General features: G+C 61.1%; 65 protein-coding genes (2 of these 65 cut by a window edge). 59 read left to right on the forward strand and 6 right to left on the reverse strand.

Translation table 11 applies throughout. The features are described 5' to 3' along the window. From nusG to G8E03_RS04865, 46 genes are all read left to right on the forward strand, one after another. Positions 1-316: the 3' portion of a transcription termination/antitermination protein NusG gene (gene nusG, locus G8E03_RS04640; RefSeq protein ID WP_166189181.1), read on the forward strand. 218 nt of this gene lie to the left of the window's left edge; the window shows 316 of its 534 coding nt (coding positions 219-534); its start codon lies off the left edge, out of view; the stop codon is at positions 314-316. Positions 317-436: 120 nt separating this feature from the next. Next, complete coding sequence (gene rplK, locus G8E03_RS04645) at positions 437-862, forward strand: 50S ribosomal protein L11 (RefSeq protein ID WP_166189184.1); 426 nt, start codon at positions 437-439, stop codon at positions 860-862. Then, entirely contained in the window at positions 862-1,560 is a 699-nt protein-coding gene (rplA, locus tag G8E03_RS04650) for a 50S ribosomal protein L1 (RefSeq protein ID WP_166189186.1), read from the forward strand. Before rplK ends, rplA begins: the two co-directional genes overlap by 1 nt. Positions 1,561-1,815: 255 nt before the next feature. After that, positions 1,816-2,331 (forward strand): 50S ribosomal protein L10, encoded by a 516-nt coding sequence (rplJ, locus tag G8E03_RS04655; protein ID WP_166189189.1) that lies wholly within the window; start codon positions 1,816-1,818, stop codon positions 2,329-2,331. 81 nt (positions 2,332-2,412) lie between these two features. After that, positions 2,413-2,787: a 50S ribosomal protein L7/L12 gene (gene rplL / locus G8E03_RS04660; RefSeq protein WP_166189191.1), complete on the forward strand. Its 375-nt coding sequence runs from the start codon at positions 2,413-2,415 to the stop codon at positions 2,785-2,787. A 255-nt stretch (positions 2,788-3,042) separates the two neighbouring features. After that, on the forward strand, positions 3,043-7,149 hold the full coding sequence (gene rpoB, locus G8E03_RS04665; protein WP_166189193.1) for a DNA-directed RNA polymerase subunit beta: 4,107 nt from the start codon (positions 3,043-3,045) through the stop codon (positions 7,147-7,149). A gap of 80 nt (positions 7,150-7,229) precedes the next feature. Next, a complete protein-coding gene (gene rpoC / locus G8E03_RS04670) occupies positions 7,230-11,438 on the forward strand; it encodes a DNA-directed RNA polymerase subunit beta' (protein ID WP_166189196.1) in 4,209 nt (1,402 codons plus the stop codon). A gap of 150 nt (positions 11,439-11,588) precedes the next feature. After that, positions 11,589-12,413, forward strand: a complete 825-nt coding sequence (locus tag G8E03_RS04675; RefSeq protein ID WP_166189198.1) for a hypothetical protein — start codon at positions 11,589-11,591, stop codon at positions 12,411-12,413. Positions 12,414-12,663: 250 nt separating this feature from the next. Beyond that, the gene (gene rpsL / locus G8E03_RS04680; protein ID WP_166189201.1) at positions 12,664-13,035 is read left to right on the forward strand and encodes a 30S ribosomal protein S12; all 372 of its coding nucleotides are present in this window, start codon (positions 12,664-12,666) and stop codon (positions 13,033-13,035) included. Between the two features lie 15 nt (positions 13,036-13,050). Beyond that, the gene (gene rpsG / locus G8E03_RS04685) at positions 13,051-13,521 is read left to right on the forward strand and encodes a 30S ribosomal protein S7 (RefSeq protein ID WP_166189203.1); all 471 of its coding nucleotides are present in this window, start codon (positions 13,051-13,053) and stop codon (positions 13,519-13,521) included. A gap of 23 nt (positions 13,522-13,544) precedes the next feature. Further along, the gene (gene fusA, locus G8E03_RS04690; RefSeq protein WP_166189205.1) at positions 13,545-15,662 is read left to right on the forward strand and encodes an elongation factor G; all 2,118 of its coding nucleotides are present in this window, start codon (positions 13,545-13,547) and stop codon (positions 15,660-15,662) included. A gap of 12 nt (positions 15,663-15,674) precedes the next feature. Continuing rightward, on the forward strand, positions 15,675-16,208 hold the full coding sequence (locus G8E03_RS04695; protein WP_166189207.1) for a hypothetical protein: 534 nt from the start codon (positions 15,675-15,677) through the stop codon (positions 16,206-16,208). Positions 16,209-16,244: 36 nt separating this feature from the next. Then, a complete protein-coding gene (gene tuf, locus G8E03_RS04700) occupies positions 16,245-17,420 on the forward strand; it encodes an elongation factor Tu (protein ID WP_166189173.1) in 1,176 nt (391 codons plus the stop codon). Positions 17,421-17,500: 80 nt separating this feature from the next. After that, a complete protein-coding gene (gene rpsJ / locus G8E03_RS04705) occupies positions 17,501-17,809 on the forward strand; it encodes a 30S ribosomal protein S10 (protein WP_097930436.1) in 309 nt (102 codons plus the stop codon). 10 nt (positions 17,810-17,819) lie between these two features. Further along, positions 17,820-18,665, forward strand: coding sequence for a 50S ribosomal protein L3 (gene rplC / locus G8E03_RS04710; RefSeq protein ID WP_166189209.1), 846 nt, complete (start codon positions 17,820-17,822; stop codon positions 18,663-18,665). Then, positions 18,662-19,282, forward strand: a complete 621-nt coding sequence (gene rplD, locus G8E03_RS04715; RefSeq protein WP_166189212.1) for a 50S ribosomal protein L4 — start codon at positions 18,662-18,664, stop codon at positions 19,280-19,282. The genes rplC and rplD overlap by 4 nt, the downstream gene beginning before the upstream one ends. After that, entirely contained in the window at positions 19,279-19,575 is a 297-nt protein-coding gene (locus G8E03_RS04720) for a 50S ribosomal protein L23 (RefSeq protein ID WP_166189214.1), read from the forward strand. The genes rplD and G8E03_RS04720 overlap by 4 nt, the downstream gene beginning before the upstream one ends. 94 nt (positions 19,576-19,669) lie before the next feature. Further along, positions 19,670-20,503, forward strand: a complete 834-nt coding sequence (gene rplB, locus G8E03_RS04725; protein WP_166189216.1) for a 50S ribosomal protein L2 — start codon at positions 19,670-19,672, stop codon at positions 20,501-20,503. A 13-nt stretch (positions 20,504-20,516) separates the two neighbouring features. After that, positions 20,517-20,795, forward strand: coding sequence for a 30S ribosomal protein S19 (gene rpsS / locus G8E03_RS04730; protein ID WP_097930426.1), 279 nt, complete (start codon positions 20,517-20,519; stop codon positions 20,793-20,795). Positions 20,796-20,797: 2 nt separating this feature from the next. Next, positions 20,798-21,187: a 50S ribosomal protein L22 gene (gene rplV, locus G8E03_RS04735; RefSeq protein ID WP_166189218.1), complete on the forward strand. Its 390-nt coding sequence runs from the start codon at positions 20,798-20,800 to the stop codon at positions 21,185-21,187. After that, positions 21,187-21,900, forward strand: coding sequence for a 30S ribosomal protein S3 (gene rpsC, locus G8E03_RS04740; RefSeq protein WP_166189221.1), 714 nt, complete (start codon positions 21,187-21,189; stop codon positions 21,898-21,900). Before rplV ends, rpsC begins: the two co-directional genes overlap by 1 nt. A 21-nt stretch (positions 21,901-21,921) precedes the next feature. After that, the gene (gene rplP, locus G8E03_RS04745) at positions 21,922-22,335 is read left to right on the forward strand and encodes a 50S ribosomal protein L16 (protein ID WP_166189223.1); all 414 of its coding nucleotides are present in this window, start codon (positions 21,922-21,924) and stop codon (positions 22,333-22,335) included. Positions 22,336-22,562: 227 nt separating this feature from the next. Next, positions 22,563-22,769, forward strand: coding sequence for a 50S ribosomal protein L29 (rpmC, locus tag G8E03_RS04750; protein WP_166189225.1), 207 nt, complete (start codon positions 22,563-22,565; stop codon positions 22,767-22,769). 3 nt (positions 22,770-22,772) lie between these two features. Next, a complete protein-coding gene (gene rpsQ / locus G8E03_RS04755) occupies positions 22,773-23,021 on the forward strand; it encodes a 30S ribosomal protein S17 (RefSeq protein ID WP_166189227.1) in 249 nt (82 codons plus the stop codon). 51 nt (positions 23,022-23,072) lie between these two features. Beyond that, positions 23,073-23,441 carry a 50S ribosomal protein L14 gene (gene rplN, locus G8E03_RS04760; RefSeq protein ID WP_166189230.1) on the forward strand — a complete coding sequence of 123 codons (369 nt, stop codon included), beginning with the start codon at positions 23,073-23,075 and terminating at the stop codon, positions 23,439-23,441. A 1-nt stretch (position 23,442) separates the two neighbouring features. Continuing rightward, positions 23,443-23,757 carry a 50S ribosomal protein L24 gene (gene rplX, locus G8E03_RS04765; protein ID WP_166189232.1) on the forward strand — a complete coding sequence of 105 codons (315 nt, stop codon included), beginning with the start codon at positions 23,443-23,445 and terminating at the stop codon, positions 23,755-23,757. After that, a complete protein-coding gene (gene rplE, locus G8E03_RS04770; RefSeq protein WP_166189234.1) occupies positions 23,750-24,310 on the forward strand; it encodes a 50S ribosomal protein L5 in 561 nt (186 codons plus the stop codon). The genes rplX and rplE overlap by 8 nt, the downstream gene beginning before the upstream one ends. A 16-nt stretch (positions 24,311-24,326) precedes the next feature. Next, positions 24,327-24,632, forward strand: a complete 306-nt coding sequence (gene rpsN, locus G8E03_RS04775; protein WP_166189237.1) for a 30S ribosomal protein S14 — start codon at positions 24,327-24,329, stop codon at positions 24,630-24,632. Positions 24,633-24,644: 12 nt separating this feature from the next. Beyond that, on the forward strand, positions 24,645-25,043 hold the full coding sequence (rpsH, locus tag G8E03_RS04780) for a 30S ribosomal protein S8 (protein WP_185805079.1): 399 nt from the start codon (positions 24,645-24,647) through the stop codon (positions 25,041-25,043). A 13-nt stretch (positions 25,044-25,056) separates the two neighbouring features. Beyond that, positions 25,057-25,590, forward strand: a complete 534-nt coding sequence (gene rplF, locus G8E03_RS04785) for a 50S ribosomal protein L6 (protein WP_166189239.1) — start codon at positions 25,057-25,059, stop codon at positions 25,588-25,590. A gap of 12 nt (positions 25,591-25,602) precedes the next feature. Continuing rightward, on the forward strand, positions 25,603-25,962 hold the full coding sequence (gene rplR / locus G8E03_RS04790) for a 50S ribosomal protein L18 (protein ID WP_166189242.1): 360 nt from the start codon (positions 25,603-25,605) through the stop codon (positions 25,960-25,962). Positions 25,963-25,972: 10 nt separating this feature from the next. After that, on the forward strand, positions 25,973-26,545 hold the full coding sequence (gene rpsE / locus G8E03_RS04795; RefSeq protein WP_166189244.1) for a 30S ribosomal protein S5: 573 nt from the start codon (positions 25,973-25,975) through the stop codon (positions 26,543-26,545). Positions 26,546-26,548: 3 nt separating this feature from the next. Further along, positions 26,549-26,734, forward strand: a complete 186-nt coding sequence (gene rpmD, locus G8E03_RS04800; protein WP_166189246.1) for a 50S ribosomal protein L30 — start codon at positions 26,549-26,551, stop codon at positions 26,732-26,734. 309 nt (positions 26,735-27,043) lie between these two features. After that, positions 27,044-27,529 carry a 50S ribosomal protein L15 gene (gene rplO, locus G8E03_RS04805; RefSeq protein ID WP_166189248.1) on the forward strand — a complete coding sequence of 162 codons (486 nt, stop codon included), beginning with the start codon at positions 27,044-27,046 and terminating at the stop codon, positions 27,527-27,529. Positions 27,530-27,627: 98 nt separating this feature from the next. Next, positions 27,628-28,986: a preprotein translocase subunit SecY gene (secY, locus tag G8E03_RS04810; RefSeq protein ID WP_166189251.1), complete on the forward strand. Its 1,359-nt coding sequence runs from the start codon at positions 27,628-27,630 to the stop codon at positions 28,984-28,986. Continuing rightward, a complete protein-coding gene (locus G8E03_RS04815; protein WP_166189253.1) occupies positions 28,986-29,633 on the forward strand; it encodes an adenylate kinase in 648 nt (215 codons plus the stop codon). Before secY ends, G8E03_RS04815 begins: the two co-directional genes overlap by 1 nt. A 187-nt stretch (positions 29,634-29,820) precedes the next feature. Next, positions 29,821-30,189 (forward strand): 30S ribosomal protein S13, encoded by a 369-nt coding sequence (rpsM, locus tag G8E03_RS04820; RefSeq protein ID WP_166189256.1) that lies wholly within the window; start codon positions 29,821-29,823, stop codon positions 30,187-30,189. A gap of 12 nt (positions 30,190-30,201) precedes the next feature. Next, positions 30,202-30,591, forward strand: coding sequence for a 30S ribosomal protein S11 (rpsK, locus tag G8E03_RS04825; protein WP_166189259.1), 390 nt, complete (start codon positions 30,202-30,204; stop codon positions 30,589-30,591). A 157-nt stretch (positions 30,592-30,748) separates the two neighbouring features. Continuing rightward, entirely contained in the window at positions 30,749-31,765 is a 1,017-nt protein-coding gene (locus G8E03_RS04830) for a DNA-directed RNA polymerase subunit alpha (protein ID WP_166189261.1), read from the forward strand. Positions 31,766-31,943: 178 nt separating this feature from the next. Further along, a complete protein-coding gene (rplQ, locus tag G8E03_RS04835) occupies positions 31,944-32,363 on the forward strand; it encodes a 50S ribosomal protein L17 (RefSeq protein WP_166189263.1) in 420 nt (139 codons plus the stop codon). Positions 32,364-32,508: 145 nt separating this feature from the next. Then, entirely contained in the window at positions 32,509-33,819 is a 1,311-nt protein-coding gene (locus tag G8E03_RS04840) for a replication-associated recombination protein A (RefSeq protein ID WP_166189266.1), read from the forward strand. A 70-nt stretch (positions 33,820-33,889) separates the two neighbouring features. Continuing rightward, a complete protein-coding gene (gene crcB / locus G8E03_RS04845) occupies positions 33,890-34,264 on the forward strand; it encodes a fluoride efflux transporter CrcB (protein ID WP_166189268.1) in 375 nt (124 codons plus the stop codon). Next, a complete protein-coding gene (locus G8E03_RS04850) occupies positions 34,261-35,304 on the forward strand; it encodes an RluA family pseudouridine synthase (RefSeq protein WP_166189270.1) in 1,044 nt (347 codons plus the stop codon). Before crcB ends, G8E03_RS04850 begins: the two co-directional genes overlap by 4 nt. Continuing rightward, positions 35,301-35,957: an HAD-IA family hydrolase gene (locus tag G8E03_RS04855; protein ID WP_166189272.1), complete on the forward strand. Its 657-nt coding sequence runs from the start codon at positions 35,301-35,303 to the stop codon at positions 35,955-35,957. The genes G8E03_RS04850 and G8E03_RS04855 overlap by 4 nt, the downstream gene beginning before the upstream one ends. After that, positions 35,954-36,673 carry an ATP12 family chaperone protein gene (locus G8E03_RS04860; RefSeq protein ID WP_166189274.1) on the forward strand — a complete coding sequence of 240 codons (720 nt, stop codon included), beginning with the start codon at positions 35,954-35,956 and terminating at the stop codon, positions 36,671-36,673. The genes G8E03_RS04855 and G8E03_RS04860 overlap by 4 nt, the downstream gene beginning before the upstream one ends. Continuing rightward, entirely contained in the window at positions 36,670-37,152 is a 483-nt protein-coding gene (locus tag G8E03_RS04865; RefSeq protein WP_166189277.1) for a PaaI family thioesterase, read from the forward strand. The genes G8E03_RS04860 and G8E03_RS04865 overlap by 4 nt, the downstream gene beginning before the upstream one ends. Here G8E03_RS04865 and modA read toward each other — a convergent pair. Further along, entirely contained in the window at positions 37,144-37,881 is a 738-nt protein-coding gene (gene modA, locus G8E03_RS04870) for a molybdate ABC transporter substrate-binding protein (protein ID WP_166189279.1), read from the reverse strand. The genes G8E03_RS04865 and modA overlap by 9 nt on opposite strands. Before the next feature lie 451 nt (positions 37,882-38,332). On the opposite strand from modA, the gene G8E03_RS04875 reads away from it, so the two are divergent. The 12 genes from G8E03_RS04875 to G8E03_RS04930 all read left to right on the forward strand — a co-directional run bounded on the left by G8E03_RS04875 (position 38,333) and on the right by G8E03_RS04930 (position 48,982). Then, positions 38,333-39,349, forward strand: a complete 1,017-nt coding sequence (locus G8E03_RS04875) for an amino acid ABC transporter substrate-binding protein (protein ID WP_166189282.1) — start codon at positions 38,333-38,335, stop codon at positions 39,347-39,349. A 141-nt stretch (positions 39,350-39,490) separates the two neighbouring features. Next, positions 39,491-40,705: an amino acid ABC transporter permease gene (locus G8E03_RS04880; RefSeq protein ID WP_166189284.1), complete on the forward strand. Its 1,215-nt coding sequence runs from the start codon at positions 39,491-39,493 to the stop codon at positions 40,703-40,705. Between the two features lies 1 nt (position 40,706). Further along, complete coding sequence (locus tag G8E03_RS04885; protein ID WP_166189287.1) at positions 40,707-41,996, forward strand: amino acid ABC transporter permease; 1,290 nt, start codon at positions 40,707-40,709, stop codon at positions 41,994-41,996. Positions 41,997-42,009: 13 nt separating this feature from the next. Then, positions 42,010-42,789 carry an amino acid ABC transporter ATP-binding protein gene (locus tag G8E03_RS04890; RefSeq protein WP_430693237.1) on the forward strand — a complete coding sequence of 260 codons (780 nt, stop codon included), beginning with the start codon at positions 42,010-42,012 and terminating at the stop codon, positions 42,787-42,789. Positions 42,790-43,027: 238 nt separating this feature from the next. Next, on the forward strand, positions 43,028-45,205 hold the full coding sequence (mbhE, locus tag G8E03_RS04895; protein WP_166193884.1) for a hydrogen gas-evolving membrane-bound hydrogenase subunit E: 2,178 nt from the start codon (positions 43,028-43,030) through the stop codon (positions 45,203-45,205). Further along, positions 45,202-45,651 carry an MnhB domain-containing protein gene (locus tag G8E03_RS04900; RefSeq protein ID WP_166189289.1) on the forward strand — a complete coding sequence of 150 codons (450 nt, stop codon included), beginning with the start codon at positions 45,202-45,204 and terminating at the stop codon, positions 45,649-45,651. Before mbhE ends, G8E03_RS04900 begins: the two co-directional genes overlap by 4 nt. After that, entirely contained in the window at positions 45,651-46,013 is a 363-nt protein-coding gene (locus G8E03_RS04905) for a Na+/H+ antiporter subunit C (protein ID WP_166189291.1), read from the forward strand. Before G8E03_RS04900 ends, G8E03_RS04905 begins: the two co-directional genes overlap by 1 nt. Further along, entirely contained in the window at positions 46,010-47,494 is a 1,485-nt protein-coding gene (locus G8E03_RS04910; RefSeq protein ID WP_166189294.1) for a Na+/H+ antiporter subunit D, read from the forward strand. Before G8E03_RS04905 ends, G8E03_RS04910 begins: the two co-directional genes overlap by 4 nt. Further along, the gene (locus G8E03_RS04915; protein ID WP_166189296.1) at positions 47,491-47,829 is read left to right on the forward strand and encodes a Na+/H+ antiporter subunit E; all 339 of its coding nucleotides are present in this window, start codon (positions 47,491-47,493) and stop codon (positions 47,827-47,829) included. Before G8E03_RS04910 ends, G8E03_RS04915 begins: the two co-directional genes overlap by 4 nt. Then, entirely contained in the window at positions 47,826-48,137 is a 312-nt protein-coding gene (locus G8E03_RS04920) for an MrpF/PhaF family protein (RefSeq protein ID WP_166189298.1), read from the forward strand. The genes G8E03_RS04915 and G8E03_RS04920 overlap by 4 nt, the downstream gene beginning before the upstream one ends. Then, positions 48,130-48,492 (forward strand): monovalent cation/H(+) antiporter subunit G, encoded by a 363-nt coding sequence (gene mnhG, locus G8E03_RS04925; RefSeq protein ID WP_166189300.1) that lies wholly within the window; start codon positions 48,130-48,132, stop codon positions 48,490-48,492. Before G8E03_RS04920 ends, mnhG begins: the two co-directional genes overlap by 8 nt. A 187-nt stretch (positions 48,493-48,679) precedes the next feature. Beyond that, positions 48,680-48,982, forward strand: coding sequence for a DUF6280 family protein (locus tag G8E03_RS04930; RefSeq protein WP_166189302.1), 303 nt, complete (start codon positions 48,680-48,682; stop codon positions 48,980-48,982). Between the two features lie 75 nt (positions 48,983-49,057). Here G8E03_RS04930 and dctP read toward each other — a convergent pair whose 3' ends face one another. The 5 genes from dctP to meaB all read right to left on the reverse strand — a co-directional run bounded on the left by dctP (position 49,058) and on the right by meaB (position 54,324). After that, entirely contained in the window at positions 49,058-50,065 is a 1,008-nt protein-coding gene (gene dctP, locus G8E03_RS04935) for a TRAP transporter substrate-binding protein DctP (protein ID WP_166189305.1), read from the reverse strand. A gap of 295 nt (positions 50,066-50,360) precedes the next feature. After that, complete coding sequence (gene lepA, locus G8E03_RS04940; protein ID WP_166189307.1) at positions 50,361-52,160, reverse strand: translation elongation factor 4; 1,800 nt, start codon at positions 52,158-52,160, stop codon at positions 50,361-50,363. 88 nt (positions 52,161-52,248) lie between these two features. Beyond that, positions 52,249-52,668, reverse strand: coding sequence for a low molecular weight protein-tyrosine-phosphatase (locus G8E03_RS04945; RefSeq protein WP_166189310.1), 420 nt, complete (start codon positions 52,666-52,668; stop codon positions 52,249-52,251). A 232-nt stretch (positions 52,669-52,900) separates the two neighbouring features. Then, positions 52,901-53,188 (reverse strand): 50S ribosomal protein L28, encoded by a 288-nt coding sequence (rpmB, locus tag G8E03_RS04950; RefSeq protein ID WP_166189313.1) that lies wholly within the window; start codon positions 53,186-53,188, stop codon positions 52,901-52,903. A gap of 128 nt (positions 53,189-53,316) precedes the next feature. Continuing rightward, positions 53,317-54,324 (reverse strand): methylmalonyl Co-A mutase-associated GTPase MeaB, encoded by a 1,008-nt coding sequence (meaB, locus tag G8E03_RS04955; protein ID WP_166189316.1) that lies wholly within the window; start codon positions 54,322-54,324, stop codon positions 53,317-53,319. Positions 54,325-54,460: 136 nt separating this feature from the next. Here meaB and G8E03_RS04960 point away from each other — a divergent pair, with 136 nt between their 5' ends. Next, on the forward strand, positions 54,461-55,116 hold the 5' portion of the coding sequence (locus G8E03_RS04960) for a DUF3108 domain-containing protein (RefSeq protein WP_166189317.1). Its footprint extends 46 nt past the window's final position; 656 of the gene's 702 nt are visible here — the first part of the coding sequence; the start codon lies at positions 54,461-54,463; its stop codon lies off the right edge, out of view.

Consider the following 55,116-nt stretch of genomic DNA (forward strand, 5'->3'; position numbering starts at 1 on the left):
CCGCGCCTATCACCTGATCAACGATACGAACCGCGTCACCGGTTTCCTGGGCCCCATGGGCAAGCCTTCGCCGCTGCGGCAGGCTGAGGTGGACCGGATCACGCAGACGGTTCAGGAGGGGGTCGAGAAGCCTCGCACCCTCATCACCTTCGACGTGGGCGAGCAGGTCACGGTCACGGATGGACCGTTCGAGAGCTTCGCCGGCATGGTCGAGGAAGTCGACGACGAGAATCAGCGCCTGAAAGTGACGGTCTCGATCTTTGGCCGGGCCACCCCGGTCGAACTGGAATTCACGCAAGTCCGTAAGGGCGAGTGAACGGCCTCGCTGGGCGAGGCTTAACCCCGTGGGAGGCGAGGGGCGCGCGCGCACCGGACCAGACCACATCACGAACTGCCCGACGGTCGCGTCCCGAGGGTGTGAGTAGAGGAGGCCATCATGGCCAAGAAGGTAGCAGGGCAGCTGAAGCTTCAGGTGCCTGCCGGTAAGGCAAACCCGTCCCCGCCCGTCGGCCCGGCATTGGGTCAGCGCGGCATCAACATCATGGAATTCTGCAAGGCGTTCAACGCCAAGACGCAGGAAATGGAAGTCGGCGCCCCGTGCCCGACCGTGATCACCTACTACGTGGACAAATCGTTCACGATGGAGATCAAGACCCCGCCCGCGTCCTATTATCTCAAGAAGGCCGCCAAGCTGAAATCCGGCGCCAAGACCCCTTCGCGTGAAGTGGCCGGCACCGTGACCGCAAAGCAGGTCCGTGAGATCGCCGAAGCGAAGATGGCAGATCTGAACGCCACCGACATCGACGGCGCCATGAAAATCATCCTGGGCTCCGCCCGGTCGATGGGCATCGAGGTGAAGTGATGGCCAAACTCGGTAAGCGCATGACGGCTGCGAAAGCCGCATTCGAAGGCAAGCACGAGATCTCCATCGACGAGGCGATCAGCCTGGTCAAGGGGAACGCAAAGGCGAAGTTCGACGAGACCGTCGAAATCGCGATGACGCTGGGCGTCGATCCGCGCCACGCTGACCAGATGGTCCGCGGCGTCGTGACCCTGCCCAACGGCACCGGCAAGACGGTCCGCGTGGCTGTGTTCGCACGCGGTCCGAAGGCTGAGGAAGCGACCGAAGCGGGCGCGGACGTGGTCGGTGCCGAAGATTTGATGGAGCAGGTCCAGGCCGGCAACATCAACTTCGATCGCTGCATCGCGACCCCTGACATGATGCCGATCGTCGGCCGTCTGGGCAAGATTCTGGGCCCGCGCAACCTGATGCCGAACCCGCGTGTCGGCACGGTGACGATGGACGTGAAGGCTGCCGTCGAGGCAGCCAAGGGCGGCGAAGTGCAGTTCAAGGCCGAGAAGGCCGGTGTGGTGCACGCAGGCGTCGGCAAGGTCTCCTTCGACGAGGCAGCCCTGGTCGAGAACGTCAAGGCGTTCGTGAACGCCGTAAACAAGGCGAAGCCGTCGGGCGCGAAGGGAACTTACATCAAGTCCATCGCCCTGACCTCCACCATGGGCCCCGGCGTCAAGCTTGACGTTGCAGGCTCCGTCGCGGAATAAGCGGCGATACTGATTCCCCGCCGCGTGGCGGGGATGTTCCGGGGCAGGGTTTCCTGCCCCATCCGTCCGAGACGGTGGGTGATCCGGCCTGCAAGCCAGAATGGATCGTAATTCCTGCCATAGACGGGGGACATGTTGAGGTTCTGCCCTCGGGCGGATCTTGGCGGGACCCCGGACGGGAACCCAAGGGATGGGCGTTCGCGCCCATCAACATGAGCCGGCGGGGGATACCTCGCCTAATATTGGAGCAACACTGTGGATAGAGCCCAAAAAGAATCGGTTGTGGCAGAGCTCAACCAGATTTTCACGGACTCTGGCGTCGTTGTAGTCTCGCACTACGTCGGCCTCTCGGTTGCCGAAATGACTGCGTTCCGTACTTCCGTCCGTGAGGCCGGGGGTGCAGTGCGTGTCGCCAAGAACAGGCTCGCCAAGATCGCCCTAGAAGGGACCCCTGCCGCTGGCATGGGCGACCTTCTGTCCGGCATGACCGTTATCGCCTACTCCGAAGACCCCGTGGCAGCAGCCAAGGCCGTCAACGAGTTCGCAAAGTCGAATGACAAACTGCAAGTCATCGGCGGCGCAATGGGCGACAACGTGCTTGATCCGGCCGGTGTGAAAGCTGTTGCGGCCATGCCGTCGCGTGAGGAGCTTATCGCTTCCATCGCGGCGTGCCTGGGTGCACCCGGCTCGAACATCGCGGGCGCCATCGGCGCACCTGCTTCCAACATCGCGTCGATCCTGTCGACGCTGGAAGAACGCGAAGCGGCGTAAGTCAAAGGCATACGGGAGGACGGTTTGGAGCGATACGCACCGGCCCGGACTCAACAGAACTGAAAGCATAGGAACAGACAAATGGCTGACCTCAAGAAACTCGCAGAAGAGATCGTGGGCCTGACCCTCCTCGAAGCTGCTGAACTGAAGAACATCCTCAAGGACGAGTACGGCATCGAGCCGGCAGCCGGTGGCGCCGTCATGATGGCTGGCCCTGCCGACGCAGGTGCCGCTGCTGAAGAGCAGACCGAGTTCGACGTGATCCTCAAGTCCGCAGGCGACAAGAAGATCAACGTGATCAAGGAAGTCCGCGCGATCACCGGCCTCGGCCTCAAGGAAGCCAAGGATCTGGTCGAAGCTGGCGGCAAGGCCGTCAAGGAAGCCGTGTCCAAGGAAGAAGCAGAAGAGATCAAGGGCAAGCTGGAAGCAGCTGGCGCCGAAGTCGAGCTCAAGTAATCCTTTTGAGAAACCTTTGCATCGCAAGGGTTGTAAAACCGGGGCTGGACGCGCATATGTGCGTGTCCAGCCTCAGCCGCTTCTCCTCCTGTGTCCGCCGCCCTATATGGACGGACCCAGCAGAAGGTGCGTTACATCCGGGTGCAGTGCGTGTGGGAGCGCACTGACAGAATGGGATGAACCCCCGATACGGGCTTTCGCCGGTGCCGCTGCCCAACGGTCACTGCGCGAGAACAGCACGAGGATACCTCACGCATGGTACAGACGTTTTCCGGTCACAAGCGGATCCGCCGTTTCTATGGAAAAATTCGCGAAGTCGCGAAAATGCCGAATCTCATCGAAGTGCAGAAGTCGTCCTACGACCTGTTCCTCGATTCGGGTGACGGCCCCCAGCCGACCGATGGAGAGGGCCTCATGGGCGTTTTCCAGTCGGTCTTCCCGATCAAGGATTTCAATGAAACCTCGATTCTGGAATTCGTGAAATACGAGCTCGAAGCCCCCAAATACGACGTCGAGGAATGCCAGCAACGCGACATGACCTATGCCGCGCCGCTGAAGGTGACGCTGCGTCTGATCGTCTTCGAAGTCGATGAGGATACCGGCGCGCGATCCGTCAAGGACATCAAGGAGCAGGACGTCTATATGGGCGATCTGCCGTTGATGACCGAAAACGGCACCTTCGTCGTCAATGGCACCGAGCGGGTCATCGTCTCGCAGATGCACCGTTCCCCCGGTGTGTTCTTCGATCATGATCGGGGCAAGACGCATGCTTCCGGCAAGTTGCTGTTCGCCTCGCGGATCATTCCCTATCGCGGCTCGTGGCTGGATTTCGAGTTCGATGCAAAGGACATCGTCTTCGCGCGGATCGACCGTCGGCGCAAGCTGCCTGTCACCACGTTGCTCTATGCGCTCGGCCTGGATCAGGACGGCATCATGGAGGCGTATTACAACACCGTCACCTATCGCAATGTGAAGGACAAGGGTTGGGCGACCCCGTTCTTCCCGGACCGCATTCGCGGCACCAAGCCGACGCATGACATCGTCAACGCGGCCAATGGTGAAGTGATCGCGGAGGCGGGCAAGAAGGTCACGCCGCGTACCGTCAAGCAGTTGAAGGACAGCGGTGAGGTCGAGGAAATCCTCGTGCCTTACGACGCGATCTTCGGGCGGTCGATCGCGCGCGATATCGTGAACCCGAAAACCGGCTACATCTATGCCGAGGCCGGTGCGGAGATCACTGAGGAAATCCTGGCCGAGCTGGCCGAGGCCGGTCACGAGACCATTCCGACCCTCGACATCGATCACGTCAACGTGGGCCCCTATATCCGCAACACCATGGTGGCGGACAAGAACCTCAACCGCGATACCGCGCTGCTGGACATCTACCGCGTGATGCGTCCGGGTGAGCCGCCGACCGTCGAGGCTGCCTCGACGATGTTCGACGCGATGTTCTTCGATTCCGAACGCTACGACCTGTCCGCGGTTGGCCGGGTGAAGATGAACATGCGTCTCGATCTGGATGCGCCTGACACCATGCGCACCCTGCGGCGTGAGGATATCATCGCCGTCATCAAGGCGCTGGTCGAACTGCGCGACGGCAAGGGCGATATCGACGATATCGACCACCTTGGAAACCGTCGTGTACGCTCCGTCGGTGAGCTGATGGAAAACCAGTACCGCGTTGGATTGCTGCGGATGGAGCGCGCGATCAAGGAGCGGATGTCATCGGTCGAGATCGACACGGTGATGCCGCAGGACCTGATCAACGCGAAGCCTGCCGCCGCCGCCGTGCGCGAATTCTTCGGCTCCTCGCAGCTGTCGCAGTTCATGGACCAGACGAACCCGCTGTCCGAAGTCACGCACAAGCGTCGTCTTTCCGCACTGGGACCGGGCGGCCTGACGCGGGAGCGTGCCGGCTTCGAGGTGCGCGACGTTCACCCGACCCATTATGGCCGGATGTGCCCGATCGAAACACCCGAAGGCCCGAATATCGGTCTGATCAACTCGCTGGCATCCTATGCCCGCGTCAACAAGTACGGCTTCATCGAGACACCTTACCGCGTCGTTACGGACGGTAAGGTCACCGACGAAGTGCAGTACATGTCCGCGACCGAGGAAAGCCGCTACACCATTGCGCAGGCGAACGCGCGCATCGATGGCGGCAACATGCTGGCCGACGATCTGGTTTCGACCCGGAAGGCAGGCGAGTTCGAACTGAACCCGCCCGAGAACGTGACCCTGATCGACGTCAGCCCCAAACAGCTGGTCTCCGTCGCGGCGTCGCTGATCCCGTTCCTTGAGAACGATGACGCGAACCGCGCGCTGATGGGTTCGAACATGCAACGTCAGGCCGTTCCGCTGGTCAAGGCGGAGGCGCCTTTCGTCGGTACGGGTATCGAGGAAGTCGTGGCACGCGATTCCGGCGCTTCGATCACGGCGGCCCGCGAAGGCGTGGTCGATCAGGTCGATGCGATGCGGATCGTGGTCCGCGCCACCGGCGATCTGCACCCGGGCGATGCGGGCGTGGATATCTACCGCCTGCGCAAGTTCCAGCGATCCAACCAGAACACCTGTATCAACCAGCGTCCGCTGGTGAAGGTGGGTGACCGCGTTCGCCAGGGCGAGGTTGTGGCCGATGGCCCCTCCACCGATCTGGGCGAATTGGCCCTGGGCAAGAACGTGCTGGTCGCGTTCATGCCGTGGAATGGCTACAACTACGAGGATTCCATCCTGATCTCCGAGCGGATCGTGAAGGATGACGTGTTCACCTCCATCCACCTGGAGGAGTTCGAGGTCGCCGCGCGTGACACGAAACTCGGACCGGAGGAAGTGACCCGCGATATCCCCAATGTTGGTGAGGAAGCGCTGCGCAACCTCGACGAAGCCGGTATTGTCTATATCGGTGCCGAGGTCGGACCGGGCGATATTCTGGTCGGCAAGATCACGCCCAAGGGCGAGAGCCCGATGACGCCGGAGGAAAAACTCCTCCGCGCTATCTTCGGTGAGAAGGCATCCGACGTTCGCGACACCTCGCTGCGTCTGCCCCCGGGTGACTACGGTACGGTCGTCGAGGTTCGCGTGTTCAACCGCCACGGTGTGGACAAGGATGAGCGCGCCCTGCAGATCGAGCGTGAGGAAGTTGAACGCCTGCAGCGGGACAAGGACGATGAGCTCGCAATTCTGGAGCGCAACATCTACTCCCGTCTGCGTGAGATGCTCACGGGCAAGACTGCCGTGAAGGGTCCGAAGGGCATCAAGGCTGGCTCGGTCATCGACGATGACATGCTCGACAACACGTTGAGCAAGGGTCTGTGGTGGCAGCTCGCGCTGGAGGAAGAGGACGACGCGAAAGGTGTCGAGGCGCTGCAAGGCCAGTTCGACGCGCAAAAGCGTACGCTCGACCGCCGGTTCGAGGACAAGGTCGACAAGGTTCGCCGTGGCGACGACCTGCCGCCGGGCGTGATGAAGATGGTCAAGGTCTTCATCGCCGTGAAGCGCAAGCTTCAGCCGGGGGACAAGATGGCGGGCCGTCACGGCAACAAGGGTGTCATCTCCCGCGTTGTGCCTGAGGAGGATATGCCCTTCCTCGCCGATGGTACGCCGGTCGATTTCGTTCTGAACCCGCTGGGCGTTCCGTCGCGGATGAACGTTGGTCAGATCCTTGAGACGCATATGGGCTGGGCCGCGCGCGGTCTGGGTGAGAGCATCGCAAACTCGCTGGATGAATATCGCCGTTCCGGTGACATGACCCCGGTGAAGGACGCGATGAAGATCGCCTATGGTGAGGACGTGTACAACGAATCCACCGCCGACATGACCGATGAGGAGTTCCTGGAGGCCGCGGGCAACGTGACCCGTGGTGTTCCGATCGCGACGCCGGTCTTCGACGGCGCGAAGGAGCCTGACGTCAACGATGCGCTGCGGCGTGCCGGTCTGGACGAAAGCGGCCAGTCTGTCGTCTTTGACGGCCGGACAGGTGAGCAGTTCGCGCGCAAGGTGACGGTGGGGGTCAAGTACCTGCTGAAACTGCACCACCTGGTGGACGACAAGATCCACGCCCGTTCGACCGGGCCGTACTCCCTCGTCACGCAGCAGCCGCTGGGTGGTAAGGCACAGTTCGGTGGCCAGCGCTTCGGTGAGATGGAGGTCTGGGCGCTGGAAGCGTACGGCGCCGCCTACACCTTGCAGGAAATGCTGACGGTGAAGTCGGATGACGTCGCGGGCCGGACCAAGGTCTATGAGGCTATCGTGAAGGGCGAGAATGACTTCGAGGCCGGTGTGCCTGAATCGTTCAACGTTCTCGTCAAGGAAATCCGGTCGCTCGGTCTGAATATCGAGCTGCTGGATTCCGAAGCGGAGTGATCGCAAGGCCGGGGGCGGACCGCCGCCCCCGTCTAGCGGCCCGAGGGCCGCGTATTGCCAATGACAGTTAGGATCACAAGATGAACCAAGAGCTTATCAACAACCCGTTCAGCCCGGTTGCCCCGCTCAAGACTTTCGACGAGATCAAGATCTCTCTGGCCTCGCCGGAGCGGATCCTGAGCTGGTCCTTCGGTGAGATCAAGAAGCCGGAAACCATCAACTACCGGACCTTCAAGCCCGAGCGGGACGGCCTGTTCTGCGCCCGGATCTTTGGTCCGATCAAGGATTACGAGTGCCTGTGCGGCAAGTACAAGCGCATGAAGTATCGCGGTGTGACCTGCGAAAAATGCGGCGTCGAAGTGACGTTGCAAAAGGTCCGTCGTGAGCGGATGGGCCACATCGAACTGGCTGCACCCGTCGCGCATATCTGGTTCCTGAAATCGCTGCCCAGCCGCATCGGCCTGATGCTGGACATGACGCTGCGCGATCTGGAGCGGATCCTGTATTTCGAGCAGTACGTGGTGATCGAGCCCGGCCTGACCGAACTGACCAAGGGTCAGCTGCTGACCGAGGAAGAGTTCCTCGACGCCGAGGATCTGTACGGTGCCGACGCGTTCCGCTGCGGCATCGGCGCAGAGGCGATCCGCGAAATGCTGGCCGATATCGACCTGGATGCGGAGGCAGAGCAACTGCGCGCCGATCTGGCGGAGGCAACCGGCGAGCTGAAGCCCAAGAAGATCATCAAGCGTCTGAAACTGGTCGAGAACTTCCTCGATTCCGGTAACCGGCCCGAATGGATGATCCTGACCGTGATCCCCGTGATCCCGCCCGAGCTGCGCCCGCTGGTGCCGCTGGACGGTGGCCGTTTCGCGACCTCCGATCTTAACGATCTGTATCGTCGGGTCATCAACCGGAACAACCGCCTGAAGCGTCTGATCGAGTTGCGCGCGCCGGACATCATCATTCGTAACGAAAAGCGGATGTTGCAGGAATCCGTCGATGCGCTGTTCGACAATGGTCGTCGCGGCCGCGTTATCACGGGTGCGAACAAGCGTCCGCTGAAGTCGCTGTCCGATATGCTCAAGGGCAAGCAGGGCCGCTTCCGTCAGAACCTTCTGGGCAAGCGGGTCGATTTCTCAGGCCGTTCGGTCATCGTGACCGGCCCCGAACTGAAGCTGCACCAATGTGGCCTGCCCAAGAAGATGGCGCTGGAGCTGTTCAAGCCGTTCATTTACTCGCGACTCGACGCGAAGGGCCTCAGCTCGACCGTCAAACAGGCGAAAAAGCTGGTCGAAAAGGAGCGCCCCGAAGTTTGGGACATCCTCGACGAGGTGATCCGCGAGCATCCGGTCATGCTCAACCGTGCGCCGACATTGCACCGTCTGGGCATCCAGGCGTTCGAGCCGGTCCTGATTGAAGGCAAGGCGATCCAGCTGCACCCGCTGGTCTGCTCCGCGTTCAACGCTGATTTCGACGGCGACCAGATGGCGGTTCACGTGCCCCTCAGCATGGAGGCGCAGCTTGAGGCGCGCGTCCTGATGATGTCGACGAACAACGTCCTGTCGCCTGCGAACGGCAAGCCGATCATCGTGCCTTCGCAGGATATGATCCTCGGCCTGTACTACATCACGCTGGCGCGGGATGGGCAAAAGGGTGAGGGCATGATCTTCGGCTCGATCGAGGAGGTCGATCACGCCCTGAACGCCGGCACCGTGCACCTGCATTCCAAGATCACCGCGCGTATCCCGCAGGTGAACGAGGATGGTGAGACGGTGATGCAGCGGTTCGAGACCACGCCGGGCCGTCTGCGTCTGGGCGCGCTGTTGCCGCTGAACGCGAAGGCACCGTTCGACATCGTCAACCGCCTGCTGCGCAAGAAGGAGGTGGCCGAGGTCATCGACACCGTCTACCGCCATTGCGGTCAGAAGGAATCGGTTATCTTCTGCGATCAGATCATGACGCTCGGCTTTACCGAGGCGTTCAAGGCCGGCATCTCGTTCGGCAAGGACGACATGGTCATTCCCGACTCCAAGTGGACCATCGTCGAGGCGGTTCGCGATCAGGTGAAGGAATTCGAGCGCCAGTACATGGACGGCCTGATTACTCAGGGCGAAAAGTACAACAAGGTGGTCGATGCCTGGTCTCAGTGCTCCGACACCGTGGCCGACGCGATGATGGCGGAAATCTCCGCCATGCGGAAGGACGATGCCGGTGCCGAGATGGAACCGAACTCGGTCTACATGATGTCGCATTCCGGTGCGCGTGGCTCCCCTGCTCAGATGAAGCAGCTGGGCGGTATGCGCGGCCTGATGGCCAAGCCGTCGGGTGAGATCATCGAGACGCCGATCGTGTCGAACTTCAAGGAAGGTCTGACCGTGGCGGAGTACTTCAACTCCACCCACGGTGCCCGTAAGGGTCTGGCCGACACCGCGCTCAAGACCGCGAACTCCGGCTATCTGACCCGGCGTCTGGTGGACGTCGCGCAGGACTGCATCGTCAAGATCGACGATTGCGGAACCGACAAGTCGATCACTGCATCTGCCGTCATCACCGATGGCGATGTCGTGGCCAGCCTGTCCGAGCGTATTCTGGGCCGCGTCGCCGCAGAGGATGTGCTGGATCCTGCGGATGAGACACGTGTCATCTGCAAGGAAGGTGAGCTGATCGACGAGCGCATGGCCGATCTGATCGAAGGCGCTGCCGTGCAGTCGATGAAGATGCGTTCGCCGCTGACATGTGAAGCGGACGATGGCATCTGCGCACAGTGCTACGGTCGCGACCTCGCACGCGGGACCAAGGTGAATCCGGGTGAAGCTGTCGGCATCATCGCCGCGCAGTCCATCGGGGAACCCGGCACGCAGCTGACGATGCGGACATTCCACATCGGCGGCATCGCGCAGGGTGGTTCGCAATCCTATCTGGAGGCGACGCAGCCCGGTAAGGTCGAGCTTCGCAACAAGAACGTCATCACCAACTCCTCGGGTGAGGTGATCGTTCTGGGCCGCAACATGTCCATCGCTATCATGGATGAGCATGGCGTGGCGCGGGCCGAGTACAAGATGGCCTATGGTTCGACCCTGCTGATCGCGGAAGGTCAGGAAATCGCACGCGGTGACAAGCTCGCCGAGTGGGATCCCTACACCTTGCCGATCATCGCCGAGAAGGACGGAACCGCGAAGTTCGTGGACCTGACGCCCGGTATTTCCGTGCGTGAGGATACGGATGATGCGACCGGTATTTCCCAGCGGATCGTTTCGGATTGGCGCGCGGCCCCCAAGGGCAACGAGCTGAAGCCGGCGATCATCCTCGCGGATGCCGAAGGGGAGCCTGTGCGTCTGGACAACGACAACCCGGCTGCCTACGCGATGTCGGTGGACGCAATTCTGTCGGTCGAGGACGGGCAGGACATGAAGGCCGGCGACGTGCTGGCGCGTATCCCGCGTGAGGGCGCGAAGACGAAGGACATCACCGGTGGTCTGCCGCGTGTTGCCGAACTCTTCGAGGCACGCCGTCCCAAGGATCACGCGATCATCGCGGAGCAGGACGGCTATGTCCGGTTCGGCAAGGACTACAAGAACAAGCGTCGTATCACGCTCGAACCCGCCGACGACACGATGGAAGCGGTCGAGTACCTGGTTCCCAAGGGCAAGCACATCCCCGTGGCCGAAGGCGACTTCGTCCAGAAGGGTGAGTACATCATGGACGGCAACCCGGCCCCCCATGACATCCTCGCCATTCTGGGGATCGAGGCGCTGGCGGACTACCTCATCAACGAGGTTCAGGACGTCTATCGTTTGCAGGGTGTGAAGATCAACGACAAGCACATCGAGGTGATCGTTCGCCAGATGCTGCAAAAGTGGGAGATCTCCGAGTCCGGTGGAACCACGCTGTTGAAGGGTGAGCAGGTCGACAAGATCGAGTTCGACGAGGCGAACGAAAAGGCGATCTCCAAGGGTGGGGCCCCTGCGAAGGGTGCGCCGATCCTGCTGGGGATTACCAAAGCGTCGCTTCAGACACGCTCGTTCATTTCGGCGGCTTCGTTCCAGGAAACCACGCGGGTGCTGACGGAGGCATCCACGCAGGGCAAGCGGGACAAGCTGATCGGCCTGAAGGAAAACGTCATCGTCGGCCGGTTGATCCCGGCAGGCACCGGGGGCGCAACCCACGACATCAAGCGTGTGGCACAGGAGCGGGACAACAAGGTCATCGCCCAGCGTCAGAAGGAGGCGCAGGCCGCGCTGGCCAAGGCAGAGGCGGAAGCCGCAGCCGAGGAACCCGCTGACGAGTAATCCCTCGTCACATGAATTTGGAAAAGCCCCGGTCCACGCACCGGGGCTTTTTCGTTTCGAATGATGACTTCCCTGAGAGGCAGCTTCACCGGCTCTTTTCACGGGAGGTGGCGGAACCTACCTTGAAGCAAACAGGTTCAGGAGTACGCCATGCTACGCAATGCCCTATCTTCGATCGCGATATCGCTCATGCTCGTCGTGCCAGCGGTCGCGCAGGAGCAGCGACAGGAGGAGGCCCTGGCCGAGGAGGTCCTGCTGCTCAACGGCTTCGACACGCTGACGGAGGATCAGGCGCGCAATCTGGCCAAGGCACCCGAGGGCACCGCCGAGGCCGATCCGAATTTGGCGAATGCCTGGAGCCGGCTGGGTGTCAGATTCTTCGCGCCCGAGCCTGTGTTCGAGGCGGCGGCGGCAGAATTGGCGGACCTTGCCAGCGTCGAGGAGCTGGAGACCCTCCGCGATTTCTTCGCCTCGGGGCTGGGGCAGCGTGTGACCGCGCTGGAGGAGGCGAGCCAGACGCCCGACATGGACGACGTGAACCAGACTGAACTGGGCCATGCCATTCTGGCGAACGACACCGACGCGGACCGTCTGGAGGCATTGCAACGCCTGGCGCTGGCCTTCGGCACGCCAGAGGAAACGGCAGCGATGAGCCTGAATACCCAGTTTGTCTTTCAAAAGGCTCTGAACGAAAATCTTGGCCGCGCGATTCCCGAGGCCGACCTGCTGGCGATGATCATCACGCAGCAGGACGATATGATCGACAGATTGCGCACCGAGTCGGTGGCGGGGAAGGCATTCGTCTATCAGTCCCTGTCCGTGGACGAACTGAACGCCTATAGCGAACTGCTCGAAAGCGAAGCTGGCAAAAAGATGTACGATGCCGTAGAAGCGGGCATGGCGCAGGAATTGCACAGTCAAATGAGAGACTTCGCAGCCGCGTTGGGCGCCGCGATCGGGGCCGAGAATATTTGACGTGGCGCCATTTTTCCCGCATGGGAATGGCTGGTTGACACCATGAAGACTCGGGCGTAGTTTCCGCCCACTTTCATAGGGCCGATTGGTCCCTTGAATACGATATAGCCGAAACTGGCGATGCATGATCCGGGCAGATGCCCCGATCCTCTGAAATTCACGCCATTGCGATCCTCAAGGGGGTCGCGGTGGCTCGTGCGTGCCATGAGGCGCGCATCAGGGCGTTGAACGAACGATAGGGCGAGATAGAATGCCGACGATTCAACAGCTGATCCGCAAGCCGCGGCAGCCAAAGGTCAAGCGCTCGAAGTCGCAGCATCTGGAGGGTTGCCCCCAGAAGCGCGGCGTCTGTACGCGTGTTTACACTACGACTCCGAAGAAGCCGAACTCCGCTATGCGGAAAGTTGCGAAGGTTCGCCTGACCAACGGCTACGAGGTGATTTCCTACATCCCGGGTGAAAGCCACAACCTTCAGGAGCACTCCGTGGTTCTGATTCGTGGCGGCCGGGTGAAGGATCTTCCCGGCGTCCGCTACCACATCCTTCGCGGTGTGCTCGATACGCAAGGCGTCAAGGATCGTCGCCAGCGTCGTTCGAAGTACGGCGCGAAGCGTCCGAAATAAGAAGGAGTTCGCGAGATGTCACGTCGCCATCGCGCCGAGAAACGGGAAGTGCTGCCTGACGCCAAGTATGGCGACAAGGTGCTGACCAAATTCATGAATAACCTGATGTACGACGGCAAGAAATCTGCCGCCGAAAGCATCGTGTACGGCGCGATGACCCGTGTCGAGGAGCGCATCAAGCGTGAGCCGATCGAGGTCTTCCACGAGGCGCTGGACAACATCAAGCCGGCCCTGGAAGTTCGTTCCCGCCGGGTTGGTGGTGCGACCTATCAGGTCCCCGTCGAGGTCCGTCCCGAGCGGCGTGAGGCGCTGGCGATTCGCTGGCTCATCAACGCATCTCGCGCCCGCAACGAGAATACGATGGAAGAGCGCCTCGCAGGCGAGCTGCTCGACGCCGTGAACTCGCGCGGAACGGCCGTGAAGAAACGCGAAGACACGCACAAGATGGCAGAGGCGAACAAGGCCTTCTCCCATTACCGCTGGTAATTCGAGCCTAGAGGACCATCCACATGGCACGCGACTATCCCCTTGAGCGCTACCGGAACTTTGGAATCATGGCGCATATCGATGCAGGTAAGACCACCTGCACCGAGCGGATTCTGTTTTATACCGGCAAGTCTCACAAGATCGGCGAAGTCCACGACGGCGCCGCGACCATGGACTGGATGGAGCAGGAGCAGGAGCGTGGCATCACGATCACCTCTGCTGCGACGACCACGTTCTGGGAGCGTACGTCGACAGGTGACGAAGCCGAGACGCCGAAGCACCGCTTCAACATCATCGACACGCCCGGTCACGTGGACTTCACCATCGAGGTCGAGCGTTCGCTCGCCGTTCTCGACGGCGCTGTTTGCGTGCTCGACGCGAATGCCGGTGTGGAGCCGCAGACCGAAACCGTCTGGCGTCAGGCTGACCGGTACAAGGTTCCGCGGATCGTGTTCGTCAACAAGATGGACAAGATCGGCGCGGACTTCGACAACTGCGTCGACATGATCCGCAAGCGGACCGGCGCGCGTGCGATGCCGATCCAGATTCCGATCGGGGCCGAGACGGAGCTGGAAGGCATCGTCGATCTGGTCACCATGGAAGAGTGGACCTGGGTCGGTGAAGACCTGGGTGCGTCCTGGACCCGTCAGCCCATCCGCGATTCCCTCAAGGATCGCTGTGATGAGCTGCGTGCGGAAATGATCGAGCTCGCCGTCGAAATGGACGACGACATCATGGAAGCATATCTGGACGGCACTGAGCCGGATGTCGCGACCCTGCGCAAGCTGATCCGCAAGGGCACGCTGTCGATGTCCTTCGTTCCCGTGCTGGCCGGTTCGGCGTTCAAGAACAAGGGTGTTCAGCCCCTGTTGAACGCTGTGATCGACTATCTGCCCGGTCCTCTCGACGTTCCTGCCTATATGGGCTTCAAGCCGGGCGACGAGACGGAAACCCGCGATCAGGCACGTCACGCCGATGATAACGAGCCGTTCTCCGGTCTTGCATTCAAGATCATGAACGATCCGTTCATGGGCACGCTGACCTTCACCCGCGTCTACTCCGGCATGGTCAAGAAGGGCGACAGCTTCCTGAACTCGACCAAGGGCAAGAAAGAGCGCATCGGCCGTATGGTCATGATGCACTCCAACAACCAGGAAGAGATCCAGGAAGCGTTCGCAGGCGACATCATTGCGCTTGCAGGCCTGAAGGATACGACGACGGGCGATACGCTTTGCGCGATCAACGCTCCGGTCGTTCTGGAAACGATGACGTTCCCCGATCCCGTGATCGAGATCGCCGTCGAGCCCAAGACGAAGGCGGACCAAGAGAAGATGTCTCAGGGTCTGGCGCGTCTGGCTGCCGAGGATCCCTCCTTCCGTGTGGAAACTGATCTCGAATCCGGTCAGACCATCATGAAGGGCATGGGCGAACTTCACCTCGATATCCTGGTCGACCGCCTCAAGCGGGAATTCAAGGTCGAGGCGAACATCGGTGCGCCGCAGGTTGCCTATCGTGAGACAATCTCTCGCGAGGCCGAAATCGACTACACCCACAAGAAGCAATCTGGTGGTACGGGTCAGTTCGGTCGCGTCAAGATGATCATCACACCGACGGAGCCGGGCGAGGGCTACTCGTTCGAATCCAAGATCGTCGGCGGTGCCGTGCCCAAGGAGTATATCCCGGGCGTGGAAAAGGGCATCAAGTCCGTCATGGACAGCGGGCCCCTGGCCGGCTTCCCCGTGATCGACTTCAAGGTCGCCCTGATCGACGGCGCGTTCCACGATGTCGACTCCAGCGTGCTGGCGTTCGAGATCGCGGCGCGGATGGGTATGCGTGAAGGTCTGCGCAAGGCTGGCGCGAAGCTGCTCGAACCGATGATGAAAGTCGAAGTTCTGACACCGGAAGAATACACCGGTTCGATCATCGGCGATCTGACCTCGCGTCGGGGCATGGTGCAGGGGCAGGATACGCGCGGCAACGCGATCGTCATCGACGCCTTCGTACCGCTGGCCAACATGTTCGGCTACATCAACAACCTGCGTTCCATGTCTTCGGGCCGGGCACAGTTCTCGATGCAGTTCGATCACTACGATGCGGTCCCGTCCAATATCTCGGAAGAGATTCAAGCGAAGTTCGCGTAAGGAGAGGGCTCGATGTTGCGTAGCGCATTTATCGGTGGATTGGCGGCTTTGTCGCTTCTGGGGTGCTCGGAACCCGGTGTGACGGAATATGTCGCACCAACTCTGGACGCCTCGACGATCCGCGCCGTCACCTTCACAGGTGCTACGGTAGATGCGCGCACGCTGCGAGCCGATATCGAGACCCCCGATTTCGACTCGATCACCGTACGTACGGAGGTCGAGCGGGCCGCTCAAAATGAGTTGGTCTGGGATATCGGGGGAACGCGTCCGTCACGGGTCGAACTGGTTGTGACGGATCTGACCTTCGACGGTGGCGAAGCTGGCCTTTTCGGCCGGGGTGTCGCTGTGATGCGCGGAACAGTGTCCCTGGTGGACGCAGCTACGGGGGCGGAGATTGTCGCCCCCATCGAGATTTTCTCGACCGGTATCGGTTGGGTGGCGGATGGCACGCAGCCTGACATCACCCAGGCCGACAGCGGCACCGAGTTGACTGAATTGGCGGAGCAGTTCGTTGCTCGCGCCCGGCGGGTGCTTCTGGGCGCCTGAACGACGAAACACTTGCAATCCTGAAGGGGACTGAGCATGGCGAAGGCAAAGTTCGAGCGGACGAAACCGCACGTAAACATCGGAACGATTGGTCACGTTGATCACGGCAAGACGACGCTGACGGCGGCGATCACGAAGCAGTACGGCGACTTCAAGGCGTATGACGAGATCGACGGCGCACCTGAGGAGAAGGCGCGCGGGATCACCATCTCGACCGCGCACGTGGAGTACGAGACGGAAGCCCGTCACTACGCGCATGTCGATTGCCCGGGCCACGCGGACTACGTGAAGAACATGATCACGGGTGCGGCGCAGATGGACGGCGCGATCCTGGTGGTGAACGCGGCCGACGGCCCGATGCCCCAGACGCGTGAGCACATCCTGCTCGGCCGTCAGGTGGGCATCCCCTACATGGTCGTCTACATGAACAAGGTCGATCAGGTCGATGACGAGGAACTGCTCGAGCTGGTCGAGATGGAGATCCGCGAGCTGCTGTCCTCCTACGACTATCCTGGCGACGACATCCCCGTGATCCCCGGTTCGGCGCTGGCCGCCCTGGAAGGCCGCGACCCCGAGATCGGCGAGCAGTCGATCGCGAAGCTGATGGAAGCTGTCGACAGCTACATCCCGAACCCCGAGCGGGCCGTGGACCAGCCGTTCCTGATGCCGATCGAGGACGTGTTCTCGATCTCCGGTCGCGGTACGGTTGTGACCGGCCGTGTGGAGCGTGGCGTGATCAACGTCGGCGACAGCATCGAGATCGTGGGCATCCGCGACACCAAGACCACGACTTGCACGGGCGTCGAGATGTTCCGCAAGCTGCTGGATCGCGGTGAGGCCGGCGACAACATCGGCGCTCTGCTGCGCGGTATCGACCGTGAAGGCGTTGAGCGTGGTCAGGTTCTGTGCAAGCCGGGTTCGGTGAAGCCGCACACGAAGTTCGAGGCGGAAGCGTACATCCTGACGAAGGAAGAGGGTGGCCGTCACACGCCGTTCTTCGCGAACTATCGCCCGCAGTTCTACTTCCGCACGACGGACGTGACCGGCACGGTGATCCTTCCCGAGGGCACCGAGATGGTGATGCCCGGCGACAACCTGAAGTTCGACGTGGAGCTGATCCAGCCGATCGCGATGGAAGAGAAGCTGCGCTTCGCCATCCGCGAAGGCGGCCGCACCGTCGGCGCTGGCGTCGTCTCCAAAATCCACGAGTAAGCATACTCGTCGACCCGAATTGTGGCCGGGGATGACCCCGGCCACGCTCTTTGAACACGTTGATGAATGAGGCGACCCCAATGAACGGTCAGAACATTCGCATCCGGCTCAAGGCCTTCGATTACCGCGTTCTGGATGCCAGCACGCAGGAAATCGTCTCTACGGCCAAGCGCACAGGTGCAACGGTCCGCGGTCCTATCCCGCTGCCGAACAAGATTGAGAAGTTTACCGTTCTTCGCGGTCCCCACGTGGACAAGAAGAGCCGTGAACAGTTTGAGATCCGCACGCATAAGCGCCTGCTGGATATCGTCGATCCGACACCCCAGACGGTGGACGCGCTGATGAAGCTCGACCTCGCCGCTGGTGTGGACGTTGAAATCAAGCTCTGAGGGGGCGAAAATGTTGCGTTCCGGAGTAATCGCTAAGAAACTGGGCATGACCCGGTTGTTCATGGAAGACGGACGGCAGATCCCTGTCACCGTGCTTCAGATGGATGGATGTCAGGTCGTCGCACAGCGCACCGCAGATCGGGATGGCTACACTGCCGTTCAGCTCGGCGTTGGCAATGTGAAGGCGAAGAACGTCAGCCAGCCCATGCGGGGTCACTTCGCCGTCGCGAAGGTTGAGCCCAAGCGCAAGCTGGCCGAATTCCGCGTCAGCGAAGACAACATGATCGGTGTCGGTGAGGAAATCACCGCGGATCATTACTTCGCTGGTCAATATGTGGACGTTGCCGGCACCTCGATCGGTAAGGGTTTTGCAGGTGCGATGAAGCGCCATAACTTCGGCGGCCTGCGGGCGTCGCATGGTGTGTCCGTTTCCCACCGTTCGCACGGCTCCACCGGTCAGTGTCAGGATCCGGGCAAGGTCTTCAAGGGTAAGAAGATGGCTGGTCACATGGGCTCCGCCCGCGTGACGACCCAGAACCTGGAAGTCATCAAGACCGACAGCGACCGTGGCCTGATCATGGTCAAGGGCGCGGTTCCGGGCTCCAAGGGTGGCTGGGTGACGATCAAGGATGCGGTGAAAAAGCCGCTGCCCGAGAACGTGATCCTTCCCGCCGCGCTGAAGTCCGCCGCCGAGGAAGCCGCGAAAGCCGCAGCCGAGGCAGAAGCCGCAGCAGCAGCCGAGGCAGAAGCAGCCGCAGCGGCAGCCGCCGCTGAGGAGCAGGCCGCGATCGAAGCAGCCGAGGCGGAAGCCGCGACTGAGGACGCTGCACCTGAAGAAGGGGGTGAGGACAAATGAAACTCGACGTAATCAACCTCGATGCCGGTTCGGCAGGCTCGATCGAGCTGGACGATTCCGTCTTCGGGCTGGAGCCGCGCGCAGACATTCTGCACCGCATGGTTCGTTGGCAGCGTGCACGTGCCCAGCAGGGTACGCACTCGGTCAAGGGTCGTTCGGAGGTCAGCTACTCGACCAAGAAGATCTATCGTCAGAAGGGTACCGGCGGCGCACGTCACGGTTCCCGCAAGGCGCCGATCTTCCGCAAGGGTGGTGTCTACAAGGGCCCGACCCCGCGCAGCCACGGTCACGATCTGACCAAGAAGTTCCGCAAGCTGGGCCTGCGTCACGCGCTCAGCGCCAAGATGACTGCCGGTGAGCTGGTCGTGATCGAAAGCGCGGCAATGACAGAAGCGAAGACGGCCGAGCTGTCCAAGCGTCTGAACAAGCTGGGCTGGAAGCGCGCGCTGATCATCGACGGTGCGGACGTGGACGACAACTTCGCCCGCGCAGCGCGCAACATTGAAACCCTCGACGTTCTGCCGAGCATCGGTGCCAACGTGTACGATATCCTCAAGAAGGATACGCTGGTTCTGACCAAAGCGGGCGTCGAAGCACTGGAGGCTCGACTGAAATGAGCGCCAAGGCAGAACTCTACGACGTGATTCGTCGTCCGATCATCACGGAAAAAAGCTCGCTGGCCTCCGAGGCCAATGCGGTGGTTTTCGAAGTGGCGATCGACGCGAACAAGCCCCAGATCAAGGAAGCGGTCGAAGGTTTGTTCAACGTCAAGGTGAAGGCGGTCAACACCACCGTCACCAAAGGCAAGGTCAAGCGGTTCCGCGGTCGCCTCGGCACCCGCAAGGACGTGAAGAAGGCATATGTGACGTTGGAGGAAGGTAATTCCATCGACGTCAGCACTGGCCTCTGAGTTGGACCTCTGCTAGAGAGCAACGACTCACGGCCCTCGCCCACGCGGCGGGGGCCGTGCAATTTTCAAGACGAAGCAAACGGATGACAGCAAGATGGCATTGAAGTCGTATAAGCCGACAACGCCTGGCCAGCGCGGGCTGGTTCTGATCGACCGTTCGGAGCTTTGGAAAGGTCGCCCCGTCAAGTCCCTCACCGAGGGTCTGACGAAGAACGGCGGCCGGAACAATACCGGACGGATCACCATGCGCCGCAAAGGCGGCGGGGCGAAGCGTCTCTACCGGATCGTGGATTTCAAGCGTCGCAAGTTCGACGTGTCCGCGGCAGTGGAGCGGATCGAGTATGATCCCAACCGGACGGCGTTCATCGCCCTCCTGAAATACACCGATGGTGAGCAGGCCTACGTGCTGGCACCGCAGCGCCTCGCCGTTGGCGATATGGTCGTCGCGGGTGAGAAGGTCGACGTGAAGCCGGGCAATGCGATGCCATTCACCGGCATGCCCATCGGTACGATCGTTCACAACATCGAGTTGAAGCCGGGCAAGGGCGGTCAGATCGCACGTGCCGCTGGCTCCTATGCTCAGTTCGTCGGTCGTGACGGCGGCTACGCGCAGTTGCGCCTGTCCTCGGGCGAGCTTCGCCTGGTGCGTCAGGAATGCATGGCGACGGTGGGTGCGGTTTCCAACCCCGACCACTCGAACCAGAACTTGGGTAAAGCGGGCCGCAACCGACACAAGGGCATCCGTCCTTCTGTCCGTGGTGTCGTCATGAACCCGATCGATCACCCGCATGGTGGTGGTGAAGGCCGGACTTCGGGTGGTCGTCACCCGGTGACCCCGTGGGGCAAGCCGACCAAGGGTGCACGCACCCGCACCAACAAAACGACTGACAAGTATATCTTGCGGTCGCGCCACCAGCGTAAGAAATAAGGAGGCCTGACACATGGCACGTTCAGTCTGGAAAGGCCCGTTCGTCGATTCCTACGTTCTCAAGAAAGCTGAGAAGTCGCGGGAATCCGGTCGCAATGAGGTCATCAAGATCTGGTCCCGTCGTTCGACGATCCTGCCCCAATTCGTGGGTCTGACCTTCGGCGTCTACAATGGCAAGAAGCACATCCCTGTCAACGTGACCGAGGATATGATCGGCCAGAAATTCGGTGAGTATTCGCCCACGCGGACCTATTACGGTCACGCGGCGGACAAGAAAGCGAAGCGGAAGTAATCATGGGACAGACAAAGAACCCCCGCCGCGCCGCGGATAACGAGGCGATCGCGATCAGCTCGATGTTGCGCACCTCGCCGCAGAAACTCAACCTTGTGGCTCAGATGATCCGCAACAAGCCCGTCGACAAGGCGCTGGTCGATCTGACCTTCTCCAAGAAGCGGATCGCGGCAGATGTGAAGAAATGCCTTCAGTCCGCCATCGCCAACGCCGAGAACAACCATGGTCTCGACGTGGACGAACTGGTCGTTGCTGAAGCTTATGTCGGCAAGACGATGGTCATGAAGCGCGGACGTCCGCGGGCACGTGGCCGCTTCGGCAAGATCCTGAAGCCGTTCAGCCAGGTCACGATCAAGGTTCGCCAGGTCGGCGCAGTCGAGGAGCAAGCCTAATGGGAAATAAAATCAACCCAATCGGTCTGCGCCTGCAGATCAACCGTACTTGGGACAGCCGCTGGTATGCGGATACGAAGGATTACGGTGGGCTTCTTCACGAAGACATCAAGATCCGTGAGTATATCCACAAGAACCAGAATCAGGCTGGCATCAGCCGGATCATCATTGAGCGTCCGCACCGCAAGTGCCGCGTGACCATCCATGCCGCGCGGCCTGGTGTGATCATCGGTAAAAAAGGTGCTGACATCGAGACGCTGCGCAAGGAACTCGCGAAGCTGACCGACAGTGAACTGCACCTGAACATCGTCGAGGTCCGCAAGCCGGAGATCGACGCGCGTCTGGTCGCGGAGAACATCGCCCAGCAGCTTGAGCGTCGTGTTTCGTTCCGTCGTGCGCTGAAGCGTGCGGTCCAGAACGCCATGCGTATGGGTGCCCTGGGCATCCGGATCAACGCAGCCGGTCGTCTGGGCGGCGCGGAAATCGCACGGACCGAATGGTATCGTGAGGGCCGCGTGCCCCTGCATACCCTGCGGGCCGATATCGATTACGCACATGTCGAGGGCAAGACCGCCTACGGCATCATCGGCATCAAGGTCTGGATCTTCAAAGGTGAGATCATGGATCACGATCCGTCCGCGCGTGATCGTCGTCACGAAGAACTGCAATCCGGTGGCCGCCCTGGTGGTCGTCCCGGCGGTCGCGACCGCTGAGCCGCGTGAAGGAGAGAACACATGCTTTCGCCAAAGCGCACGAAATTTCGTAAGCAGTTCAAGGGCCGCATTCATGGCAATGCCAAGGGTGGCTCCGAACTGAACTTCGGCCAGTTCGGTCTGAAGGCAACGACGCCCGAGCGCGTCACCGCCCGTCAGATCGAGGCAGCCCGCCGTGCCATGACGCGCCACATGAAGCGTCAGGGCCGGGTCTGGATCCGCATCTTCCCCGACGTGCCCGTTACGTCGAAGCCCACCGAAGTCCGGATGGGTAAGGGTAAGGGTTCGGTCGATTACTGGGCAGCCAAGGTCAAGCCGGGCCGCGTCATGTTCGAGATCGACGGTGTTTCCGAGCCGATCGCTCGTGAGGCCCTGCGCCTCGCCGCGATGAAGCTGCCGGTCAAATGCCGCTTCATCGAGCGTGAAGACTGGTAAGTCGTCTCGACGATCTGATTTTTGGAAAGCCCCGGTACAAACCGGGGCTTTTCTGTTTCTACCCCCCCCCGCCACACCCTGCGGCCGCGTTGGACGCCCGGTCATTCGGGACTAAGGGCTTGCACTGAGGGGGGAAGGGGTCTATGCGGGCCGCTCAATCATTGAATCCACCGGAATCAGTGTCACCCGATTTTGGGCACTCCGGTGATGTTTGAAAGGAAGACGGCATGAACGCCGCTGAATTGCGAGACAAGACGCCTGACCAGCTGAAGGATCAGCTCGTCGCGCTGAAAAAGGAGGCCTTCAACCTCCGCTTCCAGGGGGCCACGGGCCAGTTGGAAAACACCGCACGTATCCGCACCGTCCGTCGTGACGTCGCGCGCGTCAAGACCGTATTGAATCAGAAAGCCGCTGCCGCGGCTGGCGAGGAGTGATCGATGCCTAAGCGTATTCTCTCTGGCGTCGTGACCAGCGACAAGAACGAGCAGACCATCACCGTACAGGTTGGCCGCTCGACCACGCACCCGCTGTTTCACAAGGTGATCCGTTCGTCCAAGAAGTATCGGGCGCACGACGAGAACAACACGTACAAGGTCGGGGATGCGGTTCGCATCATCGAATGTGCGCCGCGTTCGAAGACGAAACGTTGGGAAGTTCTGGAAGACGCAGCCGCGTCCGCCGAATAACCGACATCAACGAAACCGTGGGGATAATCCCCACAGGTCGGGAGACAACCTATGATTCAGGTAGAGACAAACCTGGATGTTGCTGACAACTCCGGCGCGCGCCGGGTTCAGTGCATCAAGGTTCTCGGCGGGTCCAAGCGTAAGTACGCTTCCGTCGGCGACATCATTGTCGTGTCCGTGAAAGAGGCGATTCCTCGGGGCCGTGTAAAGAAGGGTGACGTCCGCAAGGCCGTCGTCGTTCGCACAGCCAAGGAAGTTCGTCGCGAGGACGGTACGGCTATCCGTTTTGACCGCAACGCCGCGGTGATCTTGAACACGGCAGGCGAGCCCGTCGGCACCCGGATCTTCGGACCGGTTGTGCGTGAGCTGCGCGCCAAGAACTTCATGAAGATCATCTCGCTCGCACCGGAGGTGCTGTAAGATGGCTGCCAAACTCCGCAAAGGCGACAAGGTCGTCGTGCTTGCCGGCAAGGACAAGGGCCGCGAGGGTGAGATCACCCAAGTGATGCCGCAGGCCGGCAAGGCTGTCGTTTCCGGCATCAACGTCGCGATCCGCCACACCCGTCAAACGCAGGACACGCAGGGCGGCCGCATCTCGAAAGAGGCGCCGATCCAGCTGAGCAACCTCGCGCTCGTCGATCCCAAGGATGGTGGCGCAACCCGCGTCGGTTTCCGCATGGAAGACGGCAAGAAGGTGCGTTTCGCAAAGAAATCCGGGGAGACGATCAATGCTTGATGCAGCGACTTACACCCCGCGTCTCAAGACGCTGTACCGTGACACCATCCGTGCGGCCTTGAAGGAAGAGTTTTCCTACAAGAACGACATGATGATCCCGCGTCTGGACAAGATCGTCCTGAACATGGGTGTTGGTGAGGCGGTTGCCGACTCCAAGAAGATCAAGGCAGCGCATGACGATCTGATGAAGATCGCAGGTCAGAAGCCGGTCATCACCAAGGCCAAGAAATCCATCGCGGGTTTCAAGGTTCGTGAAGAGATGCCCCTGGGTGTCAAGGTCACGATCCGTGGCGACCGTATGTATGACTTCATGGATCGTCTCGTGAACGTGGCTCTGCCGCGTGTGCGCGATTTCCGTGGCGTTTCCGGCAAGAGCTTCGACGGTCGTGGCAACTATGCCATGGGTTTGAAAGAGCACATCGTGTTCCCCGAGATCAACTTCGACCAGGTCGATCAAATGTGGGGAATGGATATCGTGATTTGCACCAACGCAAAGACCGATGCCGAAGCCAGAGCGCTGTTGAAGCAATTCAACATGCCCTTCACCAGCTGAGCCGCGGAGACAAGATATGGCGAAGAAATCCATGATCGAGCGGCAAAAGAAGCGCGAGCGTCTCGTTGCCAAATATGCCGATAAGCGTGCGGAGCTGAAAGCCCGTGCAAATGATGAGTCCCTGGATCGCTCCGAGCGGTTCAAGGCGCGTATGGAGCTTGCAAAGCTGCCGCGCAACTCGTCGCCCACCCGTCTCAACAACCGCTGCGAAATTACCGGTCGCCCGCGCGCTTACTATCGTAAGCTGCGGATGAGCCGGATCGCGCTGCGGGATTATGCCTCGATCGGGCAGATCCCCGGCATGGTTAAGTCCAGCTGGTAAGGAGGATTTGATATGTCTATGAACGATCCTCTCGGCGATATGCTGACCCGCATTCGCAACGCGCAGATGCGTGGCAAGACCTCCGTGGTTTCGCCCGCGTCCAAGGTTCGCGCCTGGGTGCTCGACGTTCTGGTTGCCGAGGGCTATGTCCGCGGCTACGAGGCGATTACCGGTGCAGACGGCCACCCGGCCCTGCGCATCGAGCTGAAATATTTCGACGGCGCCCCGGTCATCCGGGAACTGAAGCGCGTTTCGACCCCCGGTCGTCGCGTGTATTCGGGCGTCAAGGAAATTCCGCAGGTCCGTCAGGGCCTCGGCGTGGCCATCGTTTCCACCCCGCGTGGCGTTATGTCCGACGCGCAGGCACGTTCCGCCAATGTTGGTGGCGAAGTGCTCTGCACCGTATTTTAAGGAAGGGTAGACAATGTCTCGTATCGGGAAAAAACCGATCGACCTTCCCGGTGGCGTCAGCGCTACCGTTTCGGGTCAGACGATCGAAGTAAAGGGGCCGAAAGGCGTCCGTTCCTTCACCGCAACCGACGATATCGATTTGCGGGTCGAGGAAAACGCCGTTTCTGTCATGCCGCGTGGCAAGTCCAAGCGCGCACGGCAGCAGTGGGGAATGTCCCGTACCCAGGTTGCGAACCTGGTGCAGGGTGTCACCACCGGCTTCAAGAAAGAACTCGAAATCAACGGTGTTGGTTATCGTGCCGCAGTTCAGGGCAAGGTCCTGAAACTGTCGCTCGGCTACAGCCACGACGTAGACTTCGAGATCCCCGAGGGTGTTACGGTTACGGCCTCCAAGCCGACCGAACTCACCGTCGAGGGGTCCGATCAGCAATTGGTCGGGCAGGTCGCGGCAAATATCCGCGAATGGCGCAAACCCGAACCTTACAAGGGTAAAGGCATCAAATACAAAGATGAATTTATCTTCCGTAAGGAAGGCAAGAAGAAGTAAGGAGCGTTTCACATGGCAAATTCCAAACGTGATCTGTTCCAGAAGCGCCGCCTGCGCGTCCGGAACAAACTGCGGAAGACGGCGAATGGCCGTCCCCGCCTGAGCGTCCACCGCTCGTCCAAGAACATCTCGGTGCAAATCATCGACGACGTTCAGGGCGTGACCCTCGCATCCGCCTCCACGTTGGAGCCGGGTCTGGGTGTCGTGGGCAAGAATAACGTCGAAGCGTCCGCGAAGGTCGGCGCCGCGATTGCCGAGCGGGCGAAGGAAAAGGGCGTCGAAACCGTCTATTTCGACCGTGGTGGCTTCCTGTTCCACGGGAAAGTCAAAGCACTCGCGGATGCTGCCCGCGAGGGCGGCCTGAAGTTCTGAGGAGGCGATAATGGCACGTGAAGACAATCGCCGGGGCGGTCGCGATCGCGACGAGAACCCGGAATTCGCCGATCGCCTCGTTGCGATCAATCGGGTTTCCAAGACGGTGAAGGGTGGTAAGCGCTTCGGCTTTGCAGCTCTCGTCGTTGTAGGGGACCAGAAGGGCCGCGTCGGCTTCGGCAAGGGCAAGGCACGGGAAGTTCCCGAGGCAATCCGCAAGGCCACCGAGAGCGCCAAGCGCTCGATGATCCGTGTGCCCCTGCGTGAGGGTCGGACGCTGCACCACGACATGCAGGGCCGTCATGGCGCTGGCAAGGTCGTGATGCGGACCGCTCCTCAGGGTACCGGCATCATCGCCGGCGGCCCGATGCGCGCCGTGTTCGAGATGTTGGGAATTCAGGACGTGGTGGCGAAATCCACCGGGTCGCAGAACCCCTACAACATGATCCGCGCCACACTGGACGGTCTGACCAAGGAGTCCTCTCCACGTCAGGTCGCGCAGCGTCGTGGCAAGAAGGTCGGCGATATCCTGGGCAATCCCGACGCAGCTCCGGCTGACGTCGAAGAGACGGTGGAGGCATAAGACATGGCTACCATCGTCATCAAGCAGATCGGCTCCCCGATCCGCCGCCCCAAGGATCAGCTCGCCACCCTCAAGGGTCTGGGCCTGAACAAGATGCACAAGACCCGCGAACTGGAGGATACTCCTTCGGTACGCGGCATGATCGCGAAACTCCCCCACATGGTGGAGATCGTCGAAGAGAAGGCGTGAGCTGCTTTTCGATATTCGGAATGTGCGGGGCGACACTGATGTGTCGCCCCGTTTCCGTTCAGGTGGCTGGACGCGGGGGCTGTTTGGGGAAACCCTGCCGGTCGCGATCCGATGGCCAGTGCAAGCAATCGACCTTCGGGTGGGGCGTCCGATCTGTTGCCATTGCTGGTCGAGAAGAACCCATCGCTTGCCCTTCCCCGACAGCTTCCGTATAGCCCTGCAATGACCTTTCGGGTCCGAATCGAATCTATCAACGCCGTGGTCCCCGTTTCTCGCTCGGTGGGCGTATCCGGCAATAGGAGAGCGAACATGAAACTCAATGAACTGCGCGACAATCCCGGCGCAACAAAAGACAAGAAGCGCATCGGTCGCGGCCCCGGCTCCGGTAAGGGCAAGATGGGTGGCCGTGGTATCAAGGGTCAGAAATCCCGCTCGGGTGTGGCGATCAATGGCTACGAGGGTGGCCAGATGCCGCTCTACCAGCGTCTGCCCAAGCGCGGCTTCAACGTCCCGAACCCCAAGAAATACGCCGTCATCAACATCGGCCTGATCCAGAAGTTCGCTGACGCGGGCAAGCTGGACATCAAGGCAGACATTGATGAGGATGCACTGATCGCCTCCGGTCTGGTGCGTCGCAAGCTGGACGGTGTGCGCGTTCTGGCAAAGGGCGAGATCTCGTCCGCCGTCAAGCTGCACGTGACCGGCGCCTCCAAGGGTGCGGTCGAGGCGATCGAGAAGGCTGGCGGCTCCGTGACGATCACGGCTGCGGCAGCGGACGAAGCGTCGGCGGAATGAAGGTTGTGGGGGCGTGCTGCGCCCTCTACATCTACCACTGAACTTTCGCGCCGCCTGAGCCATCCCGGTTCGGCGGCGCAATCATGGAGGGGCCACAGATGGCATCCGCAGCGGAACAGATGGCCGCGAACATGAGCTGGAGCACCTTTGGCAAGGCCAAGGAGCTGCAACAGCGCATCCTGTTCGCCCTCGCACTTCTCATCGTCTATCGCGTCGGGACATATATTCCGGTTCCCGGCATCGACACGGTACAGCTTCGCGAATTCTTCGAAAGTGCGCAGTCCGGGCTGGGCGGCATGGTGAACATGTTCACCGGCGGCGCGATCAGCCGGATGGCGGTCTTCTCGCTGGGGATCATGCCGTATATCTCGGCCTCGATCATCGTTCAGTTGCTCACCTCGATGTGGCCGCGACTGGAACAGATCAAGAAGGAGGGTGAGCAGGGGCGTCGCAAGATCAACCAGTACACCCGCTACGGCACCGTCCTGCTGGCGCTGTTCCAAGGCTACGGCATCGCTGTTGGGCTGGAATCCGGGGGGCTTGCGCTCGATCCGGGCTGGTTTTTCCGCGCGTCCACCGTCATCACCCTGGTGGGCGGCACGATGTTCCTGATGTGGCTGGGCGAGCAGATTACCGCCCGCGGGATCGGCAACGGGATCTCGCTGATCATCTTCGTCGGTATCATCGCGGAGCTTCCTGCCGCTCTCGCCCAGTTTTTCGAAGCGGGACGCACCGGCGCCATCAGCGCGGGTGTCGTCATCGGTGTGATCATCATGGCCGTTGTTGTGATCGCCTTCGTGGTGTTCATGGAACGGGCGCTGCGCAAGGTTCACATTCAGTACCCGCGCCGCCAGGTCGGCAACAAGATGTATGGCGGCGAGTCCTCTCACCTGCCGATCAAGCTGAACCCGGCCGGCGTGATTCCCGCGATCTTTGCCTCCTCGCTGCTGTTGCTGCCGCAGACGGTGGCCACGTTCTCCGCCGGTGGCGGTTCGGGCGTGCTCAGCTACATTTCCGCCTATCTGGGGCGTGGACAACCGCTCAACCTGCTGTTCTTCGGCGGCATGATCGTGTTTTTCGCGTATTTCTACACGGCGAACGTGGCGTTCAAGACGGAGGACGTCGCGGACAATCTCAAGAAACAGGGCGGGTTCGTGCCCGGTCTGCGTCCCGGCAAGCGAACTGCCGAATATCTGGATTATGTCGTATCGCGCCTGCTCGTCATCGGCTCCGCCTATCTGGTCGCCGTATGCCTGCTGCCCGAGCTGCTGATCTCGCAACTGGCGGTTCCGTTCTACTTCGGCGGTACTTCGCTGCTGATCGTCGTGTCCGTCTCAATGGATACGGTCAGTCAGATTCAAAGCCATATGCTTGCCCATCAATACGAAAGCCTCATTGAAAAATCGAAGCTGGGTGGTAAAGGTACGCGCAAGAAAAAACCACTGGGACGCCACTGATGAACATAATTTTGCTTGGACCGCCGGGCGCGGGCAAGGGCACGCAGGCCCGAACCCTCGTCGAAGAACGTGGACTGGTGCAGCTTTCGACCGGGGACATGTTGCGGGCGGCCAAAAGCTCCGGCACCGAAATGGGCAACCGCGTGGCCGAGGTCATGGCGCGTGGCGATCTGGTCACGGATGAAATCGTCATCGGCTTGATCGAGGAACGTCTTAACGCGGATGAGGGCGGCAACGGCTTCATCTTCGACGGGTTCCCGCGCACATTGGCGCAGGCTGACGCCTTGGGTGAGCTGTTGGAGAAGCAGGGTCAGACTTTGCAGGCTGTGATCGAGATGCGCGTGAACGACGATGCTCTCGTCGCGCGGGTCACGGGGCGCGCGACCTGCGCGACCTGTGGTGAAGTCTATCACGATCAGACCCGGCCGATCCCCGAGGATGGCAAATGTGTGAAATGTGGCGGTACGGAATTTACCCGGCGCGCGGATGACAACGAAGACGCCATGCGCAACCGGCTCCTGACATATTACCGCGAGACGTCGCCGCTGATCGGCTATTACTATGCCCACGGCAAGCTGCGCTCGATCGACGGGCTGGGTGCGATCGATGAGGTCAAGGCGCGTGTGGACGGTGCGTTGAGCGCCTGATCCCCTTGTCTGTCACTTGGGCATTGACGTGCGGGGAAGGTCCGCTATAAAGCGCGCCTTCCCCGTGTGTGGGAGAATCAGATTCTACGGAATCTTTCTATCGGACCATCGGCAATCATGACGGTGGTCCTTCGTTGTGAAAAAAGGTTCTGGGATCACGGAACCGCAACCGGACTGGAGAATATCCTTGGCGCGTATTGCAGGCGTTAACATCCCGACGAACAAGCAGGTGCAGATCGCTCTCACCTACGTACACGGCATTGGCCGTTCTTCCGCAGTTGAGATTTGCGAAGCGACCGGCATTGCGCCGACGACGCGCGTCAACGAGCTCAGCGATGCGGATGCCCTGAAACTGCGTGAGCACATCGACGCGAACTTCACCGTCGAGGGTGATCTTCGTCGTGAAAACTCGATGAATGTGAAACGTCTGATGGATCTGGGCTGCTATCGCGGCCTGCGTCACCGTCGCGGTCTGCCCGTGCGCGGTCAGCGGACCCACACAAATGCCCGCACCCGCAAAGGCCCCGCGAAGGCCATTGCCGGCAAGAAGAAATAAGGAGGCTTAGACATGGCTCGTGAAAAAGTACGCGCGAAGAAAAAAGTCTCCAAGAACATCTCGGCAGGCGTCGCGCATGTGAACTCTTCGTTCAACAACACGAAGATCCTGATCTCGGACGCGCAGGGCAATGCGATTGCATGGTCCTCTTCGGGCACCATGGGCTTCAAGGGATCGCGCAAATCGACCCCTTACGCCGCTCAGGTCGCAGCCGAGGATGCCGGCCGCAAGGCGCAGGAGCATGGAATGCGCACGCTCGACGTCGAAGTGCAGGGTCCCGGCTCCGGTCGTGAAAGTGCACTGCGCGCCCTGGCTGCCGTTGGCTTCACCATCACGGCGATCCGTGACGTGACCCCGATGGCACATAATGGCTGCCGTCCGCCGAAGCGTCGCCGCGTCTGATCCGCGACACTATCGAATCTGGGGTGCGTGCAGGCAGGACCTGCCCGCACTCCAACCCGTTTGAAGCCAGCATTGCGATGGATGACTTCGAACTTGGTGAATCCCTCGGGCGTTCCCGGCAAAGGATCCGGCAGGGAACTGGTATGGAGGATATTAGATGATCCACAAGAACTGGCAGGCGCTCATCCGCCCCTCCGGGCTCGACATCAAGCCGGGCAACGATCCCAAGCGCTTTGCGACGGCATCGGCAGAACCGCTGGAGCGTGGCTTCGGCCTGACGCTAGGCAACGCGCTGCGTCGCGTGCTGATGAGCTCGCTTCAGGGTGCCGCGATCACATCCGTGCAGATCGACGGCGTTCTGCATGAATTCTCGTCCGTGGCCGGCGTTCGGGAAGACGTGACAGACATCGTTCTGAACCTCAAGGGCGTCGCTCTCTCGATGGAAGTGGACGGACCCAAGCGTCTGTCGATCTCCGCCAAGGGGCCGGGCCTGGTGACGGGCGCAGACATTTCCGAGAGTGCAGGAATCGAGGTTCTGAACAAGGACCACGTGATCTGTCACCTCGACGACGGTGCCTCCGTCTACATGGAATTGACGGTCGAGAACGGCAAGGGCTACGTCGCGGCGGACAAGAACCGCCCTGAGGATGCTCCGATCGGCCTGATCTCCGTCGATGCGCTGTTCTCCCCAGTGCGCAAGGTCAGCTACAAGGTGGAGCCGACCCGCGAGGGTCAGGTGCTCGACTATGACAAGCTGACCCTGAGCGTCGAAACCGACGGGTCGATTTCCCCTGATGATGCGATCGCCTATGCGGCCCGCATTCTTCAGGACCAGCTCAACGTCTTCGTCAACTTCGACGAGCCCGAGGCCGCGACGCGCGCCGAGGAAGAGGACGATCTGGAGTTCAACCCGCTCCTGCTCAAGAAAGTGGACGAGCTGGAACTGTCCGTCCGTTCCGCGAACTGCCTGAAGAACGACAACATTGTCTATATCGGCGATCTGATTCAGAAAACCGAGGCGGAAATGTTGCGCACGCCGAACTTCGGCCGCAAATCCTTGAACGAGATCAAGGAAGTGCTGACCGGAATGGGCCTGCACCTGGGCATGGACATCGTCGATTGGCCGCCTGAGAACATCGAGGATCTGGCCAAGAAGTACGAAGACCAGTTCTGATCGGTTAACCGATCAGAACTGCCCCGGACCCGGGGCGTGGCACTGACATCGCGAGCGGCCCCGGACCCGATCCGGGGCAGGTCGCTAGAATACACCACTGGGCAATCACGCCCCAAGGAGAGCGGCCAGCACGCATGGACCGCCGGACAAAGCATAAAAGTATAGAAGGAATAGAAATATGCGTCACGGTAATGGCTACCGCAAACTCAACCGGACCCACGAGCACCGCAAGGCGATGTTCGCGAACATGGCTGTGTCCCTGATCGAGCATGAGCAGATCAAGACCACCCTGCCCAAGGCGAAGGAACTGAAGCGGATCATCGACAAGCTGATCACGCTGGGCAAGAAGGGCGACCTGCACGGTCGTCGTCTCGCCCACGCCCAGCTGAAGCAGGATCACGCTGTCGCGAAGCTGATGGACATCCTTGGACCGCGTTATGCCGACCGCAACGGTGGTTACGCCCGCGTTCTGAAGGCCGGTTTCCGCTATGGTGACATGGCTCCGATGGCGATCATCGAGCTGGTCGATCGCGACACCTCCGCGAAAGGCGCCGGTGACAAGGCGCGTGTCGCTGCAGAGGATGCGGCCGCCGAGTAAGGCCGACCGCACCTTCGATATTCCAAACCCCGGCCATTGTGCCGGGGTTTTTCGTTCCGGCTGTCACAAATGGCGGCAACCAGGTCTCAGCAACGGCGTCAAATCCGAATTTGCGCATTCTCTATCGCAGGACTATCTGCTGGTCATGGCTGATCTGTTCGACACCTCCACGCCCGCAGGACGGGATATGCCGCGTCCGCTGGCGGATCGTATGCGGCCTGCGACCCTGGCCGAGGTGATCGGTCAGGATCACGCATTGGGACCGCAGGGTCCGCTGGGCGCGATGCTTGCGGCAGGCAATCTCGGCTCCGTTATTTTCTGGGGGCCTCCGGGCGTGGGGAAAACCACGATCGCGCGGCTTCTGGCGGCGGAAACGGATCTGAGTTTCGTACAAATCAGCGCCATTTTCACCGGCGTCCCCGATTTACGCAAAATCTTTGAAGCGGCGAAGATTCGGCGCGCCAATGGCGGCGGCACGCTGCTGTTCGTCGATGAAATTCATCGTTTCAACAAGGCCCAGCAGGACGGGTTCCTGCCGCATATGGAGGACGGCACAATCGTGCTGGTCGGGGCCACGACCGAGAATCCAAGTTTTGAACTGAACTCCGCTTTGTTGAGCCGGGCGCAGGTCATCACGCTCAAACGGCTCGATCTGACGGCATTGGAGCGGATTCTGCAACGGGTGGAGAAATCCGACGGAGCCTTGCCACTGGACGGCCCCGCGCGTGAGGCGCTGACCGAAATGGCCGATGGCGACGGGCGGGCCTTGCTCAACCTGGCCGAGCAGGTGCTGAGTTGGGGGGCCAGTGAGCCGGTGGGCATTGAGGCCCTGACATCGCGTTTGACCCGCCGCGCAAGCAAATACGACAAGTCGGGCGAGGAGCATTACAATCTGATTTCTGCTCTGCACAAATCGGTGCGCGGCTCGGACCCGGATGCGGCGCTGTACTGGCTGGGGCGAATGCTTCAGGGGGGCGAGGATCCGCGTTATCTGGCCCGCCGGATCACCCGTATGGCGGTGGAAGATATCGGCCTGGCCGATCCGCAGGCGCAGGCGGTGTGCCTGCAAGGCTGGGACACCTATGAACGGTTGGGAAGTCCCGAGGGCGAACTGGCACTGGCGCAGGCGGTGATCTACCTCGCGCTCGCGCCGAAATCCAATGCGGGGTACAGTGCCTACAAGGCGGCGATGGCCTCGGCCAAGGCTCACGGCTCCGAACCGCCGCCCAAACATATCCTCAACGCCCCGACCCGTCTGATGAAGGATGAGGGCTATGGGGCCGGCTATGCCTATGATCACGATGCGGAGGATGGCTTCTCAGGTCAGGATTACTTCCCCGAAACGATGCGACGCGGGGTGTATTACGTGCCGGTTGAGCGTGGTGCAGAGCGTGAGCTGAAAAAAAGGGTCGAATATTTCGCGAAATTGCGGGCCCGCCGGAACGAGGCGGAGTGAATGGGCGCGCTCTTGAAGTTTCGCCTGTCTCAAGCGTAGACAGGCGCATGAACATTTCAGTGATATCATCATGATCTGGGTGGTCGCCCTGGGCGGTGCGATCGGCGCGGCCTTGCGTTATCTGGCGGGTCGCTTGGCGATCCGTGCCGGGCTGTCCGATTTTGCGACTGTGACGCTGGGCGTGAACGTCCTGGGGTCCTTCCTCATGGGGGTGGCGGCGATCTGGCTGGTCCGGCGCGGGGTTGGCAATGCACAGGTATCGCTGTTTCTGACCACGGGCCTGCTGGGCGGGTTCACCACATTTTCCACATTCTCCCTCGATCTGATGCGCCTGATCGAAGAGGGCCGTTTCGGACTGGCGGGGGGCTATGCGATGGCAAGTGTCCTGCTGGGCGTAGGAGCGATATTCGCAGGCGCAGCGGTAGCAAGGACGATCTTCACATGAGCGGCGTACAGACCATAACCCTGGATGCGGAGGCGGAAGGTCAGCGTCTGGATCGCTGGATCCGAAAGAGCTTTCCCCAGATTACGCAAGGTCGCATAGAGAAGATGTGCCGCAAGGGTGAGGTGCGTCTGGATGGTGGGCGGGTGAAATCCAATTCGCGCCTGGCCGAGGGGCAGGTGCTGCGTCTGCCGCCACTGCCTGACGCGAACGCCCCCGCGGTGCATACGCGCCCGCAGATCAGCGATGCCGACGCACAGATGATCCGCGATGCGGTGATGTGGAAGGATGAGCACGTGATCGTGCTGAACAAGCCTGCCGGTCTGGCGGTTCAGGGCGGATCGGGGCAGACGCGCCATATCGACGGCATGGCGGATGCGATCCGGTTCGACGCGGACACGCCGCCACGTCTGGTTCATCGGCTGGATCGTGACACATCGGGCGTTCTGATCATGGCCCGCACCGGTCGCGCCGCTGCTGCGCTCGCCCGTGGGTTTCAGGCCCGACGCACGCGAAAGATCTACTGGGCCGTCGTGGCGGGAATGCCCAATCCACGGGCGGGAACCATCCATTACGGTCTGGTCAAGTCCGGCGGGCACGGCCCCAATGGCGCGGGTGAGAAGATGATCGCGGTCCATCCCAATCAGGTGAACACGACCGAGGGCGCGAAGCGGGCCGTCTCCGATTACATGGTGATGGAGGGGGCGGGGCAGCGCGCCGCCTGGGTCGCGCTCAGCCCGATCACCGGGCGCACGCACCAATTGCGCGTTCACATGGCGGAAATCGGCCATCCAATCATCGGCGACGGCAAGTATGGCGGCAACAGTCAGACGAATGAGGGCGACGGCTGGGGCGCGCAGCTGGGCGGTGCAATCAGTCGCAAACTGCACTTGCACGCCCGCTCCGTCTTTATCCAGCACCCGGTCGATGGCTCCGCCCTCAGCTTTACCGCGCCCCTGTCCGAACATATGGCCCGCACATGGGACACGTTCGGATGGGAGACGAAGGGCGTCGCGGGGGATCCGTTCGAGGAACTGGAATGAAGCTGGCGATATTCGACATGGACGGCACCTTGATCGATTCACAGGCGTTGATCGTTGGGGCGATGGTTTCGGCCTTTCAACGGTTGGACATGCTGCCCCCGACCCGCGCGGATATACTGTCCATCGTAGGGTTGAGCCTGCCGCAGGCGATGGATCGCCTGGCACCGGCTAATGTTACACCCGATGCGATTGCTGCTCTGGTCGATGCCTATCGCACGGCTTTCATCGCGTTGCGCGCTGAAACGGGTGGGGAGGCGTCGGTGCCGCTTTACCCCGGTGCGCTCAATGTGCTGGGGGCACTGGCAGCGCAGGGATGGTTGCTGGGCGTGGCCACGGGCAAGGCGCGACGTGGGGTCGATCATGTCTTTGCCGCGCACGGTCTGGGGCACTTCTTCAGCACGGTCCAGACCGCTGACGGGCATCCGTCGAAGCCGCACCCCTCGATGATCGAAACGGCGCTGTTCGAAACAGGTGTCGCGCCATCGGATGCGATCATGATCGGCGACACGACGTTCGATATCGAAATGGGCTGCGCTGCAGGCGTGCGCAGCATCGGCGTCACCTGGGGGTATCACCCGCAGGCGCAGCTACGGCAGGCGGGGGCCTCCGACATTCTGACACATTTTGACGAACTGGTGCCGTTGCTGACATGAGCGAGTGGAAGAAGAAACGTTTCTGGGGCGATGCCTCCGTCACGCGCGGCGAGGATGGTTTTTCGGTGGCGCTGGACGGGCGTGCGATCCGCACTCCGGGCAAATCCCCTCTGACCGTGCCAACCGCCGCGCTGGCGCAGGGCATTGCAAACGAGTGGCAGGCGCAGGTGGACGTGATCGTCCCCGAGACCATGCCCCTGACCCGCGCGGCAAATTCGGCCATAGACAAGGTTGTGCCGCAGCGTTCCGCAATCGTGGATATGCTCGTCGAATACGGCGATACGGATTTGCTGTGCTACCGGGCGGATGGGCCGGACAGTCTGGTTCAGGAACAGGCGCAAAATTGGGAGCCTCATCTGGAGTGGGCCGAACAGCATCTGCGCGCGCCCCTGCTGCGCATCGTCGGTCTGGTTCCCCACCCCCAGCCGGTCACGTCGCTGTCCGTTCTGCGTGAGGCGACGGAGGCACTGGATCCCTTCACCCTGACAGCATTTCATGACTTCGTGACGCTGCCCGGCAGCCTCGTTCTGGGCTTTGCTTTGCTGGAAGGGCGCATCGATCCGGATGAAGCGGTTCGCCTCTCCGAGCTGGACGCCCTCTGGCAGGAGCGGTTCTGGGGCGCGGATGACGAGGCGGTGGAAAACCGCGCGCGCAAGGCCACCGCCCTTGGGCACGCATACCATTTTCTAAAATTGACTCGGGAGAGAACCGTATGATCCTTCACGTCGACAAGGCAGAAGACCTCGCCAGTCGCGAAACCATCGCATCAATGAGTGGCCTGGAATTCATCCAGGCGATCCAGAGGGGGGAGCTTCCCGCGCCGCCCATCAGCAAGACGCTGGATTACTGGATGGAAGAAGCCGTCGAGGGCAAGGTGACCTTTCGCGGAAAGCCGTCCTTCAAGGCGATGAACCCCATCGGCACGATCCATGGCGGCTGGTTCGGAACGCTTCTGGACAGTTGCATGGCCTGCGCGGTGCAGACGATGCTGCCCGTCGGGCTGGGCTATACGACGCTGGAATACAAGGTGAACGTCATTCGGCCGTTGTTTTCCGATTCCGACGAAGTGCTGGCCATAGGGGAGGCGAGCCATGTCGGTCGCCGTACCGGCATCGCGGAGGGGCGTATCGTCGGCGCGCAGGACGGCAAGCTTTATGCGACAGCTTCGACCACCTGCATGGTGTTCTCACTCTGAGGTGGGCGGCGGCGGCAGGAACCCGTAGGACGACAGGATTTCCTGCGCCGCATCGCTGAGGAGGTATTCAGCGAAATCCGCCCCGCGCGGGGTCAGTACCAGCGCCTCATAGGTAATCGGATCATGGCTACGTGAATCGATGCGATCCACCTGAAGATCGGGATATTCAATCGCATCGGTCGCATAGACGATGCCGTGCGCGGCGTGTCCCCGCACCACCCAACCCAGCGCATCCCGCACGTTCGTGGCCAGGATCAGGCGACCTTCCAGATCGCTCCAATTGCCGGAATGTATCAGACTTTGCCGTGCATATTGTCCCGCCGGCACGGCGTCAGGATCGGCCAGTGCAATCCGCCCCGATCCGGTTCGGGCCGTGAGGGCAGGGTTCGGTTCGGTCCCGATCCATACCAGTGCATTGCTGGCAATCGTGCGCGATTGCGTGCCCAGATCCTGATCGGTCAACCAAGTGACCCAGGCTGTGTTCGCACTGATATACAGGTCAGCAGGTACCCCCTGTTGAATTTGACGCGCCAACACACCGCTGCCGGCATGGACCGCCTGAATTTCGCTGCCTGGGCTGCGCGTCGCATAGTCGTCGGCCAGAGCGCCGATCACCTCGGACATGGATGCCGCGACCAGTACGCGAACTGATTCGGCCTGTGCGGGAGCCACCGCCGTCAACACAGCGGCGAAGGCCACGAGGGCTGATTTGAACCGGCGAAAGGTCATGCTGCGGGTGACTTTCAACTAAATGGTAAAATTTTTTCCCTGCGAATTCCTCGAAGCGTCATCACAGGACGGCGGGGTTCACAAGTGTAGAACGCTGGCTCGCGATATTGAGACAACAGGGCTGACCTATCATTTCTCGTGATGGCGACCAGTGCGAACCATGGTCAGTGATGTGGCTGGAATGGCGGATCCGTCTGTGGGTTGTGTCACGACTGCGCAAATCCAGCACACGCTTAGCGTGAATTGTGAGCCGCAAATTTCGTCGGGTTTCGCGCGGTCGGGTCTGTTACGTCAGCAGGCCTGACCTTATTGGCACTTGCACACGTGCCCTTGACGACTGCCGCTCGCCTTGTCCACACTTTGGTTCGGCCCCAAGGGCTGCAAACACATCCCGGCCAAAGGTCGGCTCCCGTTGTATTGGGCAGCGGGCTACCCAGGGAAGAGGTATTCTATGACAAAATCCGTATTCTTCGGCGCACTTGCAACGGCAGGCCTGCTTGCAGGTGCTGCATCCGCACAGACGCTGGCGGAAGTTCAGGAACGCGACACGTTGCGCTGCGGCGTGACGACAGGTCTCGTGGGCTTCGCTGCTCCGAATGAGACCGGTGAGTGGGAAGGCTTCGACGTCGCCATCTGTCGCGCAGTCGCGGCCGCGGTTCTGGGCGATGGCTCGAAGGTCGAGTTCATCCCGACGACCGGCTCCACACGCTTCACCGCGCTCGCATCCGGCGAAATCGATCTGCTGGCGCGTAACACCACCTGGACGTTCTCTCGCGATGTCGATCTCGAATTCGAATTCATCGGCGTGAACTACTATGATGGTCAGGGCTTCCTGGTTCGCAAGGATCTGGGCGTGACCTCGGCGAACGAACTGGACGGCGCGACCGTCTGCATCCAGACCGGCACCACGACCGAGCTCAACCTCGCCGATTTCTTCCGTGCGAACGACATGTCCTACGAGCCGGTTCCGATCGAGACCAACGCAGAGGCACAGCAGCAGTACCTGGCCAACGCGTGTGACGTCTATACGACCGACGCATCCGGCCTGGCTGCAACCCGCGCTTCGTTCGAAACGCCCAGCGACCACATGCTGCTGCCCGAGATTATCTCCAAGGAGCCGCTCGGCCCGCTCGTTCGTCACGGCGACAACGCATGGGGTGATATCGCGCGCTGGACGCTGAACGCACTGATCGCTGCCGAGGAGCTGGGCATCACCTCCGAGAACCTCGAAGAGATGTCCGCAGGCACCGACAACCCCGAGATCAACCGTCTGCTGGGAAGCGAAGGCAACCTGGGTGAGATGCTCGGCCTGTCCTCGGACTGGGCTGTCAACGCGATTTCCGCCGGCGGCAACTACGGTGAGATCTTTGAGGACAACATCGGCGTAGACACTGCGATCGGCCTTGATCGTGGTTTGAACGCACAGTGGACCGATGGCGGCCTGCTCTACAGCCCGCCGTTCCGTTGATCTGAACGACTTGGAAGGGCGCGCCATTGGCGCGCCCTTCGACTATTGGGGAACCGTGGCGGGAACCACCGGCGACAGACCGGGGCATCGCTCGTAACCAATCGCTCCGATTGAGGGGCTTACCAGGGAAGAGGGGCGGGTATGACCGCGATGACCGACACGCAGTCTGACCAGGGGTTTCATCCCAGTCAGCTGATCTACGATACCAGATACCGTTCCGTAACGATCCAGATCATCGCATTGATCTGCGTTCTCGCCGGATTTGGATGGCTCATCAACAACGCTGTCACGAATCTCGCGGCCGCCGGACAGGATTTCAATTTCGACTTCCTAGGCAACGTCGCCGGCTATGACATCAACCAGAAAATCATCGATTACGACAGCCAGATGACGCATGGCCGGGCTACTCTCGTCGGGCTGCTCAACACGCTGCTCGTGGCCGTTCTGGGCTGCATCACCTGTACGGTGATCGGTGTCACGATGGGTGTTCTGCGGTTGAGCAACAACTGGATCGTGCAAAAGCTCGCCACCGTCTATGTCGAGGGATTCCGCAACGTGCCGGTTCTGCTGTGGATCGTTCTGACCATGGGTGTGATGATCAAGCTGCCACCGGATCCGCGCGCGTTTCGCAGCGGCGATGCGTCCATGATCCTGTGGGACAGTGTCGCGATTACCAACCGGGGCGTCTACGTTCCGCGCATCGTCTATGAGGCCGGTTCCTCGATCGTGGTCGGTGTGCTGATCCTCTCGATTATCGGCATCTTCGCGTTCCGTCGCCTGGCGCGCAAACGGCAGGAGGCGACGGGGGCGATTCTGCCGGTCTTCTGGGTCAGCCTCGGCTTGCTCTTCATTCCCGTGATCGTCGCGCAGTTCGTGATGGGATCGCCGGTTAGCCTGCAAAACCCGTATTTCCGGGGGTTCAACTTTACCGATGGTGTGCATCTGAGGAACTCGCTGATCGCACTCTGGCTGGCCTTGTCGCTATATACCGGGGCGTTCGTCGCGGAAAACGTCCGGGCGGGTATCCTTGCCGTCAGCAAGGGACAGACCGAGGCGGCGGCGGCGCTGGGTATTCGTCCGCGCCGGATCATGAACCTCGTCGTGTTGCCGCAGGCGATGCGCGTGATCGTTCCGCCCATGATCTCGAACTACCTGAACCTGACCAAGAACTCGTCGCTGGCTCTGGCGATCGGCTACATGGATCTGACGGGTACGTTGGGCAACATCACTCGAAACCAGACCGGGCGGGAGATGGAATGCGTTCTGCTGTTGATGGGAATCTACCTGATCCTGTCGCTGAGCATCTCGACCCTCGGCAATATATACAACAATTCCGTCAAGCTGAAGGAGCGCTGAGATGAGCGATACGCACGCAAATAGCATCGCCTTCGTCCGCGATACGGAATTGCCACCGGCGCCACCGCCCGCGGCAGAAACCGGTGTAATCAGATGGATGCGGGAAAACCTGTTCTCCTCGGTCCTGAATGCGGTCCTGACTGTGCTCAGCCTGCTGGTGATTTTCATGGTGCTGCGGGGCATGATCCCGTGGTTCTGGAATTCCACCTGGAACGCAAACTCGCTGTCTGAATGCCGGGAAATGGGGTCCGGTGCGTGCTTTGCCGTGATCCGTGAGCGGTGGCCGCAATTCTTCTTCGGTTTCTACCCCAACACGGAATACTGGCGGCCGGTTCTGACATTCTTTCTGCTGTTCCCAGCGATAGCGCCTGTGCTGTTCAACAGGGTGCCGAAGCAAGCGCTCCTGTTCAGCATGCTCTACCCCTTCATCGGCTACTGGCTGATCTGGGGCGGGTCGTTGGGCGGCCCGGTGGGAACGTTGCTGGGCGTGGTTGCGGCCTATCTGGTCTACCGCGTTCTGGTGCAGCACACGGCGGTGCTGGCACTGCTCGCCGGGGTTGCGGTGCTGATCATCTGGATGCTGTTCCTGAACGATTTCGTCATCGGGCAGCTGTCAAACCTGTTCGGCCCCGGGCTGGAGCAAATCGACAGCCGCATGATAGGTGGCTTCTTGCTGACGATGATTCTGGGCATCGTGTCGATCTCGCTGGCGCTGCCCATTGGCATCCTGCTGGCGCTGGGGCGTCAATCGGACCTGCTGATCATCAAGGCGATCTGCATCGGCTTCATCGAGTTCATTCGCGGTGTGCCGTTGATCACCCTGCTGTTCGTGGCAAACGTCTTGCTGTCCTACTTCCTGCCGCCGGACACCACATTCGATCTGGTGCTGCGAGTAATCATCCTGATCACCATGTTCGCGTCCGCGTATCTTGCGGAAGTGATCCGGGGCGGGCTGGCGGCCTTGCCGCGCGGGCAGTACGAGGCGGCGGATTCGCTGGGTCTCGACTACTGGCAGGCGATCCGTCTGATCATTCTGCCGCAGGCGTTGAAGATCTCGATTCCCGGCATCGTGAACGTGTTCATCGGTGTGTACAAGGATACGACGCTCGTCTCGATCATCTCCATGTACGACCCGCTGGGCGTGGTGCAGCCGATCCTGTCGGATGCGGACTGGAACGGGATTCTGTGGGAGCTTTACGGTTTCGTCGCGCTCTTCTTCTTCATCAGCTGCTACAGCATGTCTCAATATTCGCGGTATCTGGAGAACAAACTCCGTACCGACCATCGTTAAGGGAGCCGTTCACATGGCAATGGCAGAAAACACCGCAAAGATCCCCGGCGTCAGCGATGAGGTCGCGATCTCCATCCGCAACATGAACAAGTGGTACGGCGATTTCCACGTTCTGCGCGACATCGACCTGACGGTGCAGCGCGGCGAACGGATCGTTATCTGCGGACCGTCCGGTTCGGGCAAGTCCACGCTGATCCGCTGCATTAACGCGTTGGAAGAGCATCAGAAGGGTGAGATCGTGGTGGACGGCACTGTGCTGTCCTCCGACCTCAAGAACATTGACAAGATCCGGTCCGAGGTCGGCATGTGCTTTCAGCACTTCAACCTTTTCCCGCATCTGACGATCCTTGAGAACTGCACCCTGGCCCCGATCTGGGTGCGCAAGATGCCCAAGGCAGAGGCCGAGGAAATCGCGATGCACTTCCTGACCAAGGTGAAGATCCCCGAGCAGGCGGACAAGTATCCCGGCCAGCTGTCGGGCGGTCAGCAGCAGCGTGTGGCGATCGCGCGTTCGCTGTGCATGAAACCTCGGATCATGCTGTTCGATGAGCCGACTTCGGCGCTCGACCCCGAGATGATCAAGGAGGTGCTCGACACCATGGTCTCCCTCGCGGAGGAAGGCATGACAATGCTGTGCGTGACGCATGAGATGGGCTTTGCCCGTCAGGTCGCGAACCGCGTCATCTTCATGGATGCCGGTCAGATCGTGGAGCAGAACGAGCCCGAGGAGTTCTTCAACAATCCCAAGAGCGAGCGGACTCAACTGTTCCTCAGCCAGATCCTGGGTCACTGAGCATCCGAGCATTGCTCCCAAGGGCGCCGGGGGAAACTTCCGGCGCCCTTCGCATGAAAAATATATTCCGTTTCAATGGCATGTGACCTTTGCCGCGAAAACGTCCTTTCCCCTACTGGGATACGCTCCGAAGCTTCCTAGTTAAGGGTTGAAACCCTTTCACTCCGATCGAGGCCCGAACGTGCAGCAGACCGTGCCATACGAAGCCGGCCCTTGGAGATTCTTGCCCTCGGCAGTGATGGCGGCAGCCTTTGCGTGGTTCGCGACGTTTTTGCCTTCCGCCAGCGCGGGTCAAACGGCGGAGGTTGTGTTCCCCTGGGTGCCCACGCTGGGAATCGACATCGCCTTCCACCTGGATGCGCTGTCCTTGCTGTTCTCGCTTCTGATCACGGGTGTCGGCGCGATCTGCTTTCTGTATTCGGCCGAGTATTTCCATAACGACCGCCGGTTGAAGCGTCTGTTGACGCTGATGGTGCTGTTCGCCATGTCGATGCTGGGCGTCGTGCTGGCCGACGACGCCGTGACATTATTCGTGGCGTGGGAGTGCACGACGATCACATCGTTCCTGCTCGTCGGCTTCGATCATCACAAGGCCGATGCCCGCTACAAGGCGCAACAGGCCCTGCTGGTGACAGGCATGGGGGGGCTGGCGCTGATGGCCGGTCTCATCATCATGGGATCCGTCGCGGGAACGTTCCGTCTGTCTGAAATGGCGGATTTCGCAGGCTTCACATCCGATCCACTGTATCCCGCGATGCTGATCTTGGTTCTGATCGGTTGCTTTACCAAATCTGCACAGTTTCCATTCCATTTCTGGCTGCCGGGCGCGATGGCGGCACCGACGCCGGTATCGGCCTATCTGCATTCCGCCACCATGGTGAAGGCCGGGGTCTATCTGGTCGCGCGGATGACGCCGATGTTGGGCGGTACGGAGGTTTGGTCCTGGACGCTGACTCTGGTGGGCGCGACGACGATGGTGGTGGCCAGCTTCTGGGCGCTGCGCCAATCCGATCTGAAGCTGATGTTAGCCTGGACCACGCTGATGGGGTTGGGTGCACTGATGCTCGGACTGGGCGGTGGGGGGTATTACGCGATCGGCGGTGCGATGACCTTCATCGTCGTCCACGCGTTCTACAAGGCGGCCCTCTTCCTGGGTGTCGGGCTGCTGGACAAGGGCGCCGGCACGCGCGAGGTGGGGGAGCTCGGCGGCCTGCGCGGGGCCATGCCGATGTCGTTCATCATCATTGCGCTCGCCGCGGCGAGCATGGCTGGGTTGCCGCCTTTCGTCGGGTTCATCGGCAAGGAGTTGATCTACGAGGGTGCCTTGCATGCCACGACCGAGGAGATCTTCGTGCTGACCATGGCGGTCACGGCGAATGCGCTGATGGTCGCGGTGGCATTGGTTCTGGCCATCCGGCCATTCTTCGGCACGTTCCGCGCTCCGCACGCGTCGCCAGCAGACCCCTCGATCCTGATGTGGGGCGGCCCGGCCTTGCTCGCCCTGGGCGGGCTTGGGCTCGGGCTGGTGCCGGGACCTTTCGGCGCCCTGATCGGCCAGATCACCGAAATCGTGCGGGCCGCGCCGGGGGCGCCTGAGCTCAAGCTCTGGCACGGGGTGAACGGTGCATTGATGCTGTCCTTGCTGACATTCGCGCTGGGCGGTGTCTTTTTCTGGGGGGTGCCACAACTTCGCGCCGCGCTGATCCGCGAGGAAGACCGTGTTCCCGACAGTGCGGCGGTCTACGATATCTTGCTCAATGCGATGCGCGATACGGCGGCCTGGGTTGCGCGAACGACGCAGAACGGACGCATGATGTCATATCTGCGGGTCACGTTCACGACCCTGGCGCTGATGGTCTGGGGGGCGATTTTCGTCGGTACGGGGGCGGTCGCGCAGATTGACCCGGACATTCCGCTGTTCCACTGGGGGCTGGTCATCGCCATTGCGGCCAGCCTGTCCACCATCATCTTTACCGGATCCCGCTTGGTCGCGATTACGGCGCTGGGCGGCATTGGCCTGGCGATTGCGGTGATTTACGTGCTGTATTCCGCGATCGACGTGGCAATGACGCAATTGTTGACCGAAACCCTGATCGTCGTGTTCGTCGCGGTGGCGTTTACCAAGCTGCCTCGGGCCGGTACGGGAGCTTTGCGGATCGGAGACGCGATCATCGCCGCGATTCTGGGCTTGGGCGTGACGTTCGCCCTGCTGGCCGTTCTGGGCAGCGGGCTGGAGCAGGATGTCAGCTCGTTCTATTTGGAAGCGGCGTATCCGCAAGCGGCCGGGCGCAATATCGTCAACGTGATCCTGGTGGATTTCCGCGCTCTGGATACGCTGGGTGAGGTCGCTGTGGTTCTGATCGCAGGCATCGCGGCACTGGCCGCTCTGCGCGCCGGGCGGGAGATGAAGAAATGAACTCGATCATCCTGCGGACCGGAACCCGCGCTCTGATTCCGGTCTTTCTGTTCGTCGCGCTGATGACACTCTGGCGGGGGCACAACGATCCCGGTGGCGGGTTCATCGGCGGTCTGCTGGCGGCGATCTGCGTTGCGCTGATCGAGAAGGCCTTCGGCGTTGCGCAAGCCCGGCGGTGGCTGATCCTGCCGCCCATGATGATCGCGGGTATCGGGCTGAGCTGTGCCATCCTCAGTGGTTTGTGGGGTGCGCTTGCCAACGGCTGGTTCCTCAGCAGTGTTTGGCCGCTCTATGAAAACGTCGATGGCAAATGGGAGGGTCTGGCCGCAGGTTCGATTCTGTTGTTCGACAGCGGCGTGTTTCTGGTCGTCGTGGGCGTGGTCAGCGCGATTCTGTTCGCGTTGGAGGAAGCCGGCGTGCCCGAAAGCAGGAAGGACGAGCCCTAATGGAAACCATTGTTGCGGTCCTTGCCGGTTTGCTAGTTGCAGGCGGCGCCTATCTTATGCTGTCGGGCAATCTGGTGCGCTATATCCTCGGCCTGACGATCCTGTCCAATGCCGCGAATCTGGTGATTTTCGCAGCGGGGCGCATGGCGACGGCGGCTCCGGCCTTGACGGCATATGGCGCGGACGCCCCGGCCTCCGGTGTGGCCAACCCCGTGCCGCAGGCGCTGATCCTGACGGCAATCGTTATCGGGTTCGGGCTGTTCTGCTTTGCACTGACCCTAGCCTATCGGGCGTTCTATGCAATGGGAACGGCACGGATGGATGCGATGCGCATCGCAGAACCGCGTGAGGATCGTGGATGATACTGGTCTGGCCATTTCTGATCCCGCTGATATCCGCCGCGCTGATGGTCCTGCTGCGAAGCCGGGAGAACGTCCAGCGCTGGGGCTCCGTCGCGGCTGCGGTCTCGCTGCTGATCGCATCGCTGGCACTGTTGGTGCGCGTATTGTCCGAAGGTCCGGTGGCCGTGCAGGTCGGCGGTTGGCCCGCGCCGTTCGGAATTACCCTGGTCGCGGATTTGCTGAGTGCGGCGATGGTTTTCATTACCGGGATCGTCGCCGTGGCTGTGGCGATCTACGGGTTGGAGGAGATCGACCGCCGTGAAAGCTGGCACGGCCATCATGCGCTGGTTCAGGCCCTGCTGGCCGGTGTTTGCGGGGCGTTTTTGACCGGCGATATCTTCAACCTCTACGTTTGGTTCGAGATCATGCTGATCGCGTCCTTCGGTCTTCTGGTGGTGAACGGGACCAGAAAATCGGCGGATGGCGCGGTGAAATATGTCGGTTTGAACCTGATCGCCACCTTCGCGTTCCTTTCCGGGGTCGGGCTGCTTTACGGCTTCACCGGCACGTTGAACATGGCCGATCTGTCACAACGGTTGGAGGGACGGCAGGAGGAAGTCGCGGTGCTGGTCAGCGCGATGTTGCTGATGTTCGCGTTCGGCGCAAAGGCCGCGATGTTTCCCGTCTTCAACTGGCTGCCTGCGAGCTATCACACCCCGTCCGTGACGACATCGGCCCTGTTTTCCGCCTTGCTGACCAAGGTCGGGGTCTACGCCCTGATCCGCACGTTCACGCTGATTTACGATCTGGATGTCCCGCTGGTGCGCGGAACGCTCTTGTGGGGCTCTGTTGCGACGATGGTCGTGGGCGTTCTGGGCGCAGCGGCGCAGAACCATTTCCGACGTATCCTGGGTTTCCACATCATCAGTCAGATCGGCTACATGGTGCTGGGTCTTGCATTGGCCACGCCGGCTGCCCTGCTGGGGGCAATCTTCTATCTGTTTCACCATATCATCGTTAAGGCGAACCTGTTCCTGATCGCCGGGGCAGCGCGGAAACTGACCGGATCGGAGGAGTTGCCAAAGATCGGCGGGCTCTATGCGGCAACTCCGCTGCTTGCCGTGCTGTTTCTGATTCCCGCGCTCAGCCTTGCCGGCATCCCGCCTTTGTCGGGGTTCTGGGCGAAGTTCCTGATCGTAAGCGCCAGTCTGGACATGCAATCGTGGTTCATAGCCTTCGTGGCCCTCGCCGTAGGGCTGCTGACATTGTATTCCATGTCGAAGATCTGGTTGGAGGCGTTCTGGAAACCGCATCCTGACGGTGACCAAGCAATAGAAGGCACGCTGCCCGTTGCTATGCTGGTGCCAATCGTAGGGCTGGGTATCATGACGGTCACGATAGGGCTTGCCGCAGGGCTATTCGTCGATGCCGCGATGGTGGCGGCGGAGCAAATCCTCAGCCCTCATGCCTACATAGATGCCGTATTGGGAGCACGCCAATGAAACATCTGCTGCGCCCGTTCTGGGTTCTGAACCTGCTGTTGTATTTCGTCTGGGATTTGCTGTGGTCGTCGCTCGAAGTGGCGTGGGACGTTCTTACGCCGCAGGATCGTGCCCGGCCCAGGGTGCTGCTGCTGCCGCTCGACGCGCGCTCCGATGCGGAAATCATGGCGACGGCGAACCTTATCAGCCTGACCCCGGGATCATTGAGCATCGATGTCAGCGACGATCGCGCGACGTTGATGATCCATACCATGTTCGGCGCGGAGGACCCGGAGGGCACGAAGAATAGCCTTAAACGCGGGATCGAGCGACGTGTGCTGAGGGTGCTGCGATGATCTTTCTGGGATTGAGCCTGTCCGGCCCGCTGGGATGGGCGCTTACCATATCGGCCGGGATGATCATGGTCGCGTCCACCCTGATCGTGTGGCGGCTGTTAAGTGGGCCCTCTCTCAGCGATCGTGTCGTGGCGCTGGATACACTGTCGCTGCTTCTGGTCTCGTTCATCGTGATCTTTTCCGTGGCGTCCGGGGTCAGTGCCTATCTGGATGCGGCGTTGGTGCTGTCACTGGTGGCCTTTCTGAGCACGGTGGCCTTCGCGCGGTTTATCGAGAGAACAATCGCCCAGGGAGGCACGGATGAGTGAGTGGATCGCATCGGGTCTGATCCTGACCGGCTCGACCTTCATACTGATCGCGGCAATCGGCCTCGTGAAGATGCACGACGTGTATCTGCGAATGCATGCGGCGACCAAGACGGGCTCTTTGGGGCTGGGGCTGATCTGTAGCGGGGCAATCGTGCTGGCTGACAACTGGACCGCACGCATTGAAATAGGGCTGATCCTCGTCTTTATGCTGGTGACGGCGCCGATCGGGGCGCATCTGATCGGACGGGCCGCATTTCGTGCGGGCGTGCCGTTTTCCAGTCGAACCCAGTTCGATGCGGGGTGCGAGGGATTCGGTTCCCCGCGCCGTGCGAACAGTGACGATCAACAAGCTTGATTTTACATCAGGATAGCTTATCTCAGACCCATTCCGGCATGACATGCTTTGACGCTGCGGCACTGATCCGCCCAGTCTCTCACATGCGTTGATTGCAAGGCAGCAATGTCCTAAATGGGACTTCTGTGAATTTTTGATGAACGTATATATCGGCGTTCCTAGCAGTTTGATAAGAGACGAGGACGACATGTTCGACGATTTCGACGGGCAGGCATGGTCGAACGACCAGGGTAATCGCGCACAAAAGCTGTTTGCAGCAGTCGTGCTTGCGGCCCTTGACGATGCTATTGCTGATGACAAAAAATATGGCAACGGCCCTGACGTGATCGCACGATGGGCGCGCAGCCGCGATGGCCGTGAAGTGCTGATGTGTGCGGGTATCGACCCGACGGAGCGGTGCGTGACCGGCCTGATGGAATTCGTGAAAAAGGGTGTCCGGACCTCGGTCGCGCTCAGCCGTGAAGAGAGTGAGCGTCGGGCTGCCGCCTGACAGTAACTTTCGATGCGCTGCAAAAAGGGTTGCCCTCAGGGGCAGCCCTTTTCCGTTGGCGACAAGGTCGGGGCGCTAACGCGCGAACATGCTTGTCGCGGTTTGGGCGGCATAGCTGACAGCCGCGATCTGATCGAACCCGATCTCCCCCCCGTGCCGGAACCATGTCGGCTGCATCGCGCGGATCCATTCGATACGCGTGTTATCGTCGAGACGCACGATCCTCAACCCGTCCTGTCGCGCTTGCTGCTGGGCGATATTGGCGAGTTCGTAGGCGAAGCGATTCCGCTCCAACGTCACAATCTCAATGAGCAAATTCAGATCGTCGCGCAGTTCGGCATCCAGCGAATCCCAGAATTGCGGGGAGGTGACCAGCATGTACTGCACCAGCCCGTGATTCGTTTCGGTTATGCTGTCATGGCTGTAGGCGAGGCCACGCGCCGAAATGTCGGTCCATGTGCTGTTCTGTCCATCGACCTCACCCGATTGCAGCGCGTCCGCCAATCGGGTCGGAGGGACTTCCAGCGTTTGCGCGCCAAGTTCGGTGAAGTAATCCGCCTCGATCAGTGCGTGCTGGGTGCCGAAGGTCATGCCGGAGATGTCCTCGGGGCTTTCGATCGGGGCTAGTGCGGACATCGCCTTCATTCCATCCGCCCAAAATGCCAAGCCCATCAGGCCCTTGTCGACCTCCTCCGTCAGCAAGCCACGCCCGAGGGGACTGTCTTGATAGTCGAGCACGACAGGCAGGTCCCTGAACAGGAACGGCAGGTCAAAAATCAGAAACCGTTCGGAGATATCGCCCATATTGCCCATGGCCGGGGCCGCCATCTGGTATTGCCCTGACGCCAGTCCGTCGAGGACCGTGGCATCGGAATAGGTCTCGGATTCGGCGATGACCGTCATACAGGCCCGACCGTCCAATTCGTTATTTACCAATTCGGCCAGAAAGGCGGCAGCTTCGCCTTTGGGGTGGCCGACCGCGGGCGCGTCATGCTCGAACCGGATCGAGACCTCTCCCGTGTCGCATTGAGCAGTTGCGACGGAGGCCGTGATCATCAGGAAGGCGAGTGATTTTAGGATCATATCTGAAAGGTTCCCTGCAACTGTAGCGAGAGCCTAGGGAAAGGATTTGCGTTGGTAAACAACCTTCACGACAACCGGAGTGGCCGCAAACTGCGCGGTTGGAGGCATTGAAGGCACTTACGCGCTGGTCCCCGCGAAGCTATTTCGGCACCGCCTTGCCGAATTTACCGAAGGGTTACGGCACGACGAAAGCTGGTTTCGACCTGATCAGGGCAGATATCCTTGCCCCGGTCAGACCGCCGCGCAGTCAGCCATTCGCGAAATGCCGTAGATCACGATGGCGGCCAGCCTTTTCTCAGCTATCCATCTTCAGCGCGTTGATGAACGCTTCCTGCGGGATTTCGACCCGGCCGAACTGACGCATCTTCTTTTTGCCGGCCTTCTGCTTGTCGAGCAGCTTGCGCTTGCGGGTCGCGTCGCCGCCGTAGCATTTGGCGGTCACGTCCTTGCGCAGCGCGGAGATGGTTTCGCGCGCGATGATGCGACCCCCGACGGCGGCCTGAATCGGAATCTTGAACATGTGCTGTGGGATCAGCTCCTTGAGCTTTTCGCACAGAACGCGACCGCGTGCGTCGGCACGGGTGCGGTGGACCATCATGCTGAGCGCGTCCACCGGCTCGTCGTTGACCAGCACCTGCATCTTGACCAGCTGATCCTCCTGATAGCCGGTCATCTGGTAGTCGAAGCTGGCATAGCCCTTGGTCACAGATTTCAGGCGGTCGTAGAAATCGAACACAACCTCGTTCAGCGGCAGGTCATAGACGACCATCGCGCGGGTGCCGGCATAGGTCAGGTCGAGTTGCACGCCGCGACGGTCCTGGCAAAGCTTCAGCACATCACCGAGATACTCATCAGGCACGAGGATCGTCGCCTTGATTCGCGGCTCCTCCACCCTGTCCACCTTGACCATATCGGGCATATCGGCGGGGTTGTGCAGGTCGATCATCGTGCCATCAGTCATGTGCACGTGATAGATCACCGACGGCGCGGTGGTGATCAGCTCAATGTTGTATTCCCGCTCCAACCGGTCGCGGATCACCTCCAGATGCAGCAGGCCGAGGAAACCACAGCGGAAGCCGAAGCCGAGCGCGGCAGAGGTTTCCATTTCGGAACTGAAGGAGGCGTCGTTCAGGCGCAGCTTGTCGATGGCATCGCGCAGATCCTCGAACTCAGCCGAATCCACCGGGAACAGGCCGCAGAACACCACGGGAATCGAGGGCGCGAAGCCGGGAAGCATCGTCTCGGTCCCTTTCTTCTCCGTCGTGATGGTGTCGCCGACGGAGGTGTCGCGCACCTCCTTGATGCTGGCGGTCATGAACCCGATCTCACCGGGGCCGAGCACGTCTGTCGCCTGCATTCCGGGGCGGAACACACCGACGCGGTCTACCGGATGGATGGTCCCGTTCGACATGAACTTGATCCGGTCGCCCTTGCGTAGCTTTCCGTCGATGATGCGGACCAGCACGACGACGCCCAGATAGGCGTCGTACCACGAATCCACCAGCATCGCCTTGAGCGGGGCGTCCGCGTCCCCGGTGGGGGCGGGCAGGCGGGTCACGATCGCCTCCAGAACCTCGGGGATGCCGATGCCCGTCTTGGCGGAGATCATCACCGCCTCGGATGCATCAATGCCGATCACGTCCTCGATCTGTTCCTTCACGCGGTCGGGTTCGGCGGCGGGCAGGTCGATCTTGTTGAGGACGGGCACAATCTCGTGGTCCGCGTCGATGGCCTGATAGACATTGGCGAGGGTCTGCGCCTCCACCCCTTGCGAGGCATCGACGACCAGCAGCGACCCCTCGACCGCGCGCATGGAGCGCGACACCTCATAGGCGAAATCGACATGGCCGGGCGTGTCGATCAGATTGAGCACGTAGGATTCGCCGTCCTGCGCGACATAGTCGATACGCACGGTCTGCGCCTTGATCGTGATGCCGCGTTCGCGTTCGATATCCATCGAATCCAGCAACTGCGCCTTCATATCGCGATCTGCGACGGTGGCGGTGGACTGGATCAACCGGTCCGCCAGCGTGGATTTGCCGTGGTCGATATGAGCCACGATCGAAAAATTGCGGATACGGGATAGATCGGTCATCGGTCACGCCTATTTGGGGTCTGACCGATGACCTGCCAAGAAATGATGGTTTTGTCCATGCGGCTTAGCGAATTGGCACGTCCGAAGGTCAGAGAATTCCGGCAAGCTCGCGCGCGCGGGCCTCTATCAGGTCGAACATCTGGTCAAAACTGCCGTCATAATAGGGGTCGGGCACTTCGGCTCCGTCCAGGAACAGGTCGATGCCAGCCGTGGCATCCTCGGGCGCCATGCCGTAAAGATCCGCGACGTTCTGACGGTCCATCGCCAGGATCGTGTCGAAGCGAATGAAGTCATCGGGCCTGACCTTTCGGGCGCGCAGGTGAGCGTAGTTGTAACCGCGGCGGCGCCCTTCGGTCTGGGCACGGGGATCGGGCGGGACGCCTGCGTGCCAGGCCCCGGTTCCGGCGCTGTCCAGGTGCAAGTGCGGCGCATGATGGCGCAACACAGCCTCCGCCGCTGGTGAACGGCAGATATTACCCAGACACACCAGCAAGATGCTCTTTGTCATGTTTGTTCGTCCCCTGCGCAGCCCCGAAATCGCGCGATGCGACCGTCCCCTCGTGGCAATTCGGCGATGATAAACATAGCGTGCAGCGTTTAAAAAGGTCGCGGCGTGGCCTTTGAGTGGAGTTGCGGCCCCGTCGTCGCCCCTGACATGCGTGCAGGGTGTTAATTGAAAACAGAAAAGCCCCGCAGAGCGTCTGCGGGGCTTTTCTGAAAATTCTGATGCTTCGGTTGGATCAGGCGGCGGATTGCGCGGCCTGAATGTCCTTTTTGACCTTGGCCGCTGCCGGGGACAGATCGGCGTCCTTCGCCTTGGCAAGGAAGCTGTCCAGGCCGCCGCGATGATCGACGCTGCGCATGGCGGCAGCGGAGATGCGGAACTTGAACGCGCGGCCCAATGTGTCCGACAGCAGCGTAACGTCATTCAGGTTCGGCAAGAACCGACGACGGGTACGATTTTTCGCGTGGCTGACATTGTTGCCTGTCAGAACGCCTTTTCCAGTCAACTCGCAACGACGCGACATGGTGAGCCCCTTTTTCCGTGACCCGTAGGTCAGAGAGTTTTTGGATCAGCGAAGCGCACACCAATGCGGGCGGGCCGTCGCCTTCATTCAATTTCGAGCCGTTTCCTTAGCCACGTGGCGGCGGGGCGTCAAGGGGCATCGGGGGTTTGTGGCACAACCGGGGCAGATAGGAACCGATCGAGCGCCATATCCGCCGCAGCCTCGGCTGGAATATCGCCGTTCGCGACCGAAACACGCAGATCGCTGAGCAGGGCGCGGACCTGCGAATCGGCATTCAGACGGGTGCGCAGGCCCTGCTCGATCTCACGCTCCATCCATTGTACGGCCTGCTTTCGGCGCGTCTCGGCCAGGATGCCGGTCTCTCTTCGCCAATCCGCGAGATCCTGCATCGCCTGCCAGGCTTCCTCCAGACCGGAATTGTCCAGCGCGGAGACCGGCATGGCGCGGGGCCACCCCTCCGGATCGTGGGGGCGTTTGCGCAACAAACGCAGCGCGCCGGCATAGTCGGCCACGGTTCGCACGGCGGTGGCCCGCAGGTCGCCATCCGCCTTGTTTACCAGGATGAGGTCGGCGATTTCCATGATGCCGCGTTTGACGCCTTGCAACTCATCCCCACCACCGGGCGCCAGCAGCAGCACGAACAGGTCGGTCATGTCCGCGACCATCGTTTCGGACTGGCCGACGCCAACGGTTTCGACCAGCACGATGTCGTGGCCAGCGGCCTCACACAGGCGGATCGCCTCACGCGTGCGGCGCGCCACACCGCCGAGCGCGGATTGCGAGGGGGAGGGGCGGATGAATGCCTCGGGTGCGCGGCTGAGCTGCTCCATCCGGGTCTTGTCCCCCAGAATGGAGCCGCCGGACCGGGCGGAGGACGGATCGACCGCCAGCACGGCCACCCGGTGCCCCGCCGCGACCAGCATTAGGCCGAACGCCTCGATGAACGTGGATTTGCCGACACCGGGCGTTCCCGACAGCCCGATGCGCAGCGCCGTCCGCTCAGGCAGACCCGTCAGAAGCTCGCGGGCAACCTGCCGATCCTGCGGGCGGGAGGATTCGATCAGGGTGATGGCGCGGGCCAATGCCGTGCGGTTGCCTGCGCACAGCGCCTCGACATCTATGCTGCGACGCCCCATCTGTCCCTCCGTAATCTGCTTCAAAGGCCTGCATGAAGCCCGCTTCACGTGGAGGTGATCGGTGCGCACGATGTATGCGGCCGCGTCCACGTTTATAGTGAAGCAGACCATAGCTTCGGTGTTCAGGGAGTGGAAGATGCGTAGAGTTTTGAGTGCGATGTTGCTGATCGTGGCAGGCGGTGCCGCACAGGCAGAACCGTTCACCCACACATACGATGTACGGTTGGCGGGGCTGCGCGTGGCGTCGGCCACGGTGCAGGGGAGCGTCACACCGACATCCTATAACGCGGCGGCACGGTTGGAGGCACGCGGTCTGGCCGGGCTTTTCACCTCGGGCGATTTCAACGCCTCGGTCCGGGGTACGCGGACCGGACCTGCCGGTTTCATGCCCCAGGCCTTCGCGCAGGTGACCGAGGGCAGCGATGCAGCGCGGCTCGATCTGGTCTATCGGGGGGGGATGCCCGTCTCCGCCGTGTCCAGCCCCGTGCGTGCGGCGGATGAGCGTGCGGTGCCAACATTGAGCAAGCAGGCGGGCACCGTCGATTTTCTGACGGCAGTCGTCGCCTTGACCTATCCCGGCACAGCCGAGGAGATCTGCAACCGCAGTTTCGACAGCTTCACCCTGACGAAGCGCGTGCGGATCGAGGGCGACGGCTTGATCCCCGGCACCCAGAGCTGCCGTGTCATCTATCGCAAGGTGAACCCCGAAACGTTGCAGGCCCGCGATCCTGAGCCCTACACGCTGGAATTGCGGCCGACCACGGACGGTCAGTTCGAGGTGGCGCGTATTCT

Origin of the sequence: Pontivivens nitratireducens, assembly GCF_011290545.1 — a bacterium.
Lineage (GTDB): Bacteria > Pseudomonadota > Alphaproteobacteria > Rhodobacterales > Rhodobacteraceae > Pontivivens > Pontivivens nitratireducens.

Bases quoted from the DNA above. Each gene is read 5' to 3' on its own strand.
- rplK (WP_166189184.1), top strand. From the start codon at position 437: ATGGCCAAGAAGGTAGCAGGGCAGCTGAAGCTTCAGGTGCCTGCCGGT.
- rplA (WP_166189186.1), top strand. From the start codon at position 862: ATGGCCAAACTCGGTAAGCGCATGACGGCTGCGAAAGCCGCATTCGAA.
- rplL (WP_166189191.1), top strand. From the start codon at position 2,413: ATGGCTGACCTCAAGAAACTCGCAGAAGAGATCGTGGGCCTGACCCTC.
- rpoB (WP_166189193.1), top strand. From the start codon at position 3,043: ATGGTACAGACGTTTTCCGGTCACAAGCGGATCCGCCGTTTCTATGGA.
- rpoC (WP_166189196.1), top strand. From the start codon at position 7,230: ATGAACCAAGAGCTTATCAACAACCCGTTCAGCCCGGTTGCCCCGCTC.
- G8E03_RS04675 (WP_166189198.1), top strand. From the start codon at position 11,589: ATGCTACGCAATGCCCTATCTTCGATCGCGATATCGCTCATGCTCGTC.
- rpsL (WP_166189201.1), top strand. From the start codon at position 12,664: ATGCCGACGATTCAACAGCTGATCCGCAAGCCGCGGCAGCCAAAGGTC.
- rpsG (WP_166189203.1), top strand. From the start codon at position 13,051: ATGTCACGTCGCCATCGCGCCGAGAAACGGGAAGTGCTGCCTGACGCC.
- fusA (WP_166189205.1), top strand. From the start codon at position 13,545: ATGGCACGCGACTATCCCCTTGAGCGCTACCGGAACTTTGGAATCATG.
- G8E03_RS04695 (WP_166189207.1), top strand. From the start codon at position 15,675: ATGTTGCGTAGCGCATTTATCGGTGGATTGGCGGCTTTGTCGCTTCTG.
- tuf (WP_166189173.1), top strand. From the start codon at position 16,245: ATGGCGAAGGCAAAGTTCGAGCGGACGAAACCGCACGTAAACATCGGA.
- rpsJ (WP_097930436.1), top strand. From the start codon at position 17,501: ATGAACGGTCAGAACATTCGCATCCGGCTCAAGGCCTTCGATTACCGC.
- rplC (WP_166189209.1), top strand. From the start codon at position 17,820: ATGTTGCGTTCCGGAGTAATCGCTAAGAAACTGGGCATGACCCGGTTG.
- rplD (WP_166189212.1), top strand. From the start codon at position 18,662: ATGAAACTCGACGTAATCAACCTCGATGCCGGTTCGGCAGGCTCGATC.
- G8E03_RS04720 (WP_166189214.1), top strand. From the start codon at position 19,279: ATGAGCGCCAAGGCAGAACTCTACGACGTGATTCGTCGTCCGATCATC.
- rplB (WP_166189216.1), top strand. From the start codon at position 19,670: ATGGCATTGAAGTCGTATAAGCCGACAACGCCTGGCCAGCGCGGGCTG.
- rpsS (WP_097930426.1), top strand. From the start codon at position 20,517: ATGGCACGTTCAGTCTGGAAAGGCCCGTTCGTCGATTCCTACGTTCTC.
- rplV (WP_166189218.1), top strand. From the start codon at position 20,798: ATGGGACAGACAAAGAACCCCCGCCGCGCCGCGGATAACGAGGCGATC.
- rpsC (WP_166189221.1), top strand. From the start codon at position 21,187: ATGGGAAATAAAATCAACCCAATCGGTCTGCGCCTGCAGATCAACCGT.
- rplP (WP_166189223.1), top strand. From the start codon at position 21,922: ATGCTTTCGCCAAAGCGCACGAAATTTCGTAAGCAGTTCAAGGGCCGC.
- rpmC (WP_166189225.1), top strand. From the start codon at position 22,563: ATGAACGCCGCTGAATTGCGAGACAAGACGCCTGACCAGCTGAAGGAT.
- rpsQ (WP_166189227.1), top strand. From the start codon at position 22,773: ATGCCTAAGCGTATTCTCTCTGGCGTCGTGACCAGCGACAAGAACGAG.
- rplN (WP_166189230.1), top strand. From the start codon at position 23,073: ATGATTCAGGTAGAGACAAACCTGGATGTTGCTGACAACTCCGGCGCG.
- rplX (WP_166189232.1), top strand. From the start codon at position 23,443: ATGGCTGCCAAACTCCGCAAAGGCGACAAGGTCGTCGTGCTTGCCGGC.
- rplE (WP_166189234.1), top strand. From the start codon at position 23,750: ATGCTTGATGCAGCGACTTACACCCCGCGTCTCAAGACGCTGTACCGT.
- rpsN (WP_166189237.1), top strand. From the start codon at position 24,327: ATGGCGAAGAAATCCATGATCGAGCGGCAAAAGAAGCGCGAGCGTCTC.
- rpsH (WP_185805079.1), top strand. From the start codon at position 24,645: ATGTCTATGAACGATCCTCTCGGCGATATGCTGACCCGCATTCGCAAC.
- rplF (WP_166189239.1), top strand. From the start codon at position 25,057: ATGTCTCGTATCGGGAAAAAACCGATCGACCTTCCCGGTGGCGTCAGC.
- rplR (WP_166189242.1), top strand. From the start codon at position 25,603: ATGGCAAATTCCAAACGTGATCTGTTCCAGAAGCGCCGCCTGCGCGTC.
- rpsE (WP_166189244.1), top strand. From the start codon at position 25,973: ATGGCACGTGAAGACAATCGCCGGGGCGGTCGCGATCGCGACGAGAAC.
- rpmD (WP_166189246.1), top strand. From the start codon at position 26,549: ATGGCTACCATCGTCATCAAGCAGATCGGCTCCCCGATCCGCCGCCCC.
- rplO (WP_166189248.1), top strand. From the start codon at position 27,044: ATGAAACTCAATGAACTGCGCGACAATCCCGGCGCAACAAAAGACAAG.
- secY (WP_166189251.1), top strand. From the start codon at position 27,628: ATGGCATCCGCAGCGGAACAGATGGCCGCGAACATGAGCTGGAGCACC.
- G8E03_RS04815 (WP_166189253.1), top strand. From the start codon at position 28,986: ATGAACATAATTTTGCTTGGACCGCCGGGCGCGGGCAAGGGCACGCAG.
- rpsK (WP_166189259.1), top strand. From the start codon at position 30,202: ATGGCTCGTGAAAAAGTACGCGCGAAGAAAAAAGTCTCCAAGAACATC.
- G8E03_RS04830 (WP_166189261.1), top strand. From the start codon at position 30,749: ATGATCCACAAGAACTGGCAGGCGCTCATCCGCCCCTCCGGGCTCGAC.
- rplQ (WP_166189263.1), top strand. From the start codon at position 31,944: ATGCGTCACGGTAATGGCTACCGCAAACTCAACCGGACCCACGAGCAC.
- G8E03_RS04840 (WP_166189266.1), top strand. From the start codon at position 32,509: ATGGCTGATCTGTTCGACACCTCCACGCCCGCAGGACGGGATATGCCG.
- crcB (WP_166189268.1), top strand. From the start codon at position 33,890: ATGATCTGGGTGGTCGCCCTGGGCGGTGCGATCGGCGCGGCCTTGCGT.
- G8E03_RS04850 (WP_166189270.1), top strand. From the start codon at position 34,261: ATGAGCGGCGTACAGACCATAACCCTGGATGCGGAGGCGGAAGGTCAG.
- G8E03_RS04855 (WP_166189272.1), top strand. From the start codon at position 35,301: ATGAAGCTGGCGATATTCGACATGGACGGCACCTTGATCGATTCACAG.
- G8E03_RS04860 (WP_166189274.1), top strand. From the start codon at position 35,954: ATGAGCGAGTGGAAGAAGAAACGTTTCTGGGGCGATGCCTCCGTCACG.
- G8E03_RS04865 (WP_166189277.1), top strand. From the start codon at position 36,670: ATGATCCTTCACGTCGACAAGGCAGAAGACCTCGCCAGTCGCGAAACC.
- modA (WP_166189279.1), bottom strand. From the start codon at position 37,881: ATGACCTTTCGCCGGTTCAAATCAGCCCTCGTGGCCTTCGCCGCTGTG.
- G8E03_RS04875 (WP_166189282.1), top strand. From the start codon at position 38,333: ATGACAAAATCCGTATTCTTCGGCGCACTTGCAACGGCAGGCCTGCTT.
- G8E03_RS04880 (WP_166189284.1), top strand. From the start codon at position 39,491: ATGACCGCGATGACCGACACGCAGTCTGACCAGGGGTTTCATCCCAGT.
- G8E03_RS04885 (WP_166189287.1), top strand. From the start codon at position 40,707: ATGAGCGATACGCACGCAAATAGCATCGCCTTCGTCCGCGATACGGAA.
- G8E03_RS04890 (WP_430693237.1), top strand. From the start codon at position 42,010: ATGGCAATGGCAGAAAACACCGCAAAGATCCCCGGCGTCAGCGATGAG.
- mbhE (WP_166193884.1), top strand. From the start codon at position 43,028: ATGGCGGCAGCCTTTGCGTGGTTCGCGACGTTTTTGCCTTCCGCCAGC.
- G8E03_RS04900 (WP_166189289.1), top strand. From the start codon at position 45,202: ATGAACTCGATCATCCTGCGGACCGGAACCCGCGCTCTGATTCCGGTC.
- G8E03_RS04905 (WP_166189291.1), top strand. From the start codon at position 45,651: ATGGAAACCATTGTTGCGGTCCTTGCCGGTTTGCTAGTTGCAGGCGGC.
- G8E03_RS04910 (WP_166189294.1), top strand. From the start codon at position 46,010: ATGATACTGGTCTGGCCATTTCTGATCCCGCTGATATCCGCCGCGCTG.
- G8E03_RS04915 (WP_166189296.1), top strand. From the start codon at position 47,491: ATGAAACATCTGCTGCGCCCGTTCTGGGTTCTGAACCTGCTGTTGTAT.
- G8E03_RS04920 (WP_166189298.1), top strand. From the start codon at position 47,826: ATGATCTTTCTGGGATTGAGCCTGTCCGGCCCGCTGGGATGGGCGCTT.
- mnhG (WP_166189300.1), top strand. From the start codon at position 48,130: ATGAGTGAGTGGATCGCATCGGGTCTGATCCTGACCGGCTCGACCTTC.
- G8E03_RS04930 (WP_166189302.1), top strand. From the start codon at position 48,680: ATGTTCGACGATTTCGACGGGCAGGCATGGTCGAACGACCAGGGTAAT.
- dctP (WP_166189305.1), bottom strand. From the start codon at position 50,065: ATGATCCTAAAATCACTCGCCTTCCTGATGATCACGGCCTCCGTCGCA.
- lepA (WP_166189307.1), bottom strand. From the start codon at position 52,160: ATGACCGATCTATCCCGTATCCGCAATTTTTCGATCGTGGCTCATATC.
- G8E03_RS04945 (WP_166189310.1), bottom strand. From the start codon at position 52,668: ATGACAAAGAGCATCTTGCTGGTGTGTCTGGGTAATATCTGCCGTTCA.
- rpmB (WP_166189313.1), bottom strand. From the start codon at position 53,188: ATGTCGCGTCGTTGCGAGTTGACTGGAAAAGGCGTTCTGACAGGCAAC.
- meaB (WP_166189316.1), bottom strand. From the start codon at position 54,324: ATGGGGCGTCGCAGCATAGATGTCGAGGCGCTGTGCGCAGGCAACCGC.